Here is a 57,389-nt window from a genome sequence, read left to right on the forward strand (position 1 = left end):
AGCCGTTCCACGTGGGGAAGGTGTTGCAGCCGATCAGGAGCGAGATGCCGCGCGGTGCGGCGGTGAACGACTTGTGCAGCCGGAGCGGGTCGCGCTTGCCCTGGGGCTTGGACCAGTCGGCGTTTCCCGGTGTGCGGAGCTGCTCCTCGTAGGCGTACGCCACGGCTTCGAGACCGCGGTCCTGTGCGTGCGGGCCGCCCGCCTGGAACGCCATCATGAAGGCCTGGCCGCTGGTGTGCATCACGGCGTGGCCGAACTCGTGGGTCCGGGCGCTGATCCGGGCCAGGATCTCCAGACAGAGCAGGGCTCGGGTCTCGGGGCCCGCCGCCCGCCAGGCGCCCATCCCCGCACGCATCGCAGGCAGCAGGACGTCCGGGTCGGCGTGCGGATACTCCACGCCCAGCTCCGGCCCGTACGGAGAGATCTCCCCGCCCGTCCAGCCGTCGGTGCCGGGCTGGTCGAGGTCGAGCCGGGTGTTCAGCACGGCGTCGAAGGCGGCCTTGCCCTCGGCGGGGCCCAGGCTGCCGGGCGCACCGCCCTCGCCGTACGCCTTCGGGTGCTCGGGGTGCGGGGACCAGTAGGCGCGCGTGCGGATCGCGTCGAGGGCCCGGTCGAGCGTGGGGCGGTGCTTCTCGGAGAGCAGTTGCGGGGAGAGCTCGGCGGCCATGACGGACCAACTCCTCGTCGAGCTGGGCAGGGACGGGCGGACAGAGTTAGAGTAACCGAACGATCGGTCGGGACAAGGGGGCCCGCCAAACCTGTGGACAACTCATAGGGGAGGATCGCGGACATGACCACGGCCAAGCGGGACACGTACACCCCGGAGACCCTGCTCACCGTCGCCGTCCGTGTCTTCAACGAGCGCGGCTACGACGGCACGTCCATGGAGCACCTGTCCAAGGCGGCAGGCATCTCCAAGTCGTCCATCTACCACCATGTCGCGGGCAAGGAAGAGTTGTTGCGGCGCGCGGTCAGCCGGGCGCTGGACGGGCTCTTCGGGATTCTGGACGAGCCGGGAGCGACGCGGGGACGGGCGATCGAGCGGGTCGAGTACGTCACCCGCCGCACCGTCGACGTGCTGATAGCCGAACTGCCCTACGTCACGTTGCTCCTGCGCGTGCGGGGCAACACGAACACCGAGCGCTGGGCGATGGAGCGGCGGCGCGAATTCGACCAGAGGGTGACCGAGCTGCTCAGGGCCGCGGTCGAGGACGGCGATCTCCGTTCCGACGTGGACATACGACTGGTGACCCGGTTGCTCTTCGGAATGGTCAACTCGCTGGTGGAGTGGTACCGCCCGTTGCCGGACGGTGGGGCCGACGGCGAGCGGCTGGCGGACACGCTGGTCCGGGTGGCTTTCGAGGGCATGCGCTCCAGTCGTTGAACCATTGACCGCTGGATGATTCGCCCCGGCCGGACGTGTTCCGGGCGGGGTCGGGCGTGCTCCGGGCGCGGCGGAGGCGTGAGAGGGGCGCGGGCCCAGCGCGATCCGGGCGAAAGGCTTTAGGTGAGCTCGGCGGGCCTGTCCGGGCCCGGGGCCAGGTCCGTCTCCTCGAACACCAGGAGCGTGCGGGTCGAGAGCACCTCCGGGATGGCCTGGATCTTCGTGAGGACCAGCTCGCGCAACGACCTGTTGTCCGGGGTGTGCACCAGCAGGAGTACGTCGAAGTCGCCGCTGACCAGTGCGATGTGGGTCGCCCCGGGCAGCGCCTGGAGCTGTTCGCGCACAGTGCGCCAGGAATTCTGGACGATCTTGAGAGTGACGTACGCGGAGGCGCCCTGCCCGGCCCGCTCGTGGTCCACGCGCGCGCTGAAACCACGGATCACGCCGTCGTCGAGGAGCCGGTTGATCCGGGCGTAGGCGTTGGCCCGCGACACATGGACGCGGTCGGCCACCGACCGGATCGAGGCCCGTCCGTCCGTCTGGAGCAGTCGCAGGATGTCGCGGTCGACGGCGTCGAGCGGGCGAGGGGGCGGGAGCCGGCCGGGATCCTCTCCACCGACGGCCATTTGTTCAGCTGGCATGTGCCCCCGCCTCCCCCTCCTGGACGACCTGCCTCTATCCCAGGTTGTGGAGAACCGTTTGTCCACAGGCTGGAGGCGCCTGTAGCCAAAATGCGCTCGCGACCGAACAATCGGTAGGTGAGGAACGCCGCACCGGCGCCTCGGACAGCGCTCGACATTTCGATGCTTTTCGACACCCCTCGGCATCGGACCATCCCTCGATGCCGACAGACGCCGCTCGAAACCCCTCGATGCCAGGAGGTGCTTGTCATGACGGTCCAGGAGCTGCCCGGCGCGGCTGCTTACCGGCCCGCGCCGCCCCCGGCCTGGAAGCCGCTCACCGACCCCGCGCCGCTGCTTCCGGACCCCGAGCCGTACCGCGTGCTCGGCACGGACGCCGTGGCGGACGCCGACCCCGAGCTGCTCCTGCGCCTCTACGCGGAGCTGGTCCGCGGCCGGCGGTACAACGCGCAGGCCACCGCGCTCACCAAACAGGGTCGGCTCGCCGTCTATCCGTCGAGCACGGGGCAGGAGGCCTGCGAGATAGCGGCCGCCCTGGTGCTGGAGGAGCGGGACTGGCTCTTCCCCAGTTACCGCGACACCCTCGCGGCGGTGGCGCGGGGACTGGACCCGGTCGAGGCGCTGACGCTGCTGCGCGGTGACCGGCACACGGGTTACGACCCGCGCGAGCATCGCATCGCCCCGCTCTGCACCCCCCTGGCCACCCAGCTGCCGCATGCCGTCGGGCTGGCGCACGCCGCCCGGCTCAAGGGCGACGACGTGGTCGCGCTGGCCATGGTCGGCGACGGCGGGACCAGTGAGGGCGATTTCCACGAGGCGCTGAACTTCGCCGCGGTCTGGCGGGCCCCGGTGGTCTTTCTCGTGCAGAACAACGGCTTCGCGATCTCCGTACCGCTGGCGAAGCAGACCGCCGCACCGTCCCTGGCGCACAAGGCCGTGGGTTACGGGATGCCGGGCCGTCTGGTGGACGGCAACGACGCGGCTGCCGTGCACCAGGTGCTCGGCGAGGCGGTGGCGCGGGCCCGGCGGGGGGACGGCCCGACACTCGTCGAGGCGGTGACCTACCGCATGGACGCCCATACGAACGCCGATGACGCCACGCGCTACCGCGTCGACAGCGAGGTGGAGACGTGGCGCGCGCACGACCCGATCCGGATTCTGGAACGGGAACTGACCGGGCGGGGGCTGCTCGGCGACGAGGGGATCGAGGAGGCGCGCGAGGCCGCGGAGCGGATGGCGGCTGCCCTGCGCGAGCGGATGAACGCCGATCCGGTGCTGGAGCCGATGGACCTGTTCGCCCATGTCTACGAGGAACAGACCGCGCAACTCCGGGAGCAGGCCGCCCGGTTGCGCGTCGAGCTGGAAGCCGGGCAGGACCAGCACGGCCACGACGACGTGGAGGAAGGGCGATGACGACTGCGACGTCTGCCACCGGGGAGCGGACGGCGAAGGCCAAGCCCGCCACGATGGCCCAGGCCCTCGGACGGGCGCTGCGCGACTCGATGGCGCAGGATCCGACGGTGCATGTGCTCGGCGAGGACGTGGGCACGCTCGGCGGGGTCTTCCGGATCACCGACGGGCTGGCGAAGGAGTTCGGCGAGGACCGCTGCACGGACACCCCGCTGGCCGAGGCGGGCATTCTCGGTACGGCGGTCGGCATGGCGATGTACGGGCTGCGGCCCGTGGTGGAGATGCAGTTCGACGCCTTCGCCTACCCGGCTTTCGAGCAGCTCATCAGCCATGTCGCGAAGATGCGGAACCGGACGGCCGGCGCCATGCCGCTGCCGATCACGGTGCGGGTGCCGTACGGCGGCGGGATCGGCGGGGTGGAGCACCACAGCGACTCCTCGGAGGCCTACTACATGGCGACACCCGGCCTCCACGTCGTCACGCCCGCCACGGTCGAGGACGCGTACGGGCTGCTCAGGGCATCGATCGCGTCCGACGACCCGGTGGTGTTCCTGGAGCCGAAGCGGCTCTACTGGTCGAAGGCCGACTGGTCGCCCGAGGCGCCGGTGGCCGTGGAGCCGATCGGCCGGGCCGTCGTCCGCCGGACCGGGCGCAGCGCCACGTTGATCACGTACGGGCCTTCGCTGCCCGTCTGCATGGAGGCCGCGGAAGCGGCTGTCGAGGAGGGCTGGGACCTCGAAGTCCTCGACCTGCGCTCCCTGGTGCCGTTCGACGACGAGACCGTCGCCGCTTCCGTGCGGCGTACGGGGCGTGCGGTCGTCGTCCACGAGTCCTCCGGGTTCGGCGGGCCGGGCGGGGAGATCGCGGCCCGGGTCACGGAGCGCTGCTTCCACCATCTGGAGGCGCCGGTGCTGCGCGTCGCCGGGTTCGACATCCCGTATCCGCCGCCGATGCAGGAGCGGCACCACCTCCCGGGCGTGGACCGGGTGCTGGACGCGGTCGCCCGCCTGCAGTGGGAGGCGGAGAACTGATGGCCCAGGTACTCGAATTCAAGCTGCCGGACCTCGGCGAGGGTCTCACCGAGGCGGAGATCGTGCGCTGGCTGGTGGAGGTCGGCGATGTCGTCGCCATCGACCAGCCGGTCGTCGAGGTCGAGACGGCCAAGGCGATGGTGGAAGTGCCGTGCCCGTACGGGGGTGTGGTCACGGCGCGGTTCGGTGAAGAGGGATCCGAGCTTCCGGTGGGGGCCCCGTTGCTGACGGTGGCTGTGGGGTCGCCGCAGGAGACGGGGACTGCCGGCGGCACTGGTGCCGCCGGGAATGGCGGGAGCAGCGGGAGCGGGACGGCCGGCGGTCGAGGAGCGGGGCGCGACGTCGGTTCGGAGGCCGGTTCCGGGGCCGGTTCCAGCTCTCGGCCCGGTGCTGGTTCCGGCGGTGGTGCGGTCCCGGGTTCCGGCTCCGGCTCCGGTTCTGGTTCCGGTACGGCGGAGTCGTCCGGCAATGTGCTCGTCGGGTACGGGACGGGCGCACCGACGGCGCGCCGTCGGCGGGTCCGTCCCGAAGCGATGGCGGCGCGGTCCGCGCAGGCGCAGACCGGGCCCCTCTCCCCGGTTTCGGCTGCGGAGCGGGGGCCCGTGGCCGTCGTCTCCCCTCCGGTGCGGAAGCTGGCACGGCGGCATGGCCTTGATCTGCGGAAACTGGCGGGTTCCGGGCCGGACGGGCTGATCCTGCGGGCCGATGTCGAGGCCGCGATCAGGATGCTGGAGGAGCCGACGGCGCCTCTGTCGGCAGCTGTCCCGACGACGGGGACGGCGACGACAGCGGCGGGTGCGGCATCGGCGTCCGGGGCGGTTTCCGGGCAGCCGGTCGCCTCGTTGTCACAGCCCTCGTCGCAGCTGTCGTCGACGCGCGGGGCCGTGACCGCGGGCGCGGAACGGATTCCGTTGCGCGGGGTGCGGGGCGCGGTCGCCGACAAGCTGGCGCGCAGTCGGCGGGAGATCCCCGATGCCACGTGCTGGGTCGACGCCGACGCCACCGAACTCATGGCGGCTAGAGCCGCGATGAACGGTGCCGGTGGGTCGGCCGCCGGGCCCAAGGTGTCCGTACTCGCCCTGCTGGCGCGCATCTGCACCGCCGCGCTGGCCCGGTTCCCCGAGCTCAACTCCACCGTGGACCTGGAGGCGCGGGAGATCGTGCGGCTGCCGGAGGTCCACCTGGGGTTCGCGGCCCAGACCGATCGCGGGCTGGTGGTTCCCGTCGTGCGGAACGCGCAGGACCGGAACGCGGAGTCGATCGGGGCCGAGATCGCCCGTCTGACGGAGGCGGCGCGGACCGGACGGCTGGCCCCGGCGGAGCTGACCGGCGGCACGTTCACGCTGAACAACTACGGAGTGTTCGGGGTCGACGGATCGACCCCGATCATCAACCACCCCGAGGCGGCGATGCTGGGGGTCGGCCGGATCGTGCCCAAGCCCTGGGTGCACGAGGGCGAGCTGGCCGTACGCCAGGTCGTCCAGCTCTCGCTGACCTTCGACCACCGGGTCTGCGACGGCGGTACGGCCGGCGGGTTCCTGCGCTACGTGGCCGACTGCGTGGAACAACCGGCGGTGCTGCTGCGCACGTTGTAGGCGGAACCAGCCGCGAGACCCCGTTTCCTCCGCGTCCGCGCCCCGGTGGATCCGCCGGAGCGCGGATACGGAGGAACGTCGGGGGCGGGGCCGCGTGCAACCGCGGGGGCCGTGACCCGCATGCAACGTCGGGGGATCGCGGCCCGCATACTCGGACGCATGACCGCGTATGACGCCATCGTCCTTGCCGGAGGCGCCGCCGAGCGGCTCGGCGGCGCCGACAAGCCGGGAATCCGGGTCGGTGGCCGTGCACTGCTCGACCGGGTGCTGTCGGCCTGTGCCGATGCCTCGACGACGGTCGTGGTGGGCGGGCGCCGGCCCACTGTGCGCGCGGTGACCTGGACGCGCGAAGTGCCGCGGGGCGGCGGCCCGTTGGCCGCGCTCGACGCCGGGGTGCGGCTGACCACGGCGGAGCGGGTTCTCGTACTCTCCGCCGATTTGCCCTTCCTGGGGGCGAGCACCGTCGGAACGCTGCTGGCGGCCGCGGAGGACGGGCGGCGCGAGGGTGCCCTGTGCGTCGACCAGGACGGGCGCGACCAGCCGCTCGTCGCCGTCTACGGTGCCGAACCGCTGCGTCGCGAGCTCGCGCTGCTCGCCACCGAGCACGGGGGACTGTCCGGGCTCCCGCTGCGGCTGCTGACGCACGAACTCGACCTGGCCCGGGTGGAGGCCGATCCCCTGGCCTCTTTCGACTGCGACACCTGGAAGGACATCGCGTCGGCTCGGGCCCGCATCAGAGAGCATGGGGTCGTGTTGGATGAATGGATCACCGCGGTCAAGGACGAACTCGGCATCGAACTCGACGTCGACACCGATGTCCTGCTCGACCTCGCCCGTGACGCCGCCCACGGCGTCGCCCGGCCCGCCGCGCCGCTGACGACCTTCCTGGTCGGCTACGCGGCGGCGAAGGCGAGCCGTGACGGGGCCGGAGACGGCGACGGTGCTGTGGAGGCGGTGGCCGAAGCCGCGCGGAAGGCCGCCGCGCTCGCCCGCCGCTGGGCGGACGAGAACGAGACGCAATGACGGCCCGCGACAGCGGGCTCGGTGCCCACAGGCCCACAGCGGGCACCGCGTCGGCGGACGCCGGGGCGGTGGCAGGCCTCGGGGCTGTTACGGGCGGCGGGGCTGTGGTGGGTGGTGGGGCGGCAGGGGGTTCCGAGGCGGTGAACGATGCGTGCTCGACCGGCGAACCGTTGCCGGGTTCCGTCCCGGCTTCGGAGGAGGAACGGGCTGTTGAGGAGGCGCTTGCTCTGGTCAGGCATCGGCCGGCCGACGAACCCCGCCCGATGGGCCGGTCTCACTCCGGGAAGCGCCTCGATCTCGCGGGTTCACGATTCATGGAACACCAGGGCTGCCGGGATCAGCCGGATTACCCGAACCGGTCGGATTCGCCGAGTGGGGCGGACTTTCGGGGCCGGTCGGATTCGTCGGGGCTGGGTTTGGGCCCGGATCCGGAACCGGGTCTGGGGCGGGGGCCGGGTCAGGGGTGTTCTGCCGACCGGGATCGCTCCGGGGAGCGGAGCACGCCGGGGTCCCGGCAGCCCGGGTCGGGGCCGGTGAACGGGGGCACCGGCCGAGCCCCCGGGCGCGACCGGCACGAGGAGGCCTCGTCCCCCTGGCGGGAGGCGCGTGCGATCGCGGCTCGGGCCGGGCGCGGGGCGGCTGCGCGGACCGGTCGGCTCGCGCTCGACCAGGCACTCGGCCACGTACTCGCCGAGCCGCTCGTCGCGCTCACCGATCTGCCTTCCTTCGACACTTCCGCGATGGACGGCTGGGTCGTTTCCGGGCCGGGGCCGTGGACCGTCCGCGAAGCCCCCGGGGCCGGGGAAGAGGCCGGTCCGGGAGCAGGGCCGGGGCCGGGCCCAAGCCGGGAGCTGGGCATTCTCGCCGGGCGGAGCGTGCCCGCCCCGCTGCCCGACGGGGATGCCGTGAGGATCGCCACCGGTGCCCGTGTCCCGGCGAACGCCAATGCCGTGATCCGTAGCGAACACGCGCGCGTGGACGAGGCCAAGGGGATGCTTCACGCGACGCGTTCGGTCGTTCCCGGGCAGGACATCAGGCCGCGCGGGCAGGAGTGCTGTTCCGGGGACCGGCTCATGCCCGCCGGGGCCGTGGTGACCCCCGTCGTTCTCGGTCTGGCCGCGGCCGCCGGGTACGACACGCTCGTCGTGGCGTCCCGTCCTCGGGTCGACGTCCTCGTCCTCGGTGACGAACTGCTGACCGAGGGGCTGCCGCACGGCGGTCTGATCCGTGACGCGCTCGGCCCGATGATCGGTCCCTGGCTGCGCGCGCTGGGCGCCGAGGTCTCCGCCCCGCAGCGGCTCGGCGACGACGCAGCGGCCCTGCGACATGCCCTGACCACCACCGATGCCGATCTGGTCATCACCACCGGGGGCACGGCCGCGGGCCCGGTCGACCATGTCCACCCGGTCCTTGCCGAGGTCGGGGCCGAGCTGCTGGTCGACGGGGTCGCCGTCCGCCCCGGCCATCCCATGCTCCTTGCCGAGCTCGGGGCAGCGGGGCCGGAGTACCGGCCGGGCGGCCGGCGGGACGGCGAGGGGGCGGCGTACCTCGTCGGACTGCCGGGCAATCCCCTGGCCGCCGTCTCCGCGCTCCTCACCCTCGCCGCGCCGCTGCTGCACGGGCTGGCCGGCCGGATGCCGGAACCGGTGCGCCGGGCCGTCGTACGTGACGAGGTGCAGGGGCATCCGTACGACACCCGGCTCGTGCCCGTGGCCTGCCGGACCGCAGGACCTGCCGCGGCGGCCACCAACCTCGCCGCCGGCCCCACCGCCAACTCGACCATCGGCTCCCCCGACGTACCGGGTGGCGGACGCGGCTCCACAGGCGGAAGAGGCAGCGGATACGGTGGCGGCTCGGAAATCGGTGGCGGATACGGCAGGGGTGGCATGGGAACCGGGAGCGGCGGTGAGTACGTCGTACCACTGCACTACAGCGGTCCGGCGATGCTCCGCGGGATCGTTGCTGCCGACGGTCTGGCCGTCGTGCCACCCGGCGGGGTACGGTCCGGCACCGAGGTGGAGATCCTCGACCTGCCGTGGGCCTCGGCGTTGCCATGGGCGGAAGGGCGTTTCACGTGAAACTTCCCGGCCAGGATGCGATGGCCAGGCGTGCTGACGAACAGGCCCTGCCCACACGGGTGCTTCTCCCGAGGCGTGTCGTCGACGGACCGGCGCGGCAGGTCGCCAAGCGGCTGATGATGGCGCTGATGGTGCTCGCCGTGACCGTGCTGATCGTCTGGATGGACCGCGGCGGCTACCACGACGCCGCCGACGACCGGGTCGATCTGCTGGACGCGGTGTACTACGCGACGGTCACGCTCTCCACCACCGGCTACGGCGACATCACGCCGTACTCGGACGGGGCCCGGCTCACCAATGTGCTGCTGGTGACACCGCTGCGGGTGCTCTTCCTGATCATCCTGGTCGGCACCACTCTCGAGGTCCTCACGGAACGGACCCGGGAGGACTTTCGGCTGAAGCGTTGGAGAACCAACTTGCGTGACCACACCGTCGTCGTCGGCTTCGGGACGAAGGGCCGCTCGGCCATCCAGACCCTGCGTGCCACCGGCCTGAAGAAGGAACAGATCGTCATCGTCGACCCGGCGTCCAAGGTGATCGAGATCGCCAATGCCGAAGGGTTCGTGGGGGTGGTCGGCGATGCGACGCGCAGCGAGGTCCTGCTGCGGGCGGAGCTCCAGAAGGCGCGTCAGATCATCATCGCCACCCAGCGCGACGACACGGCGGTGCTGGTGGCGCTGACGGCCCGGCAGCTCAACCGCGGCGCGAAGATCGTTGCCGCGGTGCGCGAGGAGGAGAACGCCCCGTTGCTCCGGCAGTCCGGGGCCGACGCCGTGATCACCAGCGCCAGCGCGGCGGGCCGACTGCTGGGCCTCTCGGTGCTCAGCCCCAGCGCGGGCACGGTGATGGAGGACCTGATCCAGCAGGGCAGCGGGCTCGATCTCGTCGAACGGCCGGTGATAAAGGCCGAGGTGGGCAAGAGCGTCCGGGAGACGGACGACCTGGTGGTCAGCGTGCTGCGGGGGCACCGGCTGCTCGGTTACGACGATCCGGCGGCCAGCCCGTTGCAGTTGACGGATCGTTTGATCACCATCGTGCGCGCCACGAACGAACCGCCGGACAACCAGCCCCCGGCCATGCCGCGGTCGTAGCCGGGGCGGTTCGTTTTCGTGGTGCGTCCGGGGTCACGGAGTAGCCTCGCGACCATGTATGCGATCACGATCCCCGAACCCGGTGGCCCCGAGGCGCTCGTGTGGGCCGAGGTGCCCGATCCGGTGGCCGGTGAGGGCGAAGTCCTCGTCGATGTCGTGTCCAGCGCGGTCAACCGTGCCGACGTGCTGCAACGGCAGGGCTTCTACAACCCGCCGCCCGGCGCGTCCCCGTACCCCGGCCTGGAGTGTGCGGGCCGCATCTCGGCGGTCGGGCCCGGCGTCACCGGATGGGCGGTCGGGGACCAGGTCTGCGCGCTGCTCGCGGGCGGCGGGTACGCGGAGAAGGTGGCCGTGCCCGCCGGGCAGCTGCTGCCCGTACCGGACGGAGTCGACCCGGTCCTGGCCGCGGCGCTGCCCGAGGTGACGGCCACGGTCTGGTCGAACGTCTTCATGGTGGCCCATCTGCGCCCCGGCGAGACGCTGCTGGTGCACGGCGGGTCCAGCGGAATCGGCACGATGGCGATCCAGCTCGCCAAGGCCGTGGGAGCCAGGGTCGCGGTGACCGCCGGGGGGCCGGAGAAGCTGGCGCGCTGCGCGGAGCTGGGGGCCGACATCCTGATCGACTACCGGGAGCAGGACTTCGTCGAGGAGCTGCGCAGGGCGACGGACGGGGCCGGTGCGGACGTCATCCTCGACATCGTCGGCGCGAAGTACCTGGACCGGAACGTGCAGGCGCTCGCCGTCAACGGCAGGCTGGCTGTCATCGGCCTTCAGGGGGGCCTCAAGGGCGAGCTGAACCTGGGCGCCCTGCTCAACAAGCGGGCCGCCATCACCGCGACCTCGCTGCGCGGCCGTCCGCTCGCCGAGAAGGCCGCCATCGTCGCCGCGGTGCGCGAGCACGTGTGGCCGCTGATCGCCGACGGCATCGTCCGGCCGGTCGTGGACCGCACGCTGCCGATGCCGGAGGCCGCCGAGGCCCACCGGGTGCTGGAGTCCAGCGCCCACGTCGGAAAGGTACTGCTGAGGGCGCCCGCGGGCTGATCCCCGGACTGGAGCCCGGCCGATTCCCGGGGCGAGGCATTACTGATCCCCGGACCGGCGCCGACTGCTCCCCGGACCGGGGCCCGGCCGATCCACCGCCGAGGCCCGGCGCGCAGGTCGTGGACCAGGTGCGCCGGGCCTCGGCGGTGTTGCGTTGCCCTGCTGTCGGGCGGGACTGTGGGGCTGTGGGTCGGGAGGCAGCGGTTCCGCGTCCGGCCCGGGGGCGGAGGGCAGCGGTCAGAGGCCGGGGATCAGAGGTACGGGCCCGATCGCAGGGCGCCGTGCGGGTCCCCGCTGCCGTCCTCGTCCTCGTGAATGCTGCCCGGCGGAAGGGCGCGGCGCATCTGCTCCAGCTGGGCCCGCGCCGCCATCTGCTGGGCGAACAGCGCAGTCTGGATGCCGTGGAACAGGCCCTCCAGCCAGCCGACCAGCTGGGCCTGGGCGATCCGGAGCTCCGCCTCGGAGGGCACGGACTCATCCGTGAACGGCAGGGAGAGCCGCTCCAGCTCCTCCACCAGCTCCGGCGCGAGTCCGTCCTCCAACTCCTTCACGGAGCTGGCGTGGATCTCCTTGAGCCGGACCCGGCTCGCCTCGTCGAGAGGAGCCGCCCTGACCTCCTCCAGGAGCTGCTTGATCATGCTGCCGATGCGCATGACCTTCGCGGGCTGTTCGACCATCTCCGTCACCGGGACCTCACGCGATTCGTCGTCAGTGCCACCGCCGCCGATCGCCATGCCGTCCTGTCCCACCACGAGGACTTGGGGGTGCTCCTGCGACCGTTCATTCCTCGGCATTTCCATGGCGACATTGTCTCGCACACCTGCCGCACAACACCTTGGTGCCCCCGTGAAGGGTTGATCCACCCTTCACGGGGGCACCGGGTCGGCCGTTCGCGCCGTCACCCGACGGCCATTCGTGTCACCGCCTCTCCGGCCTGCGCCGACGCCGCTTCAGCGCTCGGGACGCCGCCCCCTCGACACCCGCGTCACCGCTCGTCCTCCCGTGTCACCGCTCGTTCTCCCGCCTCATCGCTCGTTCTCACCCGGCCCGCCGGGCCGGAGCGAGGCGCGAGCGGGTGAACACCGTCGCGAGCAGCCAGGCCAGCAGCGGAACCCCGACGACGAGCAGGCCGAGGGTGCCCCAGGGCAGCACGATCGGTGTGTAGGCCGACTCCATGGGCTCCACGCGCATCACCTTCAACGCCTCGCGCAGGTCGACGAGCCGCAGAGCCACCGCGGGCACCAGACCCGCCAGCGTGCCGAGCACCACCCCCGTGAGCGCCACCACCATGCACTGGAAGCCGGACAGCTTCCGCCGCACGCCCGGGGGTGCTCCCACCGCGCTGAGCGTGTCGAGGTCGGCTTCGGCATCCGCCTTGGCGAGGCCCGTCGTGATCGACGCGGCGCCCAGGGTGACCACCCCGGCGAACAGCGTGAGGATCAGCAGCATGGCGTCCTCCTGGTGGAGGGGGCCCGACTCGGCCTGTACCCAGATGCCGCCGCCGGCCTGGTCGATCGCGGCGCGCGTCCGCTGGTTCTCGGCGCCCGTCGGCAGGTGGGCGGCGGTGTACACGCTTCCGGCGGGCACGGTGTGCAGGCCGAGCCGTTCCGCGGTCTTCTGCGGCATGACCATGTTGACCCCGGGGGTGGCCGCGTACTTCGCGGGGGCTACGTACACCTTCAGCTTTTCCGTGGTGGTCCGCGGCCCGCCCGGGTGCTGCGCCCGGTTCTTCCTGTCCTTCTCGCTGTACCGGTGGACCGCCTTGAGGGTGACCTCGCCGTTCTTCGCGTACGCCTCGTTGAGCAGCACCGGGGTGCCCGCCGCCAGGGCCTTGGCGGCGGCGGGGTCGTCGAACTTCGCGTAGACGTCGAGCAGGGCCTCGTCCGCGACGACGATGTTGCTCATGTCGGAGTTGAAGAGGCCCGAGTGCATGGTGCGGGTCAGGCAGGCCGGGGAGTGCATCAGCTTCTTGTGCTCGTCGGCGGAGAGCCGGGCGGCGAGTTCCTTGGCGCCCTTGCCGGTGAGCGGGCAGGTGTGGTCCCTGCCGGTGGGCACGATCAGTTCGAGCGAGCCGCAGCCGTTCTCCTCGGTGCCGTAGAAGTTGCAGTCGCTGCCCGCCCAGACCCGCCGGTAGTCGGCGCGCCTGCCGGTGACGGCCATGTTCCGTTCGACGGCGATCCGGGCCTGCGGGAGCCGCTCGGAGACCTCGGCCTCGGCGGAGTAGGCGGAAGAGAGGACGACGGTGCCCTCCGTCGTCGAGGGGACGTGGCCGAACTCGACCTCGGCCATGGAGCTGGACATGTACGTGGCGATGGCCACCGAACCCGCGACGGCCGCCATCACGGCCGCGACCGCCGGAGCCGTACGACCGCGGTTGCGGGCCGCGTCGCGCAGCGCCATCCGGGGCGAGAGCGGCAGCCTGCGGCCGAGCCTGCCGAGGAGGCCGACGAGCACCGGGATGCAGGCGAGCAGCCCGAGCTCGGCGACCACCGAGCCGCCGGAGACCAGTGCCGGTTTGCCGATGGTGCCGCCGAAGACGGCGATGGCGGTACCGATGACCAGGACGCAGCAGCCCAGGACCGGCAGGACCCGGGAGGAGCGGCGGACGCCGCGACGGCCGGTGAGCGATTCGAGCACGGACTGCCGGCCCGCCACGATCGCCGGGGCGAACGCCGCCAGGAGGCCGGTGACCAGGCCGATCGCCGCGATGCCGAGCAGCTCCGCCAGCCGCAGGTCGAGGGAGACGAAGCGGTGTCCGACTCCCTTCTCGATCATCGGGCGGAACACCGCGGTGAGCCCGATCCCGGCCACCACACCGGTCACCGCCCCGATCCCGCCGAGCACGATCCCGCCGCCGAGCACCACGGCCCGGACATGGCGTCGGTCCCCGCCGCAGGTGCCGAGGAGGCCGAGCTGACGGCGGGAGCGGCGCGCCCCGACCGCGAAGGCCGGTCCGGCGAGCAGCACGATCTCCAGGACCGCCATGGCGACCACGGTGACGAGCGCCACGCTCAGTTCCCCGGAGCTGCTTTCGTACGAGCCGTACTTCCCGGCCAGCGGGACCTCGGAGTCCGGCGGCGGGTCGAGCACGACCTGACGGGACTTGACGAGGACGCCCGACCTGTTGGCCCGCATGATGTCCGGCCAGGTCACTCCCGCCCCTTCGGGGCCCTTGACCAGCCATTCCTTGGAGCGTGCGTTCGGCGGAAGCACCTTCTTGTCGTGTTCGGCCGCGGCCTTCCACGGGGCGATGACCGCTCCGGGAACGACGTACAGCGCCTCGGTCTTCAGGGCGTCCGGCTGCTCGACCACGCCGGTGATCCGGTACTTCCTGCCGGAGTTGCGCACGGTGGTGGTCGAGCCGACGTCCAGCCCGGCCGACTTCAGGAACGGCTCGGTGGCGGCCATCTCGCCCGTGCCGCGCGGGTGGGAGCCGCGTACGAGGTCGACCATGCCGCGGACCAGCCCGTCCGACGTCCGGACCTCATAGATGTCGGTGCTGGTGATGCCGTACCCGGTGGTGACGTCCGCCGGTACGGACTGGATGCTGATCGCCCGCGAGCCCTTGGGGAACGTGGTGCTGATGTCGGGCTCCGGTGCGCCTTCGGCAGCGTCTCCGGCAGTGCCTTCGGCCGGTGTCGTGTCCTCGTTGACCGACTCGTACGTGTTGCCGTTGGGCAGTTGCTCGATGGGGCCGCCGGTGTGCTGGTCGCTGAAGAGGGCGTCGGAGGCGCCCATGGCGGCCGTCAGCCGTTCGGCCGGGGTCGGGGCCACGCTGCGGTACGTCACGTCGAGCGCGGTGACGCCGAGTACCGGTACGGCGATCATCGCGACCACCAGCGCGCTGCGGCCCTTGGACCGCAGCGCGTCGCGCCGGGCTATTCGGAGGGCCGCGCGCCAGCCCGTGAAGACGCTCACTCGGCGGTCCCGGTGATTCCGGTGGTGCCCGTGGTTCCTGTGGGGCCTGTCGTGCCCACGGGGTCTGCGGTCCCGGTGGTACCGATGGTGAGCAGTGAGTCGGCGTCGGAGGTGAGCGACTGGTCGATGATCGATCCGTCCCGGAGGAACACGACCCGGTCGGCCCAGGCCGCGTACCGCGGCTCGTGGGTCACCATCACACCGGCGGCGCCCCGGTCGCAGCGGTTGCGCAGCAGGGCGAGCACCGCCTCGCCGGTCTCGGAGTCGAGGGCCCCGGTCGGTTCGTCGGCGAGCACCAGGCGCCGGTCCCCCACCAGCGCACGGGCGATCGCGACCCGCTGCTGCTGGCCGCCGGACATCTCGTCCGGGAACCGCTCGGCGATCTCCGCGAGCCCCATCTCCTCCAGCGCCGCCCGCGCCTCCTTGCGGGCCTTGCGCACGGAGACGCCGTCGAGTTCGCGCGGCAGGGCGATGTTCTCGGCCGCAGTGAGGGCGGGGATGAGGTTGTAGTCCTGGAAGACGTAGCCGACGCTGCGGCGGCGCAGGGCGGCGATGCCCTTGCGGCCGAGGCCGGCCACGTCCTGGCCCTCGATGATCACCTGGCCGCTGGTCGGGGCGTCGAGGCCGCCCGCGATGGTCAGCAGGGTCGACTTGCCGGAGCCCGAGGGCCCCATCACGGCGACGAGTTCACCGGCGTGCACCCGGAGGTCGACGCCGCGCAGGGCGTGCACCTCGGCAATGCCGGAGCCGTGGGTGCGGGTGAGCGCCCGCAGTTCGAGCACTGGTGCGTCGACCGGCGGCTGTGAACCGGCAGGTGCTGCGGATCGGGACGGGACGTGCGAGGACATGGTGGGCGATTCCCCCCTGGGAACGGCTGTGTGATGACGGGCCGCGGCCGACGGCCGGGCGAGCGTGCCGTGTGACCTGCGGCACGCGGTTTGCGACGCGGGATCTGCGACGCGCGGTGCGGGGCCGGTGCGGCGCGGGGCGCGGCGCGTGGCCCGTGGTTCGTGGCGTCCGGTTCGTGGTTCGTGGTCCGCGACGCGTGGTCCGCGACGCGTGGTCCGTTTCAGTGGCGGCTGCGCGGGCGGGCGGTACGGGGCACGGCGCGACCGCGTGTACGGACCTCGGGCTCCGGTTCCGTGGCGGCGGCCTCGGCGAGCCGGACCAGCCGGGTCTCGCAGTGGTCCAGCCAGCGGGCCTCGGCCTCCGCCTGGAAGATCATCTGTTCCAGTACGAGCAGCCAGGCGACCTCGTCGCGGTTGGCCGGGACGGAGTTGAGCGACTGGGCCTTGAGCCGGGTGTAGTCCTGCATCGCCTTCAGGGTGTGGCGGCGCTGGGACTGGATGACGGCGCGGATGTCCACACCGGGCGCCCCGACCGCCATCGCGAGCTTGATGGCCAGCTCGTCCCGGGGCGGGTTGCTGCGGTCGACGGGCGTCTCGAACCAGTTCCGCAGTTCGTGGCGTCCATCGTCGGTGATCGCGTAGAGGGCGTGTCCCTGTTCGTCCTCGTCGTCCTGGACGACCAGGCCGTCCCGCTCCAGCCGGCTCAGCGTCGTGTACACCTGACCGACGTTGAGCGGCCAGGTGGAGCCGGTGCGCGATTCGAATTCGGTGCGGAGCTGGGAGCCGTAGCGGGGGCCTCGCTCCAGGAGGGCCAGCAGCCCGTGGCGGATCGACATACTCAGTATGTATACCGAGTATGTTGTTTGATGCAAGCCTCGGTGGGGAGGCCCGAAGTCGATCGGGAGGCTTGGAGGGGGTTCAGTTCGAGCTGCGCATGCGGAACGCCAGGAAGCCCAGTCCCAGCCCTATCAGGGCTATGCCCGCGCCGAGCGACACCCGTTTCACCCGGCTCACGGTCGGTGTGTCCAGGGCCTGCTGCGGGAGTCGCTCCGGGCCGGTGGGGGAGATCTCCTCGGGGGTGGCGACGGGTATCGGCCCCGGAGCGGTCGCCGGGGGCTGTTCCTCGGGCGGATCGAGCAGGCTGTCCGCGTGCGCGATCTCCCCCGGCGAGAACTGCCGTCCGGGCCGCAGCCGCCCCTCCCCGGCCTCGCGCCCGGCCAGCGGGGACTGCGCTTCGGGGCGCGGGGGCCTCTTGCCGGGGCCGTCCTCGGAGGCGGTCCCGGAGGCGTCCCCGGAGGCGTCCCCGGAGGCGGTCCCGGAGGGCGGGGCGGAGGAAGTCGAGGAAGAGGGGGGCTTGGCGGGCGACGCCGGACCGGAGGGGGAGTCGGATGCCGGGGCCCCTGGAGGCGCGGGTGCGGCCGACCCGCCGTCGGGGGAAACGGACACCGCCGGACCGGAGGATGCGCCCGAAGGAGTGGCGGCCCCCTCATCGGCCCCCTCGCCGGACTCCCCGCCGGCCCCCTCGCTCGACGGTTCGGCACCGGGCACACCGGAAGGCAGGACGGAAGGCCCGGCCGACGCGGCCGGTGCGCTGAACGGTCCCGGGGGCAGGGCGGGTATGTGCTGATCGGCCCGTACTTCGCCCACTGCGGTCCCCAGAGCCGCGCCGGCCGTCAGCACCAGGCAGGCCACGCATCTCGTGGGGTGCGAAGGCAGAAATCCCGAGGGCGGAAATCCCGAAGGCAGAAGTCCTGGAGACATGGGCACAGCGTCACATGTGGCGTCATGTCCGGCATTTTGGGTGTATCTGTCTCATGCGGCTGCCTCGTACGGCTGCTTTATGCGGCTGCCTCGGTGGAACGGTCCGCTGCAGCCGGGGCCAGCGGTTGCGGACCTGTTCGGGCCCGGCTCAGGCCGGGTCGCCCGTCGCGACGCGCAGTTCGAAGTGGGCGCCTCTCTTCGGCACGGCGGTGCCCGATGACGGGAACTGGTTGACGACCTGGTCCTCCGCGTAGGCGTTCCCCGGCTCCTTGATCACCTTGATGGTCCAGCCGGCCGCGTCCGCGCAGGACCGTGCGGAGAGGATGTCCTTGTACAGGAAGCTGGGAGCGTCGACCTTGTTCGGGTCGTCGTTGTCCTCCATGGCGTCCGTGCAGTCCTCGGTGTCCATCGTCCGGTTCCGCTCCGGCGGCTTGTGCTCGCTCGCGGCCGGGGACTCGTTCGCGGTGGGGTCGTTCTTGTCGTTGCCCTGCAGCGAGAGCACCGTGATCAGCCCGCCGATCGCGACCAGCGAGACCACGATCGCGCCCACGATCACCGGCATGTTCCGCTTGGAGCCGCTGCCGCCCGAACCGGACTGGGACTGCGACTGGGTCTGCGGGGAGATCGTGTAGGGCGGCGGGGTCTGGTGCGCCGGTGCCTGGGCCTGGTACGGCTGGGCCGACTGCGGGTAGCCGTAGGACGGGGCCGGGGTGGGGGCCGGGGCGGTCGGGCCGTAGGGGCCCGACTGGTACGGGCCCGGCTGGTACGGGGTCTGGACGCCCTGGGGCGTGGCGCCGGACTGGTCGACCGGCGGGAAGACCGCCGAGCCGACGCCCGAACCGCTGTTCACCGGGGCGCCGCCGCCCGCGACGATCATCGGTGCGCCCGCCGTACCGCCCGCGTTCAGCACGCGGGCGATCTCGTCCTGCATCGCCGCCGCGCTCGGGAAGCGCTCGTTCGGGTTCTTCTTCAGGGCGCGGGCGACCAGCGCGTCCATCGCCGGGGTGACCGACCGGTTGATCGTGGAGGGCGCGACCGGCTCCTCCTGGACGTGCGCGTACGCGATGGCGAGCGGCGAGTCCGCGTCGAAGGGGAGCCGCCCGGTCAGCAGCTGGAACAGCATGATGCCGACCGAGTACAGGTCGGAGCGGGCGTCCACGCCGCGGCCCAGGGCCTGCTCGGGGGAGAGGTACTGCGGGGTGCCGACGACCATGCCGGTCTGCGTCATCGACGTGACGCCCGACTGCATGGCGCGGGCGATGCCGAAGTCCATGACCTTCACGACGCCGCGCTTGGTCACCATCACGTTGCCGGGCTTGATGTCGCGGTGGACCAGGCCCATCTCGTGGCTGGTGTCCAGCGCGGCCAGGACGTCGGACGTCACCTTCAGCGCCCGGTCGGCCGGCATCGCGCCGTGGTTCTGGATGTCCGCGTGGAGCACGGAGCCGAGCGGCTGCCCCTCCACGTACTCCATGACGATGTACGGCATCAGCGCGCCGCCGAGCTCGTCCTCGCCGGTGTCGAAGACCGAGACGATGTTGGTGTGCTGCAGTTTTGCGACAGCCTGGGCCTCGCGCCGGAAGCGTTCACGGAAGGACTGTTCGCGGCCCAGTTCCGTGTGCAGGGTCTTGATCGCGACCTGGCGGTCCAGTGCGGTGTCGTACGCCAGATATACGGACGCCATACCGCCTTCGCCGAGCAAATCGCGAAGCTGGTAGCGCCCGCCGGCGACCGAACCGCCCGCATAGCGACCCTGAGCGCCGTGTGCGCCGTCCTGGCTCATGACTTGCTTCCCCCTCGGCGCGACTGACGCGATCATCCCTATTTACGCGCCAAGTCTGCCCCAGGGGTACGACACGTCAAGCCAGGTGCCCGTTCCGTGACCCTACGCACAAGAAGCGTCTCGGAAGCGTTACAGGAACGGCATGGAATTTGCGCGGAAGGCGCGCCGGGCGGTCGGATGACCGTCCCCTGTCGGCCACGAGGTGTCCGGTGGAGGCTGTAGCGTGGCGTGGCAATGCAGCTAGGCACCGTGAGCACCCGCGGACGCGCGGACAGATACGACGGCGAGGACTGATGGCACCCGATTCCGAAGCAAACGGCGGCGGAGTTTCGGATGGCACCGACTCCTGGGGCATCGGCGGTGTCGTCGGTGACGGCCGTTACCGGATGACACATCGCCTCGGCCGGGGCGGCATGGCGGAGGTCTTCGCGGCCGAGGACGTCAGGCTCGGACGCACGGTCGCGGTCAAGCTTCTGCGCTCCGACCTCGCGGAGGACCCGGTCTCCAAGGCCCGGTTCACGCGCGAGGCGCAGTCCGTGGCGGGCCTGAACCACCATGCGATCGTCGCCGTGTACGACTCCGGCGAGGACGTGGTGGGCGGGCAGACCGTCCCCTACATCGTGATGGAGCTCGTCGAGGGCCGCACCATCCGCGATCTGCTGATCAGCGCCGAGGCGCCGCCGCCCGAGCAGGCGCTGATCATCGTCTCGGGGGTGCTGGAGGCGCTCGCGTACTCGCACCAGCACGGCATCGTCCACCGTGACATCAAGCCCGCCAACGTGATCATCACCAACTCGGGCGCGGTCAAGGTGATGGACTTCGGCATCGCGCGGGCCCTGCACGGCGCGCAGTCGACGATGACCCAGACCGGCATGGTCATGGGCACGCCGCAGTACCTCTCGCCCGAGCAGGCCCTCGGCAAGGCCGTCGACCACCGTTCCGACCTCTACGCCACCGGCTGTCTGCTGTACGAGCTCCTGGCCCTGCGGCCCCCCTTCACGGGCGAGACGCCGCTCTCCGTCGTGTACCAGCACGTCCAGGACATCCCGGTGCCGCCGTCCGAGGTGCTGTCCGCGGTGCCGCCGGAGCTGGACGGGCTGGTCATGCGCTCGCTCGCGAAGGACCCGGACGACCGGTTCCAGAGCGCCGAGGAGATGCGCGGCCTCGTCCAGTACGGCCTGCAGATGCTCCAGGTGCAGGGCGGCCACACGCACACCTGGAACACCGGCCCGGTCGTGATGCACGAGGGCGCCCACACCCCGCCCGCGGGCCTCACCGGGGGCACGATGGCGATGGGCCACCCGCCGCACGGGGACACCTCGCAGAGCCCGATCCTGCCTCCGATGAACCCCGACGACGGCGGTTACGAGGGCGGTCAGCGCAGTGCCGGTGGCGGGCGCGGCAAGCTGTGGCTCTTCGTCGTGCTCGCGCTGATCGCGATCAGCGCGGGCGTCGCCATCGCGGTCAATGCGGCGGACGACGGCAGCACGAAGCAGAAGAAGCCCCCGGTGACGACCTCCGATTCGCCGTCCCCGTCGGACAACTCCACCGAGCCGAGCGACGGGCAGAGCGAGCAGAACCAGCTGCCGGAGAACTCCACCGGCAACCAGCAGGAGCAGCCCCCGTCGCGGCCCTACTCCCCGTCCACCACCCCGAGCCAGACGTACCAGCCGCCGAGCACGGGACCGACCACGCCGGGCACGGGCACGGACAACGGCGGCACGGGGACCGACAACGGCGGCACCGGCACGGACAACGGCGGCACGGGGACCGACAACGGCGGTACCGGCACGGACAACGGCGGCACGGGCACGGACAACGGCGGCACGGGGACCGACAACGGCGGCACCGGCGATTCCACCGGGACGACCACGGGCGCCACCGCCGGTTCGTCGGCGGCGGCAGGGGCCGCTGCGGGCGCCACCCCGTGACGGGGCCGGGGCCGTTCTCCGGTGCCGGCCCGGTCCGGCCCGGGTCCCGTGTCGGCCGGTTGCTCCGGTTCCGGCCCGCACCCGAATCCGAACCCGCGCCCGAATCCGAATTCGTGCCAGGGCCCGTGGCCCGACGGCCCCGGGCTCACGCCGTGAACGCCTCGCGCACCGCTTCGTACTCGCGCGTCCACCAGACCGCCAGGGCCGACACCGCGGGGAACTGCGGGTCGGCCCTCCGGTCGTGCAGGCAGTACCGCCATCGCAGTATCCAGAAGTCGTTGAGCCGCTCCCACCACACCCGGTGCACCGCGGCGGCCAGTTCCGCCGCCCCGGCCCCGGCCGCCCGCCGGTAGGCCCGCGCGTACGCCCGCACCTTCTCCAGCTCCAGCCGTCCGGCCGGGAGCACGAAGAAGATCGCCGCCGCCCGCACCGCCTCCTCCGCGCGCGGCTGGATGCCCAGCCGGTCCCAGTCGAGGATCGCGACCGGGTCGGCGTCCCGGTACAGGACGTTCAACGGGTGGAAGTCGCCGTGCACCCAGCCCGTCGCCGGGACGTCGGGCGTGGGTGGTCTGCGGTCGGCGTGCTGCTCCAGCAGGACGCGCCGCTCCAGGAGGCGGTGTTCGGCCAGTTCGTCGAAGGCGTCCCGGGGGCGGCGCCGGCGCGCGGCGGCCAGCAACTCGTCGATCAGCGCGAACGTGTCGACGGGGTCGGGGCTGTGGTGGCCGCCGGTCCGGGGCACGGGGCCGACGCCCTCCGCCATGACCTGTTCGAGCCCGGTGTGCACGGTTCCGAGCAGGGAACCGAGCCGCTTCGACTGGGCGGTGGTGAGCTGGTCGCCCGCCCGGTGCAGGCCGTCCACCCAGGGGTGCAGGGCGTAGCACCGGCCGCCGATCTCCGTGACCGTTTCGCCCTCGGTGTCCGCCACGGGCGGGGCCACGGGCACGCCGAGCGACTGCAGGCGCTGGGTGGCGCGGTGCTGGCGGACGATCGTGGCGCGGTCGCCGGTGGAGTCGTCGAGGTGGTGCTTGAGGAAGAAGGAGCCGCGGGTGGTGGAGACGCGGTAGCCGTGGTTGAGCAGGCCCTGGGTGACAGGTTTGCAGGTCAGAGCCTCGCCCGCGTCCGGGTATCGGCGCAGTACCTCGTCCACCGGGGGGACCGGGCGCCCCGGTCGGTGGGACGTGGACGGGCACGGCAGCTCGCCGACCGGTGGAGCGGAGGAAAGGGTTACAGATGAGCGAGGCACTTACCAAATGTTAGATCACGCTACGTGTTCCTTTGGTTCACTTGCGTGAAAGTCCAGAGTGTGCACCGAGACGAAGTGCGGGGCGATCCTGAGGTACGCCGGGGTGAAGGGCTCCCCGTTCACCCGGGCCGGGGCCCTGCCGAAGAGTTCCCGTTCCTCGGACGTCGGGTGCACGACCTGGGCGGGGCCGGTGAACTGCACGGCCCACAGGCCGCCGTCGCCCACCATTCCTTTGCCGCCCGCCGCCCCTTCGCCGCCCGCACTCGGAAGAGCGCTGCCCGTCTCCGGGAGGGCGGTCCCCGCCTCCGGGAGGACGGCTTCCGCTCCCGGGGCCACCGCGTTGAAGTTGTCCGCGCCGTACGCCACGACCGTCCCGTCGCAGGAGGCGTGGTAGCGGAAGCCGCTGTGCAGCCGCAGGAGCACCCGGCCGTCGATCACGACGTGGCGGGCCACCGCCAGAAACGGAAGGGCCCGCATGCTCGTGGCCAGTCGGCCGTACGGGACGCGACCGAGCAGTTCGATCGCCTGGAGTTCCTCGGAGGACATGGCCCCCACTCTCCGTCACCGGACGGGACCCCGAGAAGAGGCTGCGGCCCCGGTTGAACCGGGACCAAAGTCCCGCCCCGCGCCCGCTCGTCCCCTGCCCCGCTCAGCGCTTCTGCGCCTGCAGCCTGGCCACGTACGCTGCGGCCTGCGAGCGCCGCTCCATGCCGAGCTTGGAGAGCAGGCTGGAGACATAGTTCTTGATCGTCTTCTCGGCGAGGTGCAGCCGTTCGCCGATCACCCGGTTCGTCAGCCCCTCGCCGATCAGGTCGAGGATCTTGCGCTCCTGGTCGGTCAGGGAGGCGAGCTTGTCGTCGTCCCGGCCCTTCTTCCCGTTGCGCAGCCGCTCCAGGACCCGGGCGGTCGCCACCGGGTCCAGCAGCGACTTCCCGGCCGCCACGTCCCGTACCGCGTTCAGCAGCTCGTTGCCCCGGATCGCCTTCAGCACGTACCCCGAGGCGCCCGCCATGATCGCGTCGAACAGGGCCTCGTCGTCGGCGTACGAGGTGAGCATCAGGCACTTGATGTTCTCGTCCTGGGACCGGATCTCCCGGCACACCTCCACCCCGCTCCCGTCCGGCAGCCGGACGTCGAGCACCGCCACGTCCGGCCGGGTCGCCGGGATGCGCACCAGCGCGTCCGCCGCCGTGCCGGCCTCGCCGACCACCTCGATGTCGTCCTCGACCGAGAGCAATTCATGGACTCCGCGCCGGACGACTTCGTGGTCGTCCAGCAGGAAAACGGTGATTTTTCCTTGTTCGCGCACAAAATGCAGTCTCACACACTCACCTCTTCCCTGCCGCCGAACGGCGGGATAACGTGCGGTTGTTCCGGTGACCTGCGGGGCCGTTAACAGTGCTGTGACCAGCGAGAGTTCCCGACTTTTTCGATTTACTTGGAAATCCAAGCAAAATCGCAGGTCAGAGAGGGTTTCGCAGTTATGCGGCGTACTGGGTAACGTGCTTTTGACAGGGCGCTCGCCGGGGCACCTGTCACGCCTGTTCCCGAACCGAGCGGCACCCACCCCGTGCACGGGTACGGACGCAGGCGAGCCGCACTGGCTTCCCGGCAGACCCCGGGGGCCGGACCGACGGAGGAGCACGCACGTGACCGTGGAGAGCACTGCCGCGCGCAAACCGCGACGCAGCAGCAGGACCAGCGCCGTGAAGACGACCGCGAAGACGTCCGCCGATACGCCTGCGAAGACGACGGCGCGGACGCCCGCGAAGAAGTCCGCGAAGGCGCCTGCGAAGACGACGGCGAAGAAGACTGCTGCGAAAACGCCCGCGCGGGCGTCCGCGAAGGCGCCGCAGCGTTCCGAGCCCGAGCTCGTCCAGCTGCTGACGCCCGAGGGGGAGCGCGTCGAGCACCCGGACTACTCGATCGACCTGACCGACGACGAGCTGCGCGGTCTGTACCGGGACATGGTCCTGACCCGCCGCTTCGACGCCGAGGCCACCGCGCTGCAGCGCCAGGGCGAGCTGGGCCTGTGGGCCTCGCTGCTCGGCCAGGAGGCCGCCCAGATCGGCTCCGGCCGGGCCCTGCGCGACGACGACTACGTCTTCCCGACGTACCGGGAGCACGGCGTCGCCTGGTGCCGGGGGGTCGACCCGACCAACCTGCTCGGAATGTTCCGCGGCGTGAACCACGGCGGCTGGGACCCGAACAGCAACAACTTCCACCTGTACACGATCGTCATCGGTTCGCAGACCCTGCACGCCACCGGCTACGCCATGGGCGTCGCCAAGGACGGCGCGGACTCGGCCGTGATCGCGTACTTCGGCGACGGCGCCTCCAGCCAGGGCGACGTGGCCGAGTCGTTCACCTTCTCCGCGGTCTACAACGCCCCGGTCGTCTTCTTCTGCCAGAACAACCAGTGGGCGATCTCCGAGCCGACCGAGAAGCAGACCCGCGTCCCGCTCTACCAGCGCGCGCAGGGCTTCGGCTTCCCCGGTGTCCGGGTCGACGGCAACGACGTACTCGCCTGCCTGGCGGTCACCAGGTCGGCGCTGGAGCGGGCCCGCAGGGGTGAAGGGCCCACCCTCGTCGAGGCGTTCACCTACCGGATGGGCGCGCACACCACCTCCGACGACCCGACGAAGTACCGGACGGACGAGGAGCGGGCCTCCTGGGAGGCGAAGGACCCGATCCTGCGGCTGCGCGCGTACCTGGAGAAGCAGGGCGCCGCCGACGAGGCGTTCTTCACCGCGCTGGACGAGGAGAGCGAGACCCTCGGCAAGCGGGTGCGCGAAGCGGTGCGGGCGATGCCCGACCCGGACCCGATGGCGGTCTTCGACCACGTCTACGCCGACGGCAACCCGCTCGTCGACGAGGAACGCGCCCAGTTCGCCGCGTACCAGGCATCGTTCGCCGACTCAGCCGAGAAGGGCAAGTAAGCAGCCATGGCCATGGAAAAGATGTCCATCGCGAAGGCGCTCAACGAGTCGCTGCGCAAGGCTCTCGACACCGACCCCAAGGTTCTCGTCATGGGCGAGGACGTCGGCAAGCTCGGCGGGGTCTTCCGGATCACCGACGGGCTCCAGAAGGACTTCGGCGAGGACCGGGTGATCGACACCCCGCTCGCCGAGTCCGGCATCGTCGGCACGGCGATCGGCCTGGCCCTGCGCGGTTACCGGCCGGTCGTCGAGATCCAGTTCGACGGCTTCGTCTTCCCCGCGTACGACCAGATCGTCACCCAGCTCGCGAAGATGCACGCCCGCGCGCTCGGCAAGGTCAAGCTGCCCGTCGTCGTCCGCATCCCCTACGGCGGCGGCATCGGCGCCGTCGAGCACCACAGCGAGTCGCCCGAGGCGCTGTTCGCGCACGTCGCGGGCCTGAAGGTGGTCTCGCCGTCGAACGCGAGCGACGCCTACTGGATGATGCAGCAGGCCGTCCAGAGCGACGACCCGGTCATCTTCTTCGAGCCGAAGCGCCGCTACTGGGACAAGGGCGAGGTCGAGACCGACAGCATCCCCGGTCCGCTGCACAGGGCGTCGGTGGCCCGCACCGGCACCGACCTCACGCTCGTCGCGTACGGCCCGATGGTGAAGGTCTGCCTGGCGGCGGCCGAGGCCGCCCAGGAGGAGGGCAAGTCGATCGAGGTCCTGGACCTGCGCTCGATGTCCCCGATCGACTTCGACACCATCCAGACCTCGGTCGAGAAGACCGGCCGGCTCGTCGTGGTCCACGAGGCACCGGTGTTCTACGGCTCCGGCGCGGAGATCGCCGCCCGGATCACCGAGCGGTGCTTCTACCACCTGGAGGCACCGGTGCTGAGGGTCGGCGGCTACCACGCCCCGTACCCGCCAGCGCGGCTGGAGGACGAGTACCTGCCGGGCCTCGACCGGGTGCTCGACGCCGTCGACCGCTCGCTGGCGTACTGAGGACTGGGACGTGACAACGATGACCGACACTTCCAACGCTGCTCGCTTCCGTGAGTTCAAGATGCCCGACGTGGGCGAGGGACTCACCGAGGCGGAGATCCTCAAGTGGTACGTCCAGCCCGGCGACACCGTCACCGACGGTCAGGTCGTGTGCGAGGTCGAGACCGCGAAGGCGGCCGTGGAGCTGCCGATCCCGTTCGACGGGGTGGTGCACGAACTGCGCTTCCCGGAGGGCACGACGGTCGACGTCGGCCAGGTGATCATCGCGGTGGACGTGGCACCGGGCAGCGATGACGCGGCCCCGGCCCCGGCCGAGGCCGCGGCTCCCGCGCCGACGGCCGCCGCCGAGCCGGAGCCCGAGGCTCCGAAGGGCCGCCAGCCGGTCCTGGTGGGCTACGGCGTCTCCGAGAGCTCGACCAAGCGGCGCGCCCGCAAGGGCACGGCCGTCTCCGTGCCGGCTGCCGCCGCTGCGATCCAGGGCGAGATGAACGGCCACGGCGCCGTGCTCGCGGCTCCGAAGAGCCGTCCGCTGGCCAAGCCGCCGGTGCGCAAGCTGGCCAAGGACCTGGGCATCGACCTGGCGCAGGTCGTCCCGACCGGCAAGGACGGGATCATCACCCGCGAGGACGTGCACGCCGCGGCGGCGCCCGTGCCCGCGCAGCCTTCCGTCCCCGCCCAGGCCCCGGCCGCTCCCGCCGCCGTGTCCGCTCCCGTGCCCGTCCCCGAGGCCCCGGCCGCCGAGGCCGTCGCGGGCGCGCGGGAGACCCGCATCCCGGTCAAGGGCGTGCGGAAGGCCATCGCCCAGGCGATGGTCGACAGCGCCTTCAAGGCCCCGCACGTCACCGAGTTCGTGACCGTCGACGTGACGCGCACGATGAAGCTGGTCGCGGAGCTCAAGGAGGACAAGGACATGGCGGGGGTGCGGGTCAACCCGCTCCTGATCATCGCCAAGGCCCTCCTCGTCGCGATCAAGCGGAACCCGGACGTCAACGCCGCCTGGGACGAGGCCAACCAGGAGATCGTCCAGAAGCACTACGTGAACCTGGGCATCGCCGCGGCGACCCCGCGCGGTCTGATCGTGCCGAACATCAAGGACGCGCACGACATGACGCTGCCGCAGCTCGCGGCGGCCCTGGGCGAGCTGGTCTCCACGGCCCGGGACGGCAAGACCTCCCCGGCCGCGATGGCGGGCGGCACGGTGACGATCACCAACGTCGGCGTCTTCGGCGTCGACACGGGCACCCCGATCCTGAACCCGGGCGAGTCCGCGATCCTCGCGGTCGGTGCGATCAAGCTCCAGCCGTGGGTGCACAAGGGCAAGGTGAAGCCGCGTCAGGTCACCACGCTGGCCCTGTCGTTCGACCACCGTCTGGTCGACGGCGAGCTCGGCTCCAAGGTGCTGGCCGACGTCGCCGCGATCCTGGAACAGCCGAAGCGCCTGATCACCTGGGCGTAGGGGTTATCGCATCACGTGCATGAGGTGGGCCCGCGCGATGTTCGCGCGGGCCCACCGGCGCGTCCGGCGCCCGCCGCAGGGCGAGTTCGGCGAACACGGTCTTGCCGACGGTGCGCGACTCGACGCCCCACCGGTCGGCGATCGACGCCCCACCGGTCGGCGATCGACGCCACGATCAGGAGCCCCCGGCCGTAGCACTCCTCGCTCGTCGCCTCGCGGAGAACCGGCAGCCGTTCGCCCCACGGATCGCTGACCGCGACCCGGAGCGTGGCCGCGGTCAGCGTGAGCCGCACCCGCAGGAGCCGCCCCCGGACGACGCCGTGCAGTAACGCGTTGGTCGCCAACTCGCTGACCAGCAACGCCGCGTCCCCGGCCAGCCCCGGATGCCCCCACTCCCGCACCAGCCGCGCGGTGCGCCGCCGGGAGAAGGAGACGCGGTCGGCGGTCGGGGCGAAGTCGAGCCGGTCCTCGCGGAGGACGGGTTCGGGGGCGGCTTCGGGGGCGGGATTCTGTTCGGCTGCGGTCATGGGCGCGTGCCTCCGTGGGTGCGGGCGGTGGCGATGCCGTGCCTGCGGGGCGCCGATTTCGGGCGCGGGGCAGGGCGGTGCACTTCCGCCGACTGGTTCCGCTGTGCGAGCGGCCGTGAACCGAACGTAGCGACTCCGGCCAGTTGGAGGCAAGTGAAACGGAGCCAATTGTCTCCAACGCGGGATGGCGGTCGACTGGCTGTGCTCCGGAAGGTCACACTGGAGCGGTGAATCGAGCGACTCGGCAAGGAAATCGGTCGTCAACTGTCCTGGGACGCAGGCTCGGAAGCGAGCTGTTGCGGCTGCGGGACGCGTCGGGCAAGACGCAACAGCAGGCCGCTCAGGTCATCTGCGCGACCAACTCGAAGATCGTGAAGATGGAGCAGGGATGGGTCCCGATGAGGGACCCGGACATCCGGGCCCTCTGCGAGTTCTACGGTCTCGATGACGCCCAGTCCGTCGACCGCCTGCTGGAAGTGGCCCGGGTGGATCGGGAGCGACGCAAGGCAAAGGGCTGGTGGAACCAGTACCCGGAGCTGCGTTCGCTGGTCGAGTACGTCGCGCTCGAAGACATCGCCAAGGGCGTCAGAACCTGGCAAGGGGCGTTCGTGCCGGGCCTGCTCCAGACGCCGGACTACGCCAGGGCGCTCGCCGTCGGCAACGCGGACTGGGACGACCCCGACGAGATCGAGCGCTTCGTCGAGGCGAAGGTCGCACGCCAGGCACGTCTCACGGACGGCAGTCCTCTCGCCCTGTGGGCGGTCGTTGCGGAAGGAGCCTTGCGGCAGTTGGTCGGTGGCCGCGAGGTGATGCGTGCCCAGCTGGCACATCTGGCGGAGGCTGCTGCCAAGCCAAATGTCACAGTGCAGGTTGTCCCCTTCCTTGCGGGCTCACACCCGGGCATGACCAGCGCTTTCAGCATCGTGTCGTTCGCCGAGCCTGGTGCGATGGACGTGGTTTACATGGACACCACGTCGTCTACTCTGTGGCTTGAGAGCGAGTCGGATGCCGCGCGTCACAACGTCACGTTCGGTCGAATCGCCAGAAGCGGACTCGCTCCCCGCGATTCCATCGCTCTGATAGGGCGTATCCGCAAGGAGTTGTAGTCGTGCCGCACTTCAAGTTCGTCAAGTCCAGCTACAGCAGTGGCAATGGCGAGTGCGTCGAAGTGGCCCGCAACGTCCCCTGTACTGTCGCCGTCCGCGACTCCAAGAACCCCGCCGGCCCCGTCATCGTCCTCGGCCCTGCCGCCTGGGACGCCTTCCGGGCCGGGCTGGGGCGATCGTCGGACTGAGTGGACAGCCGGGGCCAGGAGGCCGGAGCAGCGATTCGGGCGGTCTTCGACCGGTGCATGGCCGAGGGGTTGGCGCCGGATTCGGTGGAGGGCGCCACGGACGAGCAGGTGGAGGCGTACGCCGTCGCGCAGGGCGTCACGGCGGTGCCCGCCGCTGTCCGTGAGGTGCTGCGTCTGATCGGTGTGCGCCACGGGCTGTGGCAGGTCGGCAGCGCGCTCGGGGCGGACGTGGTCGGCGGGGACGCGAAGCGGTACGCGCAGGCCGCCCTGGTGCCCGGGGACGGTGCGGTTCTCCGGGACCCGGCCGGGCTGCTGGTGCTGGTCGCGCACCAGGCATACGCGTTCCATGTCGTCGACGGGGCCGATCTCGGCATGCCGGACCCGCCCGTGTGGCTGGTCACGGAGGGCGAACCGGCCCACCCGGCCTGGCGCTCGGTGACCCACTGGTTCGACAGCATCAGCCCGGACGCCAGCGCGTACCGCACCCGCCTGGAGGTACTGGCGGAGACGGGTGGCTGGATGCCGCCCTGGACGCGGTATCTGCGCCCGGTCGCCCCGGGGCGGGCGAGCTGACCGGCGGCGCCGCGTACTTCCTTGACCTCAAGCGGAGTCGGGGTCCTGGCGTGCCGTGCCCGTAGTCAACGGCTGAAGAAGTCCGCCGTGTACGGCGCGGACGCACGGAACCTCATCGGGGCCGTACGAAGGACGCTCCCGCATCCGTCCCGCTGACGGCGCGACCACTGCGCGGTCGGTGGGGTTCCGGGGCCGCGTCCTGGCCCCGCCGGTCTCGTTCCTCCTGGTGGGAGGCGCCATGGCCCGCCGGCCCCGACCTGGTGGCGGCACGAGGGCCGGTGATTCCTCGGGCGCCCCGGGAGGGGGTGCGCATCGGGCAATTCGTCGGCTTCTGCCGGAAATTGGGGCGCTGAGGTGCGCTGTTAGGGTGACCGGATGTCATCGGTCAAGAAGTTCCAGGTCACCTTCGACTGCGCGAATACCGAACGTGTCGCCCGCTTCTGGTGCGAGGTGCTGGGGTACTCCCTGACGCTGCCTCCCGAGGGGGAGGGCACGTGGGCCGTGTGCTCCGACCCCACGGGGGAAGGTCCGCGGATGTACTTCCAGCAGGTGCCCGAGGGCAAGGTCGCCAAGAACCGGGTCCACCTCGACGTGCGGGCCGGCACCGGGCTCGTGGGTGCGGAGCGGCTGGCCGTGCTGGAGGCCGAGCGCGACCGGCTGGTGGCGCTCGGCGCGGTGTGCACGAAGGTGCTGTATGCCGACGAGGAGAACGAGTCGTGCATCAACATGCAGGACGTCGAGGGCAACGAGTTCTGTCTCGACTGAGCGTTCTCCGGGCCGTTCAGGCCCCGCCCCCGGTGAGTTCGAGGATGTGCCGGGCCGTGCCGGCGGGGTCGACGAGCTGGTGCAGGTGCTCGCCGGGCAGGTGCGCGACGCGCCAGCCGCGGTCGCGCGCCTCGGCGGCCGTCTCGTCGTACGGCGGCCCGAACAGCAGGTAGGAGCAGGGGTGGTCGTCCCAGCCCGCCGGGACGGGGACGTGCTGCTCGTAGTAGGGGAGCGGCAGCCTCGGCTGCTCGGCGACGACCCGCTGCCGCACCTCGGGGTCGGAGAACATCGGCGCGACGTCGGCCTCGTCCCACCAGTCGGTCCAGCGCGGCAGCACGCCGTCGACCGCCAGGGGACGGAGGAACTCCAGCAGCTCGGGCGGGGCGACTGGGGTCGGTCCGGTACGGGCCGGCAGGGCCGCGTCGACGAAGACCGAGGCGGTCACCGGGTGGTCGAGCCCCGCGCGGACGGTCGGGAGGAACAGTCCCGCGTTGCTGTGCGCGACCAGCACGAGGGGGTCTTCCGCCGGGATGCCGTCGAGGCCGTCCCGGACGGCCTCGACGGCCCGGGGCCAGTACGGCGGCTCGCCGGCTCCCACGCGCAGCAGGGACGGCACCCGCACCCGGTGCCCTGCGGCGGTCAGCCGTGCGGCCACCGGGGCCCAGGTGGAGGGGCCCACCGACGGACTGTGGACGAGGACGAAGGTCGGTCGCATACGGGCATCGTGCCGTCGGTCCGCCGCCGGGCGCGACCGGATCGGCCGAGGGCGAACGCCGCGCGGGCGGGGACAGCCGGGCACGGAAGAGGGGCCCCGCGTGGTGCGGGGCCCCTCTTCCGTGACGACTGGACCGGGCTACTTCTTGAAGGAGTAGTCCATGATCTTCTTCATGTCCGCGGTGCGGTTGGTCGCGCTGGTGGAGGCGAGCACCGTGCCGACGATCGTCTTGCTGCCGCGGGTGGCGGCGAAGACCAGGCAGTACTTGGCCGTCGGGCCGGAGCCGGTCTTGATGCCGATCGCGCCGCTGTAGCTGCTGAGCATGGTGTTGGTGTTGGTCCACGACATGTAGCGGTAGCCGCCGGACTTCGTGGTGACCTTCTGCTTGGTCGACTTGGTCTTGACGACCGCGCGGAAGGTGGAGCTCTTCATCGCGCTGCTGGCGAGCTTCGTCAGGTCGCGCGGCGTCGAGTAGTTCGAGCCGTTCCCTATGCCGTCGAACGAGTCGAAGTGGGTGTTCTTCAGGCCGAGGTCCTTGGCCTGGGCGTTCATCTTGCCGATGAACGACTTCACGCGGGCCGCGCGGGTGGTGCCGGAGCCGAACTTGTCGGCCAGCGCGTAGGCGGCGTCGCAGCCGGACGGCAGCATCAGGCCGTACAACAGCTGGCGGACGGTGACCTTGTCACCCACGATGAGGCGGGCCGACGAGGCGCCCTTGGAGACGATGTAGTCGCTGTACGCCTTCTGGATCGTGACCTTGGAATCCAGGTTCAGGTTCTTCTGCGACAGCACCACCTTGGCCGTCATGATCTTGGTGGTGGAGCCGGTGGAACGGCGGGTGTCCGCGGCCTTGGAGAACAGGGACTTCGCGGTGCCGTTGTTCATCGTGTAACCGCCCGCGGCGGTGATCTTCGGGGTGGGCGGCGTGGCAGCCTGTGCCGTGGAGGCGAAGACGCCGCTCGCGACGACGGCACCCGCCGTCAGGGCCACGGTGGCGGAGGCGGTGATGCGGTTTATGCCCTTGATGCCGATTTTCAACTGAAAGCTCCAAATGCCCCTTGAATGCGGCCACATGAAGGTGCCGCTCGGTGGTGAGACTCATGAGACCGGGGGATGGATGTGCTGATTCCTGGGGCAATTTCGGGCTACGGATGATTCCGGTCGGGGTCGCGCGGAGTCGTGCGGGGCGGCGCGGCCGGAATGCTCCGCACGGCGCCCCGGTCCGTCCGCATCCTGGGCGGCTTCCCTCATGCACGCATGTTGTATCTATGCTGTGTGCATGCCTGCCGCCTCCTCGACCGTGAAGCCCCCTGTGAAGCCCCCTGTGAAGACTGCCGTGAAGGCTGTCGCGAAGTCCGCCGTGAAGCAGCCGCCTGCTGCCGAGCGTGTCTACGCCCACATCAAGGAGGCGGTCCTGGACCGCCGTTACGAGGGCGGCACGCTCCTCACCGAGGGCGATCTCGCCGAGGCCGTCGGGGTCTCCCGGACGCCGGTGCGCGAGGCGCTGCTGCGGCTGGAGGTCGAGGGGCTGATCAAGCTGTACCCGAAGAAGGGCGCCCTCGTGCTCGCCGTCTCCGCCCAGGAGATCGCGGACGTGGTGGAGACCCGGCTGCTCGTCGAGGAGTTCGCGGCCCGCAGGGCCGTGCCCGCCTCCGCGCAGCTGATCGCCCGGCTGGAGGAGCTCCTGGAGGAGCAGCGTCGGCTGGCCGAGGCCGGGGACCTGGCCGCGGTGGCCGTGAAGGACCGCTGCTTCCACGCCGAGATCGTGCGCAACGCGGGCAACGAGATCCTCTCGCGCCTCTACGACCAGCTGCGCGACCGGCAGTTGCGGATGGGCGTCGCCGTGATGGAGGCGCACCCCGGCCGGATCGCCGCCAACATCACCGAGCACGGTGAGCTGCTGGAGGCGATCAGGACCGGTGACGCGGAGGGTGCCGCGCAGGTCGTGCGCCGCCACGTCGGCCGGGTCAAGGTGCTGGTCAGGGGTGAGGACCGGTGAGTTCCGCCGCCGCTCCCACCCTGTCCCTGCCCGGCGATCCACCCGGCGGCCGACGTGCCGTGTGGGTCTGGGGCATCGGCGTCGCCGTCTATTTCGTCGCCATCATCTTCCGCACCAGCCTGGGCGTCGCCGGGCTCGACGCCGCCGACCGGTTCCACGTCAACGCCTCCGCGCTCGCCACCTTCTCCATCCTCCAACTGCTCGTCTACGCGGGCATGCAGATACCCGTCGGCCTGATGGTCGACCGCCTCGGCACCAAGAAGGTCCTCGCCCTGGGGGCCGTGCTGTTCACCCTCGGGCAGCTCGGCTTCGCGCTGTCCCCCTCGTACGGCACGGCGCTGGCGTCCCGCGCCCTGCTCGGCTGCGGCGACGCGATGACGTTCATCAGCGTGCTGCGGCTCGGGGCGCGCTGGTTCCCGGCCCGGCGCGGCCCGCTGATCGGGCAGGTCGCGGCCATCTTCGGGATGGCGGGCAACCTCGTCTCGACGCTCCTGATCGCGCGCGCCCTGCACGGGGTCGGCTGGACCACCACCTTCGTCGGCAGTTCGCTGGCCGGCGTCGTCGTGCTCGTCCTCCTGCTGCTGTTCCTGAAGGACCACCCCGAGGGCCACGAGCCGCCCCCCGTCGAGCGGGCGGGCGCCGCCTATGTGCGCGGGCAGATCGCGGACGCCTGGCGGGAGCCCGGTACCCGGCTCGGCATGTGGGTGCACTTCACCACGCAGTTCCCGGCCATGGTGTTCCTGCTGCTGTGGGGGCTGCCGTTCCTGGTCGAGGCGCAGGGGCTGAGCCGGCCCGTCGCCGGTGAGCTGCTCACCCTGGTGGTGCTCTCCAACATGGCGTTCGGGCTGGTCTACGGGCAGATCGTCGCCCGGCACCACGCCGCCCGCGCCCCGCTGGCGCTGGGAACGGTCGCGGTCACGGCGCTGCTCTGGGCCTCGGCCGTCTTCTTCCCGGCCGACCACGCGCCGATGTGGCTGCTGGTCGTCCTGTGCGTGGTGCTCGGCGCGTGCGGCCCGGCCTCGATGATCGGCTTCGACTTCGCACGGCCCGCCAACCCTCCGGAGCGGCAGGGTACCGCCTCGGGCATCGTCAACATGGGCGGCTTCATCGCCTCGATGACCACGCTCTTCGCCGTCGGCGTCCTGCTGGACGCGACCGGCGGCGACTACCGGATCGCGTTCTCCTCGGTCTTCGTGCTGGAGGCGGTCGGCGTCGCGCAGATCCTGCGGCTGTACTCCAGGGCCACGCACCGGGAGCGGGAGCACCACGTCGTCAGCCGCGTGGAGGCCGTGCACGTACCGGTGTGACCGCCCGGGTGCGGTGCGACGCCCCGCCCCGGACCCGGATCGCACCGGAGACCCGGTCCGCCGCCGGACCCGGTCCGGGGCGCCCGTCCTCGCGCGACGGGCGCCGCCGGTCACCGTTCACCGCACTGCTCACCGCACCGGGAAGTGCCTCACGGTGTGACGGCGAAGTTCCGCAGGATCGCCTCCGCCAGGTCCTGGTCGCCCTCGACCTTGATCCGGTCGGCCACCGCGCCCGCCCGCACCCGCCCGCAGGCGAGACGGAAATACGTCTCCCAGTCCATCGCCAGCGTCACCGCGGGGCCGAGCGAGGGCGAACCGTCCACCGAACCGCGGCCCTCCGCGTCGACCCTGACGGTGCGCAGGAACTCCAGCGGCCCGTTCACATCGAGCACGATCGCCGAACGGGCAGGTGCCCCCGCGTCCTTGGCGACCACCTTCGGCAGCGCTTCGAGCAGGGTGTCCCGGACGACGGTGGCGCCGGGGGAGTCCAGATTGCCGGGCCGGCCCAGCGTCGTCCGCAGGTCCTGCTCGTGCACCCAGACGTCGAAGGCCCGCATCCGCAGCGCCAGTTCGAGGGTCTGCTCGGCCCCCAGCGGCGCCCGGACCATGGTCTCGGGGGCCCGCGTCTCGTTGCGCAGCTGACGTGCGCGGCGAATGATCGTGTACTCCAGCTCGGAGGTCATCTCCGGTGCGGTGTGGTGACGCCGGACATCGACCTGCATCTCCATGTAGCGGGCGAAGTCGCTCTGCACGTGGTAGAGATCGCGCGGCAGGGAGTGGATCGGGCGCGGGTCGCCGAGCTGCTCGCACTCCATGCCGATGATGTGCGAGACGACATCACGCACCGACCAGGCGGGGCACGGTGTACGGCGGTTCCACTCCCCCTCGGCGAGCGGCTTCACCAGCTCGGCTATCGACTCGATGGAGTGGGTCCAGGCATCGGCGTAGGTCTGGAGGCTGGGATGGACGGTCACGGGACCCCTCGTGCGGTTCTGCGGTGCATGGGCTGGAGTGCTGGGCGCGGGCGGCGGCGGACTGCGTGGGAGGCTCGGTCGCTAAGTTACGCTGCGAGCAGGCACCCCGGCAGTGCTTTCGTGTGACGATCGTAGGCCGTGTTGACGGCTTGAACGCCAGGACGGTGGTAGTGTGCGCGCCTCCCTCATCCAGATCGCAGTAGACCCGGACGAATCCGTCGACTCCCGCAGACGGCGCGCGGCTTCGCTGGTCGCGGCCCGGCGCGGCGCGGACCTGGTGGTTCTTCCCGAACTCTGGCCGGTCGGCGCCTTCGCGTACACCGAGTTCGAGAAGGAGGCCGAACCGCTCCGGGGGCCCACCCACGACATCATGGCGAAGGCCGCGGCCGACGCCGGGGTCTGGCTGCACGCGGGCTCCTTCGTCGAGCGGGCCGCCGACGGCACCCTCTACAACACCTCGCTCGTCTTCACCCCCGAAGGAGAACGGGCAGCCGCGTACCGCAAGGTGCACCGCTTCGGCTTCGACCAGGGCGAGGCGGTCATGATGGGCGCCGGAGAGGAGCTGGTCACGGTCGCCCTGCCGCAGACCACGCTCGGTCTCGCCACCTGTTACGACCTGCGCTTCCCCGAGATGTTCCGCGGCCTGGTGGACGCGGGTGCCCAGACACTGGTCGTCGCGGCGGGCTGGCCCGAGCGCCGCCGCGCCCACTGGTCGCTGCTGGCCAGGGCCCGTGCCGTCGAGAACCAGTCGTACGTCCTGGCCGTCGCCACCGCGGGCACCCACGCCGGAATCCAGCAGTCCGGGCACAGCGTCGTCGTCGACCCGTGGGGCGAGGTGCTCGCGGAGGCGGGGGCGGACGAGGAGGTGCTCGACGTGGAGTTCGACCCAGCGATGGTGGCGGAGACCCGTGAGCAGTTCCCGGCACTCAAGGACCGCCGCCTGGGACTGGCCCCACCCACCCCCGGCGCGTAGCGGGGCGGTTCCACGCCGAGGGGTTCCACGCCGGGCGGTCCCGCATCGGGTGGTTCCACGTGAAACCGGCCGGACCGGGCGCCGTACGGAACCGGCCGGCCGGGGCGGATCGGCATGGTCCGGCCCCTGGGAGGTCGGCCGGATTCAGCCGTCGCGTTCCTTGTCCGCGAGCACGATGACGCAGACCGCCACGGCGATGAGGAGCGCCGCGTCCGCGTCCTCGCGCACCACGTCGATCCCGTAGGTGTCCCGGACGGTCAGCCACCGCCGGGAGATCTGGGCCAGCAGCTCCCCCTCGTACTCGACGGCGAACTCGCGGTCCAGGATTCTGCCACTGACGTCCAGTCCGGTGCCGTCCACCAGCGTGACCCGGTAGTGGTTGCGCAGCAGCGACAGCCGCTTGCGCCTGACCTCGGCGAGCTGCTCGCCGTCGCGCTCGATGATCATCGTGTCGCGCAGACTGAGCAGCTTCTGCCGGATCTGTACCAGGACGCGGCCCGAGGCGTCCTTCAGCTCGAAGGTGTCCCGCACCCGCATGGCCTTGCCGTCGACGAGGAAGACCCTGCGGCCGTCCGCGTCCTCGATCCAGTAGTCGTCACCGATGGCGAAGAGCCGTTCACGTACCAGGAATCTCATGGGCCACAGATTCCCCCAGGAGTGCCCGGAACGCCCGGACCCTCCGGAATGTGCGCGGGCCGCGGTGATGTTGACTGTTCACATGGCAACACGTGCGCGCGTCAGGGCCCCCGAGCTGATCGGCAAGGGCGGCTGGCTCAATACAGGCGACCGGCAGTACACCCTCGCCGACCTGCGGGGTCGCATTGTGATCCTGGATTTCTGGACCTTCTGCTGCGTGAACTGTCTGCACGTTCTCGACGAGCTGCGCGAGCTGGAGGAGAAGCACCGCGACACCGTCGTGATCATCGGGGTGCACTCGCCGAAGTTCGTCCACGAGGCCGAGCACCGGGCCGTCGTGGACGCCGTCGAGCGGTACGGGGTGCACCACCCGGTCCTCGACGACCCGGAACTGGCCACCTGGAAGCAGTACGCCGTACGGGCCTGGCCGACGCTCGTCGTCATCGACCCCGAGGGCTATGTCGTCGCCCAGCACGCGGGCGAGGGCCATGCGCACGCCATCGAGAAGCTGATCGAGGAGCTGGAGGCCGAGCACGGGGCGAAGGGCACGCTGCACCGCGGCGACGGCCCCTACGTCGCGCCCGAGCCGGTGGCCACGCATCTGCGCTTCCCCGGCAAGGCGTTGCTCCTGCCCGACGGCGGCTTCCTCGTCTCCGACACCACCCGCCACCGCCTGGTCGAGACCGAACGGGACGGCGAAACCGTCCGCCGCCACATCGGAACGGGGGACAGGGGATTCACCGACGGCGGGCCCGACGGGGCCAGGTTCTCCGAGCCGCAGGGGCTCGCCGCGCTGCCCGACGGCCGGATCGCGGTCGCCGACACGGTCAACCACGCCCTGCGCGCCCTCGACCCCGCCACCGGTGCGACCACGACCCTCGCCGGCACCGGCCGCCAGTGGTGGCAGGGTTCGCCGACGTCCGGCCCGGCCCGGGAGGTCGACCTCTCCTCCCCCTGGGACGTCGCCTGGTTCGCGGACCGGCTGTGGATCGCCATGGCGGGTGTGCACCAGCTGTGGACGTACGACCCCGGCACGGAGACGGTGCGGGCCGAGGCGGGTACGACCAACGAGGGGCTGGTCGACGGACCGGCCGCCGAGGCGTGGTTCGCCCAGCCGTCCGGGCTCGCCGTGTCCGCCGACGGGACGCGGCTCTGGGTCGCCGACTCGGAGACGTCCGCCCTCCGGTACGTCGAGCGCGACGGCACCGGCTTCGCCGTCCGCACGGCGGTCGGCACCGGGCTCTTCGACTTCGGGCACCGCGACGGCGCCGCCGGACAGGCCCTGCTCCAGCACCCGTTGGGGGTGACCGCGCTGCCCGACGGGTCCGTGGCGGTCTGCGACACGTACAACCACGCGCTGCGGCGCTACGACCCCGTGAACGACGAGGTCACCACGCTGGCCACGGATCTGCGCGAACCCAGCGACGCCGTACTGGCCGACGGCGATCTCGTCGTCGTCGAGTCCGCCCGGCACCGGCTGACCCGGCTGCGTCTGCCCGAGGAGGCCGTACGCGTCGCCGAGCAGGCGCACCGCACCCGGCGCGCGGCCACCGAGATCGCCCCGGGCACGCTCCGGCTCGACGTGGTCTTCCAGGCCCCCGCCGGGCAGAAGCTGGATACCCGGTACGGGCCCTCGACCCGGCTGCTGGTCTCGGCGACCCCGCCCGAGCTGCTGGCCGGGGGCGCGGGGGCCGGTACCGACCTGTTCCGCGACCTGGTCCTCGCCGAGGGCGTCACCGAGGGCGTGCTGCACGTGTCGGCGATGGCGGCGTCCTGCGACGACGACCCGGCCAACGAGTACCCGGCCTGTCACGTCCACCAACAGGACTGGGGCGTCCCCGTCCGCGTGAGTGCGGAGGGAACGCCCCGGCTGCCGCTGGTGCTGGCGGGAATGGACGACCGGTCCTAGGGTCTCTCACTCGGGCCCTGTCGGTTCGGATCCCGACGGTCCCGACCGGCAGTTCGGGGTCTGCCGGTCGGGACCTCTTCCGTCGGGACCTGCTGGGTCGGGACCCGACAGCTCAGAATTCGTCGGCGCCGTTGCGCAGTTCCTGCGTCCAGTAGCCGGTGGCCCACTTCGCCGGGTCGACGCTGATGCCGCCGCCGGGCGCCTTCACGATGGCCATGCCGTTGCCGTTCGGCAGCGTGACGGAGAAGTCCTGCACCGTCTCGGTGTTCTCCTTCCGGCCGCCCTCGGACAGCCGCACCGCCGCGTAGGCGGAGCCACCCGGCTCCACGACGACCTGGGTGAGCGGCTTGCTCTCGGCGACGGACGGGACGGTGCCGCGCGCGTTCTCCAGGAACCGGATCTCGGGGAAGCCCGTCATCAGGCAGCGGCTGCCGGAGGTGTTCTTCGCGGTCAGGGCGAGGTGGGTGTAGGGCGGGCCGTCCATGGTCTCGGCGGTGAGGCCGGCGGTGCGGTTACGGAAAGAACGCATGGGTTTTCCCCGGATCAAAGACGGAGTGGCGGACGCCTGGTCATTGGTGAACCGCCCCTGACCTGCTGACATCAATAATTCTGGGCGGCGCCGCTCACGTTCTGCTGTTGTGCTGCTGACGTCCCGCTGACGTTCTGGGCCGGGTCGTCCCGTGGTGCCGTTCGCGCGGGGGTGCGGCCGGTCACCCGTCGTCGGTGAGCCGACGGACGGCCTCCTCGTACCGCTTGCGGTAATCCGGCAGGGCCGTCACCCGCAGCAGTGCTTCGAGGGCCCGGACCGCGCCCTCGTCGTAACCGGTGCGCTCCGCCTCCCCGGCCGCCCGGTCCAGCAGCCGGATGCCTTCCTCCTCCTCGCCGAGCGCCAGCCGGGCCTCGCCGCTGGTGGTCAGCAGCAGCACCCGGCGGGCGATCTCCTCGTGCTCGGGCCCGAGGCCGAGCGCGGTCCGGGCGGATTCGAGGGCGTCCAGCGGCAGGTTCGCCGTGAGCTGCATCCGGGCCAGGTGCTGGAGGGCGAGCATCTCGGTGTGCGCGTCCTTCTCCGCACGGGCCAGCGCGACGGCCTGCCCGCAGTTCTCCAGCGCCGTGTCCAGCTCCCCCTGCTCGGCCTGGACGACGGCCAGGTTGATCAGCGCGGTCGCCTCGCCGAGGCGGTCGCCGGACTGCCGGGCGAGGCCGGGCGAGCGCTCCAGCAGGGCGATCGCCTCGGCGGTCCTGCCCTCCTCGGTCAGCACCCAGCCCAGCAGGTTGAGCACCCGCGACTCGGCGTACATGTCGTCGTGGGCGCGGGCGGAGTCCAGCGCCAGCTCCAGCAGCGGGGACCAGTTGTCCCGCACCCGCCAGACCACCTGCGGCCACTGGAGCAGGATGATCCGCCACGCCCGGTCGTGGAATCCGGCGTTCCGTGCGGCGACGGCGGCCAGTGCCAGATCGTCGCGCTCGGCGGCCAGCCAGCGCATCGCCGTCTCCCGGTCGGCGAAGTCCCGGACGGCGGCGGGGCGCCGGTAGTCGTCCGGCAGGACGAAACAGGGCTCGCCGCCGGGTTCGGCGGTGTCGGCGGCGGCGAGCGCGGTGGCGATGTAGTGGTCGAGGACGCCGATGAGCGCCTCGGGCCCGTTCGCGGTGTCCAGGCCGCGGGCGTAGAGGCGTACCAGGTCGTGCAGCCCCCAGCGCCCGGGGGACGGCTCGGTGACGAGATGGGCCGCGGAGAGCCGCTCCAGTGCCGCCGCGGCGACGACCGGGTCGGTGCCGGCGAGCGCGGCGGCCGTGTACGGGTCGAAGTGGCTGCCCGGGTGGTGGCCGAGCCGGGCGAGCTGGTGGACGGCGTCCTGCGGCAGCTGCTGCACGGTCAGCCGCAGCGCGGCCGAGACACCGGTGTCGTCCACGTCGAGGTACGTCAGCCGACTGCGTTCGTCGGCCAGTTCGTCGGCGAGGCCGGCCAGGGTGCGGGTCGGGCGCCCCGCCAGCCGGGCCGCGGTGACCCGCAGCGCGAGCGGCAGCCCGCCGCAGAGTTCGGCGAGCCGGCGGGCCGCGACCGGTTCGGCCAGGACCCGGTCCTCGCCGAGCACCCCGGCGAGCAGGGCCGTGCCGTCCGGCGGTTCGAGGACGTCCAGCGGTACGGGGCGGGCGGCGTCCGAGGCGATGAGGCCCTCCAGCCGGTGCCGGCTGGTGACCAGGGTGACGCAGTCGCTGCCGCCCGGCAGCAGCGGCCGGACGGCGGCGGAGTCGCGGGCGTTGTCGAGGACGACGAGCAGTCGGCGCCCGTCGGTCAGCGATCGGAAGAGCGCCGCGGCGGCGGCGACGGACTCCGGGACGCGGCGCGGTGCGACACCGAGCGCCAGCAGGAATTCGCGCAGCACCTCGATGGCCGCGGGCTCGCCGGTGTCGCTGAACCCGCGCAGATCGGCGAAGAGCCGCCCGTCCGGGAAGGTGGCGGAGTTGCGGTGCGCCCACTGCACGGCCATCGCGGTCTTCCCCACCCCGGCCGGTCCGGTGACCAGGCAGACGGGCGCCTCGCCCGCCGCGGCCCGGGTGAGCGCGGCCAGTTCGGCGGTCCGGCCCTGGAAGCCGCGGGGTGCGCGGGGCAGCAGGTCGGCGGGGTGCGGGGCGCCGACGAGGTGCGGCAGCGGGAGGGACCGGGGCCGGGGCGCCGCGGGCGCGAGGGCGACGGCCGTGTCACTGCCCGTGCCGTCGGCCGCACCGGCGCCCGCGTGGCCGCCCGCCGTACCGCCGTCCGCCCCACCGGCCTGCTCGGCCGGTCCGCCCGGTGCAGCCGGTCCGGTCTGTCCGGAGGGCGCACCGGTGTCGGTGGGCGTCGGCTCCGGCCCGGACCCGGTGTCCGGGCCGGTCCACGGGGCCGCCGCCGGACGCGCCGCAGGCCCGGACCCGGCGGCACAGCTCCTGGTGCCGCCGGGGCGGTCACCCGTCCGGGCCGGGCCGGACGCCTCCGGGCCCCGGTCGTCGGGCGCGTTCCGGGCGGCGTCCGGCCCCGGGCCGCCGCGCAGGATCAGCGCGTACGCGTCGGCGAGTTCGTGCCCCGGGTCGATGCCCAGTTCGTCGGCGAGCAGCCGCCGCGTGCGGTGGAACCAGTCCAGCGCCTCGGACTGGCGCCCCGCCCGGTACAGCGCCGTCATCAGACCCGCCGCCAGCGACTCCCGCATCGGGTGCGTGACCGTCTCCGCCCGCAGCACCGCCGCCGCCCGGTTGTGCTCCCCCAGCGCCGAGTAGGCCCGCGCCAACTGCTCGACCGTGGCCAGCCGCGACTCCTCCAGCGAGTGCGCGGCGGCCTGGAGCGGCGGCCCGGCGAACGCGCCGCTGAGCGCGGGCCCCTGCCACAGGGACAGGGCCTCCTTGAACATCAGCACGGCGTCGGCGGGGTTGCGCTGCCCCCGGGCCAGCGTCAGCAGCTCCTCGAACCGCTGCGAGTCCAGCAGGGTCTCCGGCAACCGCAGCACGTACGCGTCGCCGAGGGTGACCAGCTCCACCCCGTACGCCTCCGCGTCCGCGCCCACCAGGAGGGCGCGCAGCCGGGAGACGTGTCCCTGGATGACGCTGCGGGCGTGCAACGGCGGCTCGTCGTCCCAGAGGGAGTCCGTCAGCCTGGCCATGGAGACGGGGGTGTTGGCGGACAGCAGCAGCGCGGCGAGCAGGCTGCGGCGCTTGGCGGGGCCGAGCGGCAGGGGTCCGGTGAACGTGTCGACGGAGACGGTGCCGAGCAGCCGGAACTCCACGGGCGGCTTTCCTTCCGGGCCTGGTGCGCCCATGGCCGGGCAGCAGGAAAGCCCCAGGATATCGGGGGCCCCTGGGCGGCGACGACGGGTCGCGCCCGCTCGGTGCGGCGCGACCGGAACGTCGTCTCCGACCGGGCTCGGCGCCCCCCCCGTACGCAGGTCGGACGCCCTTCGGACACCCGGGAGAGCGCCGCCGGAGCCCCGCCGCCCGGCCCCGCGCACGACGCGCACCGGCCCGGGTGTGAGGAGAAACTCAGTACCTCGGGCGCGCGGCGGGACCAGGCCCCGCGGAGCGGGGAGGACTCGGGCCCGTCAGAGGCCCCGACAGGCTCTCGGCCCGTTCGGGGGCTCCCCGCGACAGGGCCCTCAGCCCCCGTCGGCCGCCCAGCCGCCCAGAGACCCCCGAAGGCCCTCAGCCCGTCAGACGCCCAGACACCTGCCGACGGTCCTCAGCCCGTCAGATGACCAGATGCCCGGACGCCCCCGACGGTCCTCAGCCCGTCAGGAACGCCGTCATCGCGTTGGCCAGCAGGTACGGGTCGTCCGAGCCGCACAGTTCACGGGCGCTGTGCATCGACAGGATCGCGACGCCGATGTCCACCGTCTGGATGCCGTGCCGGGCGGCGGTGATCGGGCCGATCGTGGTGCCGCACGGCATCGAGTTGTTGGAGACGAACGTCTGCCACGGCACGTCCGCCTTCCGGCACGCCTCCGCGAACACGGCCCGGCCGCTGCCGTCGGTCGCGTACCGCATGTTGACGTTGACCTTGAGGATCGGGCCGCCGTTGACCACCGGGTGGTGGGTCGGGTCGTGGCGCTCGGCGTAGTTGGGGTGGATCGCGTGACCGGTGTCGGAGGAGAGGCAGACGGTCCCGGCGAAGGCCCGTGCCCGGTCCTCGTACGTGCCGCCGCGCGCGAAGACGGAGCGCTCCAGGACCGTGCCGAGCAGCGGCCCGTCGGCGCCGGTGTCGGACTGCGAGCCGTTCTCCTCGTGGTCGAAGGCGGCCAGGACCGGGATGTACGGGAGCTCGGCGTCCGGCTGTCCGGCGACGGCGGCGAGCGCGGCGGTCGCCGCGTGCACCGAGAGCAGGTTGTCCATCCGGGGCCCGGCCAGCAGCTCGCGGTCCCGGCCCAGGTAGGCGGGGGGTTCGACGGCGTGCGGCATCAGGTCCCAGCCGGTCACGTCCTCGGCGGCGACGCCCGCCTCCTCGGCGACGAACCGGATCAGGTCGCCCTCCTCGACCTCGCCCAGGCCCCAGATCGGCTGCATGTGCTTCTGCCGGTCCAGCTTCAGCCCGTCGGGGTTGGCCGACCGGTCCAGGTGCACGGCCAGCTGAGGCACGCGCAGCAGCGGCCGGTCGATGTTCACCAGGCGGTGCGTGCCGTCCCGCAGCGAGAGCCGGCCGGCGAGGCCGAGGTCCCGGTCGAGCCAGGTGTTGAGCAGCGTCCCGCCGTAGATCTCCACGGCGATCTGCCGCCAGCCGTACGCCCCGGTGTCGGGCAGCGGCTTGACCCGCAGGTTCGGCGAGTCGGTGTGCGCACCGACGATCCGGAACGGGGTGTGCGCCCCGGCGCCCTCCGGCACGTACCAGGCCACGATCGCGCCGCCGCGCAGGACGTACTTCCCCCCGGTACTGCCGTCCCAGGCGGCGGTCTCCTCGACCTGCCGGAATCCGGCCTTCTCCAGCCGTTCGGCCGCGGTGGCCACGGCGTGGTACGGGGAGGGGGAGGCCATCAGGAAGGCCTGCAGGTCGTCGGTGTGGCCGCGGTCGAAGCGGGGGGAGGAACTCATGTTCCTCACTGTAACGAGGCCGGACCGGCGCGCTTCACGTCGTCCCGGGGCGGGGCCGGGGCCACAGCCGGTCGATGGCGGTCAGGTCGATGTCGATGTCGTACGGGACGGAGAGCTTCAGCCGGTCGTGGTGGACGCCGGTGGAGACGTACTTCTTGGTCACCGCGTCGCACTCGTACGTCCACACCGCGGGCCGGCCGTGCTCGCCGCTCATCTCGACCCGCCAGAAGTGCGGGATGCCCGCCGCCGCGTACTTGTGGGGTTTGGTGTCGCGGTCCTCGGAGTCGGGGGAGACCACCTCGACGGCGAGCAGGACGTCGGCGGCCTCGTAGCGGGTCTGGCGCTGGTCCCCGTCGGCTTCGGCCGTCACCACGACGAGGTCGGGCTCCGGCGCGTTGCGCCTGCCGAGCACCACGGCCATCTCACGACGGACGCGCAGCTCCTCAGGGACATGACTGCGCAGCCCCTGTTCCAGCAGATACATCGCCAGCGTGTGGAACTTCCGCTGCGGACTCACGAAAACCAGACTCCCGTCGATCAGCTCTGCGTGCGGCGGGAGGTCGAGCGTGAAGAAATCGTCCACGGTGTAGCCGTCCGGCGGTGGGACCGGCCACTTGGAATCGTCGCGCCGCAGCTGCGACGCTTCGGGCAGTACCTCGGAGGTCATGGTTCCTCCCATGGACGGGATCCTGAGCCCTGCAGCCAACATACCCAGCTGATACGACAGCACCGCCACCCGAAAGCGTGTCCGGGTGGCGGTGCGTGTTGACGATCTTGAACGGTGCGGGTCGAGCGAGTCCTAGAACGCGGCCTCGTCCAGCTCCATCAGCGAGTTGTCGACGGCCTCGGCGAGCGCGCGCTCGGCCGAGACGCCCGGCAGGACGTTCGCGGCGAAGAACTTCGCGGCGGCGATCTTGCCCTGGTAGAAGGCGACGTCCTTGCCGGACGCGGTCGGCAGCTTCTCGGCCGCGACGGCGGCGCCCTTGAGCAGGAGGTAGCCGACGACGACATCGCCGGAGGCCATCAGCAGGCGGGTGGTGTTGAGGCCCACCTTGTAGATGTTCTTGACGTCCTCGCCGGTCGCGGTGAGGTCGGTGATCATCGTGCCGACGATCGCCTCCAGGTCGACGGCCGCCTTGGCGAGCGAGTCCAGCGCGCCGGCCAGCTCCTCGTTGCCCTGGGCGTCGGCGAGGAACTTCTTGATCTCCTCGGAGAGGGCGTTCAGCGAGGCACCCTGGTCGCGGACGATCTTCCGGAAGAAGAAGTCCTGGCCCTGGATCGCCGTCGTGCCCTCGTACAGCGTGTCGATCTTGGCGTCACGGATGTACTGCTCGATCGGGTACTCCTGGAGGTACCCGGAGCCGCCGAAGGTCTGGAGCGACTGCGCCAGCTGCTCGTACGACTTCTCGGAGCCGTAGCCCTTCACGATCGGGAGCAGCAGGTCGTTGAGGCCGTGCAGCGCCTTCGCGTCCTCGCCCGCGGCCTCCTTCTCCTGGATCGCGTCCTGGACGGTGGCGGTGTACAGCACGAGGGAGCGCATGCCCTCCGCGTACGCCTTCTGCGTCATGAGGGAGCGGCGCACGTCGGGGTGGTGCGTGATGGTGACCTTGGGGGCGGTCTTGTCCATGAACTGCGACAGGTCCGTGCCCTGGACGCGCTCCTTGGCGTACTCCAGCGCGTTCAGGTAGCCGGTCGACAGGGTCGCGATCGCCTTCGTGCCGACCATCATGCGGGCGAACTCGATGATGCGGAACATCTGGCGGATGCCGTCGTGCTTGTCGCCGATCAGCCAGCCCTTGGCGGGGTGCTTGTCGCCGAAGGTCATCTCGCAGGTGTTGGACGCCTTGAGGCCCATCTTGTGCTCGACGTTGGTCGCGTACACGCCGTTGCGCTCGCCCAGCTCGCCGGTGGTCCAGTCGAACTCGAACTTCGGGACCAGGAAGAGCGAGAGGCCCTTCGTGCCGGGGCCGGCGCCCTCGGGGCGGGCCAGCACGTAGTGGAGGATGTTCTCGGACATGTCGTGCTCGCCCGAGGTGATGAAGCGCTTCACGCCCTCGATGTGCCAGGAGCCGTCCTCCTGCTGGACGGCCTTCGTGCGGCCCGCGCCGACGTCGGAACCGGCGTCCGGCTCGGTCAGCACCATCGTCGAGCCCCACTGCTTCTCGACGGCGATCTCGGCGACCTTCTTCTGCGCCTCGTTGCCCTCCTCGAAGAGGATGCCGGCGAACGCCGGGCCGGAGCAGTACATCCAGATGGCCGGGTTCGCACCGAGCAGCAGCTCCGCGTAGCCCCAGATCAGGGAGCGCGGCGAGGTGGTGCCGCCGATCTCCTCGGGCAGGCCCAGCCGCCAGTACTCGGAGTCCATGAACGCCTTGTACGACTTCTTGAAGGTCTCCGGGACCGGAGCGGTGTTGGTCTCCGGGTCGAAGACCGGCGGGTTGCGGTCGGCGTCGGCGAAGGAGTCGGCCAGCTCGTTCTCCGCGAGGCGGGTGACCTCGTCGAGGATGCTCTTCGCCGTCTCGACGTCCATCTCGGCGAACGGGCCGGTGCCGTACGTCTTGTCGCGACCGAGGACCTCGAAGAGGTTGAACTCGATGTCGCGGAGATTCGACTTGTAGTGCCCCATGGAAGGCTCCGTAATCAATAGCGGTGGCGCGCGGCGCCCCGGGAACGGGGGTGCGGGCCGGACGGGCGACGAGCAGGCGTGCGCATATCAGCTGACCTCTGAGATGATGCTACCCGTCAGTAATAAGACGCAACCCCTCAAGGTCCCGATGTGTCCCATTACTCTTTGCGGCATGTACGGCTACGACCAGAACCCGGGCACGCAGCAGCAGATGGGTGGCGGCTACGGCGAGCAGCCGCTGTATCCGGAGCCCTCGCCGCCGTCCCTGGGGGACGCGGTGCGTGCCTTCACGACCGGCTCGCTGTCCGCCGAGGACTTCCAGCAGATCTTCGCGACGTCGAAGGTCTACTGCCCGCGCGGTGACAACCCGGGGTTCCTGGCGCTGCACAACACCCAGCAGCCGGTGATCCCGATGTTCACCACGCTCAAGGAGCTGCGGCGGTACGCGGGCAAGGAGTCCAAGTACTTCGTGATCACCGGCGCCGAGGTGATCGACCTGCTGCCGACCGGCTACGGCTTCGTCCTCGACATGGAGGGCGAGCACCGCATGGTCTTCGACGCGAAGGCCGTGGAGCAGATGGTCGACTTCGCGATGCGCCGCATGTACGGCTGACGCGCCGCGCGTGCGCACGACCGAACCGTTGGAGAAGGGCCCGCACCTCTTGGTGCGGGCCCTTCTCGTCGTGTGCGGGAGCGGCGGGGCTCGTGTGCGGGAATGGCGGGGCCTTGCGGGATGTTCACCATTCAACTAAATTGGGGGAAGACCAAGCCGGAGGTGGCTCTCATGCCCGCAGTGACTGTCGAAAACCCGCTGACCCTGCCCAAGGTCGCCGCGTCCGGTGACGCCGTGGCCCGTCCCGTGCTCACCGTCACCACGGCGCCGAGCGGATTCGAGGGCGAGGGCTTCCCGGTTCGCCGTGCGTTCGCCGGGATCAACTACAAGCACCTCGACCCGTTCATCATGATGGACCAGATGGGCGAGGTGGAGTACGCGGCCGGCGAGCCGAAGGGAACTCCCTGGCACCCGCACCGCGGCTTCGAGACCGTCACGTACCTGATCGACGGGACCTTCGTCCACCAGGACTCCAACGGCGGCGGCGGCACCATCCGCAACGGCGACACCCAGTGGATGACCGCGGGTTCCGGCCTCCTGCACATCGAGGCCCCGCCGGAGTCCCTCGTGATGTCGGGCGGCCTCTTCCACGGCCTCCAGCTCTGGGTGAACCTGCCCAAGGCCGACAAGATGATGGCCCCCCGCTACCAGGACATCCGCGGCGGCCAGGTCCAGCTCCTCGCCTCCCCGGACGGCGGCGCGCTGCTCCGCGTCATCGCCGGTGAGCTCGACGGGCACGAGGGCCCCGGCATCACCCACACCCCGATCACGATGATCCACGCCACCGTGCGCCCCGGCGCCGAGGTGACTCTGCCGTGGCGCGAGGACTTCAACGGACTCGCGTACGTGATGGCCGGCCGCGGTACCGTCGGCGCGGAGCGCCGCCCCGTGCACATGGGACAGACGGCGGTCTTCGGCGCCGGTTCCTCGCTGACCGTCCGCGCGGACGAGAAGCAGGACGGCAACACCCCCGACCTGGAGGTCGTGCTGCTCGGCGGCCGCCCGATCCGCGAGCCGATGGCGCACTACGGGCCGTTCGTGATGAACAGCCAGGCCGAACTGAAGCAGGCGTTCGAGGACTTCCAGGCCGGCCGCCTCGGCACGGTGCCCGCCGTCCACGGCATGTGACGCTCGCGTCGGCGGCCCTTCGGCAGCGGTCCTCGTCGGTGGTCCGCTTCGGCGGTCCGTGACGAGTGGCGGGACCGGCCCACGGCCCGCGGTGCCGGGCGCCCCGACGGGGGCGCCCGGCACCGGTGTGTGACGGCCCGTCACCCGTACGGCTCCGCAGGCGGGACACGGCCCCCGTGCCGTGGTCGGGTGGGAGGGTGCAGACCGACAAGCCCCTTCTGCCCGACGCGGCGCGGCGCACGGCCGCCTGGTGCGCCGTCGTCCTGCTCGTCACCGGGGTCGCCGCAGTCGTCATCTGGCTGTGCATCGTCCTCAAGACGGCGGTCACCCCGGTACTGCTCGCCCTGCTCGGCACGGCGCTGCTCGGCCCGGTCCACCGCCGGCTGACCGCCGCCGGTCTGAAGCGTTCGCTGTCGGCGGGGCTCACCTGCGTCCTGCTCGTCGCGGTGGTCGGCGGTGCCGGGTACATCGTCGTCACCGCGCTCGTCGACACCGGCGACCAGATCCTCCGGTCGCTGAAGGACGCAGGCCAGTGGGTCATCGACCACTTCGGCATCGGCAAGAACACCAATGCGGGCGACCTCCTGGCCAATGCCCAGAAGATCGTCGAGAGGTTCGGCGCGAGCGCGGCCGGCGGAATCCTCTCCGGGCTCAGCCTGGTCGGCTCGCTCGTGGCCACCGGTGTTCTCGCCCTCCTGCTGACCTTCTTCTTCCTGCGCGACTCCGACCGGGCGGCGGGCCTCGCCCACGCGATCGCGCCGCGCGGCACGGGGGAGCTGATCGAGGCCATGGGGCGGCGGGCCTTCGAGGCCGTCGAGGGCTTCATGCGCGGCACCACGTTCATCGCGCTGATCGACGCCGTGTGCATCACCGTCGGTCTGCTGGTCCTGCGGGTGCCCGGCGCGGTGGGGCTGGGGGCGTTGGTCTTCGTCGGCGCCTACATCCCCTATCTCGGGGCCTTCATCTCCGGCGCCGTCGCGGTCCTGGTCGCGCTCGCCGACCGGGGGTTCGTGATCGCGCTCTGGGCGCTGGGGGTGGTGCTCGCCGTGCAGGTGCTGGAGGGGCACGTGCTGCAGCCGGTGATCCAGAGCCGTACGGTCCAGATGCACCCCGCCATGGTCATGATCGCGATCACCGCGGGGGCCAGCGTGGCCGGGCTGCTGGGCATGCTGCTCGCGGTCCCGCTCTGCGCGGCGGCCTTCGGCATCCTCGGCGAGCTGCGCGGCGACCGCTCGGGGTCGCCGTCGCCGGGCAACGAGCCCCCGGGCGCATCCGGGGGCGGGGCCTCTGGAGATGGGCCCTCCGGCCCGTCCGCGGGGTGAGGGCGGGGACACTTCCGCGTTCCGGGGCGTTGTCCGTTCCCGTTCCGCGTTTTCGTCGGGCCCGGACCTCGGGGCAGGAGGGCCGGGGCCTGCTCAGTCCTCGGGGGCGGCCTGTTCGTCCTCGGGTGCGGAGTCAGGTTCCGACTCGTACAGCTCGAACCAGATCGACTTCCCCGCGCCCTGCGGATCGACGCCCCACGCGTCGGCGAGCATCTCCATCAGGACCAGCCCCCGGCCGCTGGATGCCATTTCGCCGGGCCGTCGTTTGTGCGGCAGCTCGTCGCTGCCGTCGGCCACCTCCACCCGCAGCCGGCGCTCGCCGTGCTTGCCGGTCGCCTGCGCGACCACCAGCGCGTCCCCGTCCGTGTGGACGAGGACGTTGGTGGCCATCTCGGAGAACATCAGCACCGCCGCGTCGACCTGCTCCGGGTCCGCCCAGTCGTGCAGCAGCTCCCGCAGCTGCTGCCGGGCCGCCGCGATACGTTCCGGCTCGGCCTGCGCGATGGTCAGCGCGGTGCGCCGGGGCGCCGTCCGCCGCCCCGCCCCCGCGTCGCGCCGCAGCAGCAGGAACGCGATGTCGTCCTCCCGGCGGTCCGCCAGCGGGCCCGTCAGATAGTGCGACGTCGGCCCGTGCACGGCCTGGAGCAGGGCGTCGGCGAGCTTCTCCAGGTCGTCCGTGTGCCGCTCCAGGATCGGCCGCAGCCGCAACCAGCCGGAGAACATGTCGTGGCCGCCGGTCTCGATCAGCCCGTCCGTGCAGAGCATGATCGTCTCCCCGGGTTCCAGGGTGAGCCGACTCGTCGGATAGTCGGCGTCCGCCTCGACGCCGAGCGGCAGTCCGCCCTCGGTCTGGCGGATCAGCGCGGTCCCGTCGGCGGTCGTCACCACGGGGTCGGGGTGGCCCGCCCGCGCGATGTCCAGCGTGCCGGTCTCCGGGTCGGCCTCCGCGTACAGACAGGTCGCGAAGCGCGGCCCGGTCGTCTCCCCGTCCTCGTACGCGTCGGTGAGCCCGGAGAGGAAGCGCGAGGCCCGGGAGAGCACCGCGTCCGGCCGGTGCCCCTCGGCGGCGTACGCGCGCAGGGCGATCCGCAGCTGCCCCATCAGGCCGGCGGCCCGCACGTCGTGGCCCTGGACGTCACCGATGACCAGGGCGATGCGGCCGTTCGGCAACGGGATCATGTCGTACCAGTCGCCGCCGACCTGGAGCCCGCCGCCGGTCGGGATGTAGCGGGCGGCGACCGTCATCCCCGGGATGTCCGGGCCGAGGGAGGGCATCATCGAGCGCTGGAGCCCCAGTGACAGCTCCCGCTCGGTCTCGGCGACCCCGGCACGGGCCAGCGCCTGCGCGAGCATCCGGGCCACGGTCGTCAGCACGGACCGCTCGTCCGGCGAGAACGACACCGGATGCCGGAACCCCGCCATCCAGGCGCCCATGGTGCGCCCCGCCACGATCAGCGGCAGGAAGGCCCAGGACCGGCGGCCGAAAGTGCTGGCGAGCGGCCAGGTGGTGGGGTAGCGGCGGCTGTACTCCTCCGGCGAGGGCAGATAGATCGCCCGCCCCGTTCGTACGACCTCGGCGGCCGGGTAGTCGGTCTCCAGCGGCATGTTGTTGAACGGGTACTCGTCGCCCACGCTGTGCCCGTGGTGGCCGATGGTCGTCAGCCGGTCGCCCGCGATGCCGAAGACCGCCAGGCCGTCCGGCGAGAACCCGGGCATGGAGAGCGAGGCGGCGACCCGCAGCACCTCCGCGGTGGACCGGGCCTCGGCCAGCGCCCGGCCCGCGTCCAGCAGGAACGCCTCGCGGGAGCGGCGCCAGTCGCCGGTGATGGGGGTGGGCACCCCGGTGGCACCGGGACGCGGTTCGACCACCTCCTGGAGGGTGCCGACCAGCGCGTAGTGCGTGCCGTCCACCTCCTTGGGCAGGAGCGGCCTGGAACGGCTGCGCACGGTGCGCAGCACCGTGCCCCCCTCGTCCACGATCCGCAGCCGGGCCTCGGCGAGGGTGCCCTCGGCGAACGCGAGGCTTATCACTCCGTGGATCTCGTTCCAGTCCACGGGGTGGAAGCGGGAACGCACCGCGGACTCGCGGAAGACGCCGACCGCCGCGGGCAGGTCGAGCAGCCGGGCGGCCTCCGCATCGAGCGTGACGGTCCCGGCTCCGCTGTCCCAGCGCCACAGGCCGGTCGCCGTCGCGGCCAGGACGTCCTCGGTGCGCATTGCCCCACTTTAAGAAGATCTGCTCCACAAATGCCACCGAGGGCGGTTGCCGGGCCGGTCGCGGAGGCCGTGCGGGGCCGGTCGCGGAGACCGTGCGGGGCACGCCCGCACGGTCCGTGGGAGGGGGCCCGGGGCGCCCTCCTCCACCTCGGATGATCTTGAGCATGTCAATGTCAATGAATCGGTGCGGGTGCGGGCGGTAGCCTGGGGAGGCTGAATCCACCCCGAATCGCGAAGACTGGATGAACGACGATGCATCGGTACAGGTCCCACACCTGCGGCGAGCTCCGCGCCTCTGACGTCGACACCGACGTCCGGCTGAGCGGCTGGCTGCACAATCGCCGAGACCTGGGCGGCATCCTCTTCATCGATCTGCGCGACCACTACGGTCTGGTGCAGCTCGTGGCCCGCCCCGGCACCCCCGGCAACGAGGCGCTGGCGAAGCTCACCAAGGAGACCGTCGTACGGATCGACGGCAAGGTCTCCGCGCGCGGCGCCGACAACGTCAACCCCGAGCTCCCGACCGGTGAGATCGAGATCGAGGTCACCGAGGTCGAGGTGCTGGGCGAGGCCGCCCCGCTGCCCTTCACGATCAACACCGAGGACGGGGTCAACGAGGAGCGGCGCCTGGAGTACCGCTTCCTCGACCTGCGCCGCGAGCGCATGCACCGCAACATCATGCTGCGCTCGGCCGTCATCGCCTCCATCCGTTCCAAGATGGTGGCTCTCGGCTTCAACGAGATGGCGACCCCGATCCTCACCGCGACCTCCCCCGAGGGCGCCCGTGACTTCGTCGTCCCCTCCCGGCTGAACCCGGGCAAGTTCTACGCCCTGCCGCAGGCCCCGCAGCAGTTCAAGCAGCTGCTGATGATCTCCGGCTTCGACCGCTACTTCCAGATCGCGCCGTGCTTCCGTGACGAGGACGCCCGTGCCGACCGTTCGCCCGGCGAGTTCTACCAGCTCGACGTCGAGATGTCGTTCGTGGAGCAGGAAGACGTCTTCCAGCCGATCGAGAAGCTGATGACCGAGCTCTTCGAGGAGTTCGGCAACGGCCGCCACGTCACCTCGCCGTTCCCGCGCATCCCGTTCCGCGAGTCGATGCTGAAGTACGGCAACGACAAGCCCGACCTGCGCGCCAAGCTGGAGCTGGTCGACATCTCCGACGTCTTCGCCGACTCGGAGTTCAAGGCGTTCTCCGGCAAGCACGTCCGCGCCCTGCCGGTCCCGGACACCGCCGGTCAGTCCCGCAAGTTCTTCGACGGCCTCGGCGACTACGCCGTCCAGCACGGCGCCAAGGGCCTGGCCTGGGTCCGCGTCGGCGAGGACGGCAGCCTCGCCGGTCCGATCGCCAAGTTCCTCACCGAGACCGACATCAAGACGCTCACCGAGCGGCTGTCCCTCGTCCCCGGTCACGCCGTGTTCTTCGGCGCGGGCGAGTTCGACGAGGTCTCCAAGATCATGTCCGTCGTCCGCGTCGAGGCCGCCAAGCGCGCCGGCCACTTCGAGGAGGACGTCTTCCGGTTCTGCTGGATCGTCGACTTCCCGATGTACGAGCGGGACGAGGACACCGGCAGGATCGACTTCTCCCACAACCCCTTCTCGATGCCCCAGGGCGGCATGAAGGACCTGGAGGAGAAGGACCCGCTGGACATCCTGGCCTGGCAGTACGACATCGTCTGCAACGGCATCGAGCTGTCCTCCGGCGCCATCCGGAACCACGAGCCCGACGTCATGCTCAAGGCGTTCGAGATCGCCGGTTACGACCGCGAGACCGTCGAGCACGAGTTCGCGGGCATGCTCCGTGCCTTCCGCCTCGGCGCCCCGCCGCACGGTGGCATCGCCCCGGGCGTCGACCGCATCGTGATGCTGCTGGCCGACGAGCCCAACATCCGCGAGACGATCGCCTTCCCGCTCAACGGCAACGCCCAGGACCTGATGATGGGCGCCCCGACGGAGCTGGACGAGTCCCGTCTGCGCGAGCTGAACATCCAGCTCCGCAAGCCGACGGCGACGGCGAAGGAGAAGGCGGACCCCAGGGACTCCGTGGTGAGGGACACCGGCGCGAAGTAAGCGTCACCGGTTCCGCTTCCGTTCCACGTGAAACATCCCCCGGCCGACCCAGGCCAGGGGATGTTTCACGTTCCGAGGACTGTCCCGGGCCGCGTTCGCAGCCACCGTCCTCCCGGGACACCGGGGCCGACTCCGGGGCATCCCTGAGGATCCGACGGACGGGGCGTGGCAGGGTCGTGACCGCGTCACCGGCTCCGCACGGGGCGACGGGTTCCGCACGAGACGACGGAGGCGGCGAACCATGAGATCCGCGCCGGCCGAGGCGCCGGACCGCGCGTCCGGCGAACGGCCCCTGTGGCTGTTCTTCGCCCTGGTGACCGTGGTGTCCGTCCCGTTCTGGGCGCTCGCGGTCCGGTTCGACAGCACCGGCCGGGCGCCCATCGGACTGCCGGTCAGTGCGCTGATGTTCGTCTGCCCGGTCGTCGCGGCCTCGGTCCTGATCCACCGTCGGGAGGGGCGGGCCGGGGTCGTACGGCTGCTGAAACGGGCGGTCGACCGCTCCCGCGCCCCGCGCGAGGGCTGGTACGTGATCGCGGTGGTCCTCATGCCCGCCGTCTCGGTGACCGCGTGGCTGATCGCCGGACTGCCGGGAACCGGTGCCGAGGGCCGGCCCCTGCCGCTCGCGGCCGTCCCCGTTCTCGCCGTGCTGTTCCTGCTCGCCGCCGCGGCGGAGGAACTGGGATGGACCGGGTACGCCACGGACCCGATGCTCCGGCGTTGGGGAGCGGTCAACACCGGTGTCCTGCTGGGGGTGTTCTGGGGGGTCTGGCATCTGGTCCCGCTGGTCCAGGCGCATCACGGTGCGGTCTGGATCGTCGGCTGGTTCGCCACCACCGTCGCCGTACGGGTCGTCATGGTCCTGCTCCATCTGGGCACCGGCCGCAGTGTGCCGGTCGCGATCTGCGTCCACGCCTCGCTCAACGTCTGCGCCGCGACGATCCCGGGATACGGCCTGGACCGCATGGCCCTGATCACCGGCGGCCTCACCGTGCTGGTGGCCGTGCTCGCGGCCGGCCGGGTCCGGCGCGCCACGACGGCCCGGATCACTGACCTGTGATCAGACCTTCGTGCTCACCACGGAAGGGAGGGCCGGAACCTACACGCACAGGACGGTTCCGGGGCCTTCCGGCGCGCGTGTCCGGCGGACGATACAGCCGTATGGCCCCCGTGCGGATTCGCGCTCGCGCGACGCGGCGTTAACTGGGGGCGGCGGTACGAGGCGTGACGGGGAGGTCGCCCGCGCCGTCCCCCTCCCATGACCGAACGCCGAGGAGCCCCCGTGTCCGTGTCCCGTCCGTCGACTGTCCGGCGTCCCCCGTACGCCGCCCACCTCGGCGCCTGTGCCGCCGCGCTGCTGCTTCTCACCGCCTGCGGCAACACCCCCGACACCGCCGCCCCCGACGGCCCCGCCGCCGGGACGAGCGCCACGGCGAGCGCCACGGCGAGCGCCACGGCGTCCGCCGGTGTCGCGGGCCCACAGGCCGACGGGGTACGGAAACGGGCCGCCCCCGGGCCCTCCGCGCCGAAAGTCAGGCCGCGCGAGATCCCCGCCCTGGGGCCGAAGACCCGGGCCTCGATCCCGGCGGACGCCGGGCAGGTGTTCGTCGTCACCGGTGACGACTACGACTCCAGCCGGTCCACCGCGGTCCTCTACACCCGCGACGATCTCACCCTGGGCTGGCAGCCCGCCACGACCCGCTGGCCGGCCCACAACGCCCTGAACGGCTGGACCGACGAACACTGGGAGGGCGACCTCCGCTCCCCGGTCGGCGTCTACGGGCTGACGCACGCGGGCGGTCTCCTCGACCCTCCCGAGACGGCGTTCCCCTACGACCGGAACCCGTTGTTCGCGGTGAGCGGCGAGGGGTTCGAGGGCGAGTCGCTCGAAGGGTCCTTCGACTACGTCGTCGCCGTCGACTACAACCGCGTCCCCGGCGTCACCCCCCTGGACCAGGAACGCCCGCTCGGCCAGGAGCGCGGCGGCGGCATCTGGATCCACGTCGACCACGGCGGCCCGACCCAGGGCTGCATCTC

General features: G+C 71.6%; 46 protein-coding genes and 2 pseudogenes (1 of these 48 running past the window's edge). 26 read left to right on the forward strand and 22 right to left on the reverse strand.

The window, feature by feature from the left end:
- A pseudogene (locus ACWCXX_RS23340) lies at window positions 1-667 on the reverse strand (phenylacetic acid degradation protein PaaN); the annotation flags it as partial.
- Between the two features lie 123 nt (window positions 668-790).
- Between ACWCXX_RS23340 and ACWCXX_RS23345 the strand changes: the two are divergent.
- Window positions 791-1,384: a TetR/AcrR family transcriptional regulator gene (locus tag ACWCXX_RS23345; protein WP_451130186.1), complete on the forward strand. Its 594-nt coding sequence runs from the start codon at window positions 791-793 to the stop codon at window positions 1,382-1,384.
- A gap of 119 nt (window positions 1,385-1,503) precedes the next feature.
- Here the strand turns inward: ACWCXX_RS23345 and ACWCXX_RS23350 are convergent, their stop codons facing one another.
- Entirely contained in the window at window positions 1,504-2,025 is a 522-nt protein-coding gene (locus ACWCXX_RS23350) for an Lrp/AsnC family transcriptional regulator (RefSeq protein ID WP_451130188.1), read from the reverse strand.
- Between the two features lie 249 nt (window positions 2,026-2,274).
- Between ACWCXX_RS23350 and pdhA (ACWCXX_RS23355) the strand changes: the two genes are divergently transcribed.
- The 7 genes from pdhA (ACWCXX_RS23355) (at window position 2,275) to ACWCXX_RS23385 (ending at window position 11,294) form a co-directional block, all read left to right on the forward strand.
- On the forward strand, window positions 2,275-3,438 hold the full coding sequence (gene pdhA / locus ACWCXX_RS23355; RefSeq protein WP_451130190.1) for a pyruvate dehydrogenase (acetyl-transferring) E1 component subunit alpha: 1,164 nt from the start codon (window positions 2,275-2,277) through the stop codon (window positions 3,436-3,438).
- A complete protein-coding gene (locus tag ACWCXX_RS23360) occupies window positions 3,435-4,466 on the forward strand; it encodes an alpha-ketoacid dehydrogenase subunit beta (protein WP_451130192.1) in 1,032 nt (343 codons plus the stop codon). The genes pdhA (ACWCXX_RS23355) and ACWCXX_RS23360 overlap by 4 nt, the downstream gene beginning before the upstream one ends.
- Window positions 4,466-6,061 (forward strand): dihydrolipoamide acetyltransferase family protein, encoded by a 1,596-nt coding sequence (locus ACWCXX_RS23365; protein ID WP_451130194.1) that lies wholly within the window; start codon window positions 4,466-4,468, stop codon window positions 6,059-6,061. Before ACWCXX_RS23360 ends, ACWCXX_RS23365 begins: the two co-directional genes overlap by 1 nt.
- Window positions 6,062-6,220: 159 nt before the next feature.
- Window positions 6,221-7,084, forward strand: a complete 864-nt coding sequence (locus ACWCXX_RS23370) for a DUF6457 domain-containing protein (protein WP_451130196.1) — start codon at window positions 6,221-6,223, stop codon at window positions 7,082-7,084.
- 314 nt (window positions 7,085-7,398) lie between these two features.
- The gene (locus ACWCXX_RS23375) at window positions 7,399-9,162 is read left to right on the forward strand and encodes a molybdopterin molybdotransferase MoeA (protein WP_451130198.1); all 1,764 of its coding nucleotides are present in this window, start codon (window positions 7,399-7,401) and stop codon (window positions 9,160-9,162) included.
- Window positions 9,120-10,253, forward strand: coding sequence for a potassium channel family protein (locus tag ACWCXX_RS23380; protein WP_451130200.1), 1,134 nt, complete (start codon window positions 9,120-9,122; stop codon window positions 10,251-10,253). Before ACWCXX_RS23375 ends, ACWCXX_RS23380 begins: the two co-directional genes overlap by 43 nt.
- A 54-nt stretch (window positions 10,254-10,307) precedes the next feature.
- Window positions 10,308-11,294, forward strand: a complete 987-nt coding sequence (locus tag ACWCXX_RS23385; RefSeq protein WP_451130202.1) for an NAD(P)H-quinone oxidoreductase — start codon at window positions 10,308-10,310, stop codon at window positions 11,292-11,294.
- Window positions 11,295-11,545: 251 nt separating this feature from the next.
- On the opposite strand, the gene ACWCXX_RS23390 is transcribed toward ACWCXX_RS23385, so the two are convergent.
- The 6 genes from ACWCXX_RS23390 to ACWCXX_RS23415 form a co-directional block, all read right to left on the reverse strand.
- Complete coding sequence (locus ACWCXX_RS23390; protein ID WP_451130204.1) at window positions 11,546-12,094, reverse strand: bacterial proteasome activator family protein; 549 nt, start codon at window positions 12,092-12,094, stop codon at window positions 11,546-11,548.
- A 238-nt stretch (window positions 12,095-12,332) separates the two neighbouring features.
- On the reverse strand, window positions 12,333-15,212 hold the full coding sequence (locus tag ACWCXX_RS23395; protein ID WP_451130206.1) for an FtsX-like permease family protein: 2,880 nt from the start codon (window positions 15,210-15,212) through the stop codon (window positions 12,333-12,335).
- Window positions 15,209-16,060 carry an ABC transporter ATP-binding protein gene (locus ACWCXX_RS23400; protein WP_451130208.1) on the reverse strand — a complete coding sequence of 284 codons (852 nt, stop codon included), beginning with the start codon at window positions 16,058-16,060 and terminating at the stop codon, window positions 15,209-15,211. The genes ACWCXX_RS23395 and ACWCXX_RS23400 overlap by 4 nt, the downstream gene beginning before the upstream one ends.
- 221 nt (window positions 16,061-16,281) lie before the next feature.
- The gene (locus ACWCXX_RS23405) at window positions 16,282-16,896 is read right to left on the reverse strand and encodes a PadR family transcriptional regulator (RefSeq protein WP_451130210.1); all 615 of its coding nucleotides are present in this window, start codon (window positions 16,894-16,896) and stop codon (window positions 16,282-16,284) included.
- Between the two features lie 82 nt (window positions 16,897-16,978).
- Entirely contained in the window at window positions 16,979-17,506 is a 528-nt protein-coding gene (locus ACWCXX_RS23410; RefSeq protein WP_451130212.1) for a hypothetical protein, read from the reverse strand.
- Between the two features lie 463 nt (window positions 17,507-17,969).
- Entirely contained in the window at window positions 17,970-19,604 is a 1,635-nt protein-coding gene (locus tag ACWCXX_RS23415; RefSeq protein WP_451130214.1) for a protein kinase domain-containing protein, read from the reverse strand.
- A gap of 293 nt (window positions 19,605-19,897) precedes the next feature.
- On the opposite strand from ACWCXX_RS23415, the gene ACWCXX_RS23420 reads away from it, so the two are divergent.
- Window positions 19,898-21,535, forward strand: a complete 1,638-nt coding sequence (locus ACWCXX_RS23420; protein ID WP_451130216.1) for a protein kinase domain-containing protein — start codon at window positions 19,898-19,900, stop codon at window positions 21,533-21,535.
- Window positions 21,536-21,680: 145 nt separating this feature from the next.
- On the opposite strand, the gene ACWCXX_RS23425 is transcribed toward ACWCXX_RS23420, so the two are convergent.
- From ACWCXX_RS23425 to ACWCXX_RS23435, 3 genes are all read right to left on the reverse strand, one after another.
- Complete coding sequence (locus tag ACWCXX_RS23425) at window positions 21,681-22,730, reverse strand: phosphotransferase (protein WP_451130352.1); 1,050 nt, start codon at window positions 22,728-22,730, stop codon at window positions 21,681-21,683.
- A 63-nt stretch (window positions 22,731-22,793) separates the two neighbouring features.
- The gene (locus ACWCXX_RS23430) at window positions 22,794-23,324 is read right to left on the reverse strand and encodes a pyridoxamine 5'-phosphate oxidase family protein (protein WP_451130218.1); all 531 of its coding nucleotides are present in this window, start codon (window positions 23,322-23,324) and stop codon (window positions 22,794-22,796) included.
- Between the two features lie 103 nt (window positions 23,325-23,427).
- Window positions 23,428-24,087, reverse strand: coding sequence for a response regulator (locus ACWCXX_RS23435; RefSeq protein WP_451130354.1), 660 nt, complete (start codon window positions 24,085-24,087; stop codon window positions 23,428-23,430).
- Between the two features lie 340 nt (window positions 24,088-24,427).
- Between ACWCXX_RS23435 and pdhA (ACWCXX_RS23440) the strand changes: the two genes are divergently transcribed.
- Genes pdhA (ACWCXX_RS23440) through ACWCXX_RS23450 form a run of 3 tightly spaced genes read left to right on the forward strand, consistent with a single transcriptional unit; the run spans window position 24,428 to window position 28,160 of the window.
- On the forward strand, window positions 24,428-25,717 hold the full coding sequence (gene pdhA / locus ACWCXX_RS23440; protein ID WP_451130220.1) for a pyruvate dehydrogenase (acetyl-transferring) E1 component subunit alpha: 1,290 nt from the start codon (window positions 24,428-24,430) through the stop codon (window positions 25,715-25,717).
- A 6-nt stretch (window positions 25,718-25,723) separates the two neighbouring features.
- On the forward strand, window positions 25,724-26,704 hold the full coding sequence (locus ACWCXX_RS23445) for an alpha-ketoacid dehydrogenase subunit beta (protein ID WP_451130222.1): 981 nt from the start codon (window positions 25,724-25,726) through the stop codon (window positions 26,702-26,704).
- A 10-nt stretch (window positions 26,705-26,714) separates the two neighbouring features.
- A complete protein-coding gene (locus ACWCXX_RS23450; RefSeq protein WP_451130224.1) occupies window positions 26,715-28,160 on the forward strand; it encodes a dihydrolipoamide acetyltransferase family protein in 1,446 nt (481 codons plus the stop codon).
- An 11-nt stretch (window positions 28,161-28,171) separates the two neighbouring features.
- On the opposite strand, the gene ACWCXX_RS23455 is transcribed toward ACWCXX_RS23450, so the two are convergent.
- A complete protein-coding gene (locus tag ACWCXX_RS23455; protein WP_451130226.1) occupies window positions 28,172-28,687 on the reverse strand; it encodes an ATP-binding protein in 516 nt (171 codons plus the stop codon).
- A 227-nt stretch (window positions 28,688-28,914) separates the two neighbouring features.
- Between ACWCXX_RS23455 and ACWCXX_RS23460 the strand changes: the two genes are divergently transcribed.
- The 4 genes from ACWCXX_RS23460 (at window position 28,915) to ACWCXX_RS23475 (ending at window position 31,319) form a co-directional block, all read left to right on the forward strand.
- A complete protein-coding gene (locus tag ACWCXX_RS23460) occupies window positions 28,915-29,793 on the forward strand; it encodes a helix-turn-helix domain-containing protein (protein ID WP_451130228.1) in 879 nt (292 codons plus the stop codon).
- A 2-nt stretch (window positions 29,794-29,795) separates the two neighbouring features.
- A complete protein-coding gene (locus ACWCXX_RS23465) occupies window positions 29,796-29,981 on the forward strand; it encodes a DUF397 domain-containing protein (RefSeq protein WP_451130230.1) in 186 nt (61 codons plus the stop codon).
- 57 nt (window positions 29,982-30,038) lie between these two features.
- Window positions 30,039-30,554, forward strand: a complete 516-nt coding sequence (locus ACWCXX_RS23470) for a hypothetical protein (RefSeq protein ID WP_451130232.1) — start codon at window positions 30,039-30,041, stop codon at window positions 30,552-30,554.
- Window positions 30,555-30,929: 375 nt separating this feature from the next.
- Window positions 30,930-31,319: a VOC family protein gene (locus ACWCXX_RS23475; protein ID WP_385606676.1), complete on the forward strand. Its 390-nt coding sequence runs from the start codon at window positions 30,930-30,932 to the stop codon at window positions 31,317-31,319.
- A 16-nt stretch (window positions 31,320-31,335) separates the two neighbouring features.
- Here the strand turns inward: ACWCXX_RS23475 and ACWCXX_RS23480 are convergent, their stop codons facing one another.
- Complete coding sequence (locus tag ACWCXX_RS23480; protein WP_451130235.1) at window positions 31,336-32,034, reverse strand: alpha/beta hydrolase; 699 nt, start codon at window positions 32,032-32,034, stop codon at window positions 31,336-31,338.
- 138 nt (window positions 32,035-32,172) lie between these two features.
- Window positions 32,173-33,072 carry a D-alanyl-D-alanine carboxypeptidase family protein gene (locus tag ACWCXX_RS23485; protein WP_451130237.1) on the reverse strand — a complete coding sequence of 300 codons (900 nt, stop codon included), beginning with the start codon at window positions 33,070-33,072 and terminating at the stop codon, window positions 32,173-32,175.
- A 241-nt stretch (window positions 33,073-33,313) separates the two neighbouring features.
- Here ACWCXX_RS23485 and ACWCXX_RS23490 point away from each other — a divergent pair, with 241 nt between their 5' ends.
- Both ACWCXX_RS23490 and ACWCXX_RS23495 read left to right on the forward strand, forming a co-directional pair.
- On the forward strand, window positions 33,314-34,033 hold the full coding sequence (locus tag ACWCXX_RS23490) for a GntR family transcriptional regulator (RefSeq protein WP_451130239.1): 720 nt from the start codon (window positions 33,314-33,316) through the stop codon (window positions 34,031-34,033).
- Complete coding sequence (locus ACWCXX_RS23495; RefSeq protein ID WP_451130241.1) at window positions 34,030-35,340, forward strand: MFS transporter; 1,311 nt, start codon at window positions 34,030-34,032, stop codon at window positions 35,338-35,340. The genes ACWCXX_RS23490 and ACWCXX_RS23495 overlap by 4 nt, the downstream gene beginning before the upstream one ends.
- A 149-nt stretch (window positions 35,341-35,489) precedes the next feature.
- Here ACWCXX_RS23495 and ACWCXX_RS23500 read toward each other — a convergent pair whose 3' ends face one another.
- On the reverse strand, window positions 35,490-36,314 hold the full coding sequence (locus ACWCXX_RS23500) for a maleylpyruvate isomerase family mycothiol-dependent enzyme (protein WP_451130243.1): 825 nt from the start codon (window positions 36,312-36,314) through the stop codon (window positions 35,490-35,492).
- A gap of 172 nt (window positions 36,315-36,486) precedes the next feature.
- Between ACWCXX_RS23500 and ACWCXX_RS23505 the strand changes: the two genes are divergently transcribed.
- Window positions 36,487-37,287 (forward strand): carbon-nitrogen family hydrolase, encoded by an 801-nt coding sequence (locus ACWCXX_RS23505; protein ID WP_451130245.1) that lies wholly within the window; start codon window positions 36,487-36,489, stop codon window positions 37,285-37,287.
- Between the two features lie 144 nt (window positions 37,288-37,431).
- Here ACWCXX_RS23505 and ACWCXX_RS23510 read toward each other — a convergent pair whose 3' ends face one another.
- Entirely contained in the window at window positions 37,432-37,923 is a 492-nt protein-coding gene (locus ACWCXX_RS23510) for an LURP-one-related/scramblase family protein (protein ID WP_451130247.1), read from the reverse strand.
- An 82-nt stretch (window positions 37,924-38,005) separates the two neighbouring features.
- Between ACWCXX_RS23510 and ACWCXX_RS23515 the strand changes: the two genes are divergently transcribed.
- Entirely contained in the window at window positions 38,006-39,832 is a 1,827-nt protein-coding gene (locus tag ACWCXX_RS23515; protein WP_451130249.1) for an NHL domain-containing thioredoxin family protein, read from the forward strand.
- A 112-nt stretch (window positions 39,833-39,944) separates the two neighbouring features.
- Here the strand turns inward: ACWCXX_RS23515 and ACWCXX_RS23520 are convergent.
- From ACWCXX_RS23520 to ACWCXX_RS23540, 5 genes and pseudogenes are all read right to left on the reverse strand, one after another.
- Window positions 39,945-40,331 (reverse strand): annotated as a pseudogene (locus ACWCXX_RS23520) (DUF4232 domain-containing protein); the annotation flags it as partial.
- 211 nt (window positions 40,332-40,542) lie between these two features.
- Window positions 40,543-43,587 carry a BTAD domain-containing putative transcriptional regulator gene (locus ACWCXX_RS23525; RefSeq protein WP_451130251.1) on the reverse strand — a complete coding sequence of 1,015 codons (3,045 nt, stop codon included), beginning with the start codon at window positions 43,585-43,587 and terminating at the stop codon, window positions 40,543-40,545.
- Between the two features lie 493 nt (window positions 43,588-44,080).
- Window positions 44,081-45,379, reverse strand: coding sequence for a M18 family aminopeptidase (locus ACWCXX_RS23530; RefSeq protein ID WP_451130253.1), 1,299 nt, complete (start codon window positions 45,377-45,379; stop codon window positions 44,081-44,083).
- A 34-nt stretch (window positions 45,380-45,413) separates the two neighbouring features.
- Entirely contained in the window at window positions 45,414-46,046 is a 633-nt protein-coding gene (locus ACWCXX_RS23535; protein WP_451130255.1) for a Uma2 family endonuclease, read from the reverse strand.
- A gap of 132 nt (window positions 46,047-46,178) precedes the next feature.
- Window positions 46,179-48,005: an acyl-CoA dehydrogenase gene (locus ACWCXX_RS23540; protein ID WP_451130257.1), complete on the reverse strand. Its 1,827-nt coding sequence runs from the start codon at window positions 48,003-48,005 to the stop codon at window positions 46,179-46,181.
- Between the two features lie 172 nt (window positions 48,006-48,177).
- On the opposite strand from ACWCXX_RS23540, the gene ACWCXX_RS23545 reads away from it, so the two are divergent.
- From ACWCXX_RS23545 to ACWCXX_RS23555, 3 genes are all read left to right on the forward strand, one after another.
- The gene (locus ACWCXX_RS23545; RefSeq protein WP_451130259.1) at window positions 48,178-48,618 is read left to right on the forward strand and encodes an SseB family protein; all 441 of its coding nucleotides are present in this window, start codon (window positions 48,178-48,180) and stop codon (window positions 48,616-48,618) included.
- Window positions 48,619-48,789: 171 nt separating this feature from the next.
- Window positions 48,790-49,746 carry a pirin family protein gene (locus tag ACWCXX_RS23550; RefSeq protein WP_451130261.1) on the forward strand — a complete coding sequence of 319 codons (957 nt, stop codon included), beginning with the start codon at window positions 48,790-48,792 and terminating at the stop codon, window positions 49,744-49,746.
- A gap of 197 nt (window positions 49,747-49,943) precedes the next feature.
- Window positions 49,944-51,068, forward strand: coding sequence for an AI-2E family transporter (locus ACWCXX_RS23555; protein ID WP_451130263.1), 1,125 nt, complete (start codon window positions 49,944-49,946; stop codon window positions 51,066-51,068).
- 93 nt (window positions 51,069-51,161) lie between these two features.
- Here the strand turns inward: ACWCXX_RS23555 and ACWCXX_RS23560 are convergent, their stop codons facing one another.
- On the reverse strand, window positions 51,162-53,285 hold the full coding sequence (locus ACWCXX_RS23560; protein WP_451130265.1) for an ATP-binding SpoIIE family protein phosphatase: 2,124 nt from the start codon (window positions 53,283-53,285) through the stop codon (window positions 51,162-51,164).
- 252 nt (window positions 53,286-53,537) lie between these two features.
- On the opposite strand from ACWCXX_RS23560, the gene aspS reads away from it, so the two are divergent.
- The 3 genes from aspS to ACWCXX_RS23575 all read left to right on the forward strand — a co-directional run.
- The gene (gene aspS, locus ACWCXX_RS23565) at window positions 53,538-55,355 is read left to right on the forward strand and encodes an aspartate--tRNA ligase (protein WP_451130267.1); all 1,818 of its coding nucleotides are present in this window, start codon (window positions 53,538-53,540) and stop codon (window positions 55,353-55,355) included.
- 241 nt (window positions 55,356-55,596) lie between these two features.
- On the forward strand, window positions 55,597-56,412 hold the full coding sequence (locus ACWCXX_RS23570; RefSeq protein WP_451130269.1) for a CPBP family glutamic-type intramembrane protease: 816 nt from the start codon (window positions 55,597-55,599) through the stop codon (window positions 56,410-56,412).
- A gap of 198 nt (window positions 56,413-56,610) precedes the next feature.
- Window positions 56,611-57,389, forward strand: the 5' portion of a protein-coding gene (locus ACWCXX_RS23575) for a L,D-transpeptidase family protein (RefSeq protein ID WP_451130271.1). Its footprint extends 97 nt past the window's final position; only the first 779 of its 876 coding nucleotides appear in the window; its start codon is at window positions 56,611-56,613; the stop codon falls past the right edge of the window.

The sequence above is a fragment of the Streptomyces sp. NPDC001732 genome (assembly GCF_053596315.1).

Excerpts from the sequence above, each read along its gene's own strand:
- ACWCXX_RS23430 (WP_451130218.1), bottom strand. The coding sequence starts at position 23,324 with ATGTCCTCCGAGGAACTCCAGGCGATCGAACTGCTCGGTCGCGTCCCG.
- ACWCXX_RS23545 (WP_451130259.1), top strand. The coding sequence starts at position 48,178 with ATGTACGGCTACGACCAGAACCCGGGCACGCAGCAGCAGATGGGTGGC.
- ACWCXX_RS23570 (WP_451130269.1), top strand. The coding sequence starts at position 55,597 with ATGAGATCCGCGCCGGCCGAGGCGCCGGACCGCGCGTCCGGCGAACGG.
- aspS (WP_451130267.1), top strand. The coding sequence starts at position 53,538 with ATGCATCGGTACAGGTCCCACACCTGCGGCGAGCTCCGCGCCTCTGAC.
- ACWCXX_RS23365 (WP_451130194.1), top strand. The coding sequence starts at position 4,466 with ATGGCCCAGGTACTCGAATTCAAGCTGCCGGACCTCGGCGAGGGTCTC.
- ACWCXX_RS23560 (WP_451130265.1), bottom strand. The coding sequence starts at position 53,285 with ATGCGCACCGAGGACGTCCTGGCCGCGACGGCGACCGGCCTGTGGCGC.
- ACWCXX_RS23400 (WP_451130208.1), bottom strand. The coding sequence starts at position 16,060 with ATGTCCTCGCACGTCCCGTCCCGATCCGCAGCACCTGCCGGTTCACAG.
- ACWCXX_RS23540 (WP_451130257.1), bottom strand. The coding sequence starts at position 48,005 with ATGGGGCACTACAAGTCGAATCTCCGCGACATCGAGTTCAACCTCTTC.
- ACWCXX_RS23375 (WP_451130198.1), top strand. The coding sequence starts at position 7,399 with ATGGAACACCAGGGCTGCCGGGATCAGCCGGATTACCCGAACCGGTCG.
- ACWCXX_RS23535 (WP_451130255.1), bottom strand. The coding sequence starts at position 46,046 with ATGACCTCCGAGGTACTGCCCGAAGCGTCGCAGCTGCGGCGCGACGAT.
- ACWCXX_RS23360 (WP_451130192.1), top strand. The coding sequence starts at position 3,435 with ATGACGACTGCGACGTCTGCCACCGGGGAGCGGACGGCGAAGGCCAAG.
- ACWCXX_RS23470 (WP_451130232.1), top strand. The coding sequence starts at position 30,039 with ATGGCCGAGGGGTTGGCGCCGGATTCGGTGGAGGGCGCCACGGACGAG.
- ACWCXX_RS23510 (WP_451130247.1), bottom strand. The coding sequence starts at position 37,923 with ATGAGATTCCTGGTACGTGAACGGCTCTTCGCCATCGGTGACGACTAC.
- ACWCXX_RS23370 (WP_451130196.1), top strand. The coding sequence starts at position 6,221 with ATGACCGCGTATGACGCCATCGTCCTTGCCGGAGGCGCCGCCGAGCGG.
- ACWCXX_RS23480 (WP_451130235.1), bottom strand. The coding sequence starts at position 32,034 with ATGCGACCGACCTTCGTCCTCGTCCACAGTCCGTCGGTGGGCCCCTCC.
- ACWCXX_RS23530 (WP_451130253.1), bottom strand. The coding sequence starts at position 45,379 with ATGAGTTCCTCCCCCCGCTTCGACCGCGGCCACACCGACGACCTGCAG.
- ACWCXX_RS23415 (WP_451130214.1), bottom strand. The coding sequence starts at position 19,604 with ATGAGCCAGGACGGCGCACACGGCGCTCAGGGTCGCTATGCGGGCGGT.
- ACWCXX_RS23490 (WP_451130239.1), top strand. The coding sequence starts at position 33,314 with ATGCCTGCCGCCTCCTCGACCGTGAAGCCCCCTGTGAAGCCCCCTGTG.
- ACWCXX_RS23350 (WP_451130188.1), bottom strand. The coding sequence starts at position 2,025 with ATGCCAGCTGAACAAATGGCCGTCGGTGGAGAGGATCCCGGCCGGCTC.
- ACWCXX_RS23455 (WP_451130226.1), bottom strand. The coding sequence starts at position 28,687 with ATGACCGCAGCCGAACAGAATCCCGCCCCCGAAGCCGCCCCCGAACCC.
- ACWCXX_RS23390 (WP_451130204.1), bottom strand. The coding sequence starts at position 12,094 with ATGGAAATGCCGAGGAATGAACGGTCGCAGGAGCACCCCCAAGTCCTC.
- pdhA (WP_451130190.1), top strand. The coding sequence starts at position 2,275 with ATGACGGTCCAGGAGCTGCCCGGCGCGGCTGCTTACCGGCCCGCGCCG.
- ACWCXX_RS23550 (WP_451130261.1), top strand. The coding sequence starts at position 48,790 with ATGCCCGCAGTGACTGTCGAAAACCCGCTGACCCTGCCCAAGGTCGCC.
- ACWCXX_RS23475 (WP_385606676.1), top strand. The coding sequence starts at position 30,930 with ATGTCATCGGTCAAGAAGTTCCAGGTCACCTTCGACTGCGCGAATACC.
- ACWCXX_RS23405 (WP_451130210.1), bottom strand. The coding sequence starts at position 16,896 with ATGTCGATCCGCCACGGGCTGCTGGCCCTCCTGGAGCGAGGCCCCCGC.
- ACWCXX_RS23385 (WP_451130202.1), top strand. The coding sequence starts at position 10,308 with ATGTATGCGATCACGATCCCCGAACCCGGTGGCCCCGAGGCGCTCGTG.
- ACWCXX_RS23420 (WP_451130216.1), top strand. The coding sequence starts at position 19,898 with ATGGCACCCGATTCCGAAGCAAACGGCGGCGGAGTTTCGGATGGCACC.
- ACWCXX_RS23515 (WP_451130249.1), top strand. The coding sequence starts at position 38,006 with ATGGCAACACGTGCGCGCGTCAGGGCCCCCGAGCTGATCGGCAAGGGC.
- ACWCXX_RS23345 (WP_451130186.1), top strand. The coding sequence starts at position 791 with ATGACCACGGCCAAGCGGGACACGTACACCCCGGAGACCCTGCTCACC.
- ACWCXX_RS23445 (WP_451130222.1), top strand. The coding sequence starts at position 25,724 with ATGGCCATGGAAAAGATGTCCATCGCGAAGGCGCTCAACGAGTCGCTG.